The 57,671-nt window shown below is 41.0% G+C and carries 52 protein-coding genes, 1 tRNA gene, 1 pseudogene and 1 riboswitch (1 of these 55 running past the window's edge); of the genes and pseudogenes, 25 read left to right on the top strand and 29 right to left on the bottom strand.

Annotation, left to right across the window (positions count from 1 at the left end):
* Positions 1-859: the beginning of a PAS domain-containing sensor histidine kinase gene (locus tag ACTHRG_RS00270; protein WP_286147869.1), read on the bottom strand. Its footprint begins 956 nt before the window's first position; the window shows 859 of its 1,815 coding nt (coding positions 1-859); the start codon lies at positions 857-859; the stop codon falls past the left edge of the window.
* A 161-nt stretch (positions 860-1,020) separates the two neighbouring features.
* Complete coding sequence (locus ACTHRG_RS00265; RefSeq protein ID WP_286147862.1) at positions 1,021-2,823, bottom strand: methyl-accepting chemotaxis protein; 1,803 nt, start codon at positions 2,821-2,823, stop codon at positions 1,021-1,023.
* A gap of 496 nt (positions 2,824-3,319) precedes the next feature.
* On the opposite strand from ACTHRG_RS00265, the gene ACTHRG_RS00260 reads away from it, so the two are divergent.
* Positions 3,320-4,360, top strand: a complete 1,041-nt coding sequence (locus ACTHRG_RS00260) for an acyltransferase family protein (RefSeq protein WP_076256927.1) — start codon at positions 3,320-3,322, stop codon at positions 4,358-4,360.
* Positions 4,361-4,652: 292 nt separating this feature from the next.
* A tRNA-Arg gene (locus tag ACTHRG_RS00255) sits at positions 4,653-4,726 on the top strand.
* A gap of 60 nt (positions 4,727-4,786) precedes the next feature.
* Here the strand turns inward: ACTHRG_RS00255 and ACTHRG_RS00250 are convergent.
* From ACTHRG_RS00250 to ACTHRG_RS00240, 3 genes are read right to left on the bottom strand one after another with little or no spacing between them, the layout of a single operon-like run.
* The gene (locus tag ACTHRG_RS00250) at positions 4,787-5,506 is read right to left on the bottom strand and encodes a LutC/YkgG family protein (protein WP_076256926.1); all 720 of its coding nucleotides are present in this window, start codon (positions 5,504-5,506) and stop codon (positions 4,787-4,789) included.
* Positions 5,503-6,933, bottom strand: a complete 1,431-nt coding sequence (locus tag ACTHRG_RS00245) for a LutB/LldF family L-lactate oxidation iron-sulfur protein (RefSeq protein ID WP_440230413.1) — start codon at positions 6,931-6,933, stop codon at positions 5,503-5,505. Before ACTHRG_RS00245 ends, ACTHRG_RS00250 begins: the two co-directional genes overlap by 4 nt.
* Before the next feature lie 38 nt (positions 6,934-6,971).
* Positions 6,972-7,688 (bottom strand): (Fe-S)-binding protein, encoded by a 717-nt coding sequence (locus tag ACTHRG_RS00240; RefSeq protein ID WP_076256922.1) that lies wholly within the window; start codon positions 7,686-7,688, stop codon positions 6,972-6,974.
* A gap of 204 nt (positions 7,689-7,892) precedes the next feature.
* Here ACTHRG_RS00240 and ACTHRG_RS00235 point away from each other — a divergent pair, with 204 nt between their 5' ends.
* Complete coding sequence (locus tag ACTHRG_RS00235; RefSeq protein ID WP_076256920.1) at positions 7,893-9,638, top strand: B12-binding domain-containing radical SAM protein; 1,746 nt, start codon at positions 7,893-7,895, stop codon at positions 9,636-9,638.
* Positions 9,639-9,671: 33 nt separating this feature from the next.
* On the opposite strand, the gene ACTHRG_RS00230 is transcribed toward ACTHRG_RS00235, so the two are convergent.
* Entirely contained in the window at positions 9,672-9,827 is a 156-nt protein-coding gene (locus ACTHRG_RS00230) for a hypothetical protein (RefSeq protein ID WP_175609051.1), read from the bottom strand.
* Positions 9,827-9,988, bottom strand: a complete 162-nt coding sequence (locus ACTHRG_RS00225) for a hypothetical protein (RefSeq protein WP_166672519.1) — start codon at positions 9,986-9,988, stop codon at positions 9,827-9,829. Before ACTHRG_RS00225 ends, ACTHRG_RS00230 begins: the two co-directional genes overlap by 1 nt.
* A gap of 169 nt (positions 9,989-10,157) precedes the next feature.
* On the opposite strand from ACTHRG_RS00225, the gene ACTHRG_RS00220 reads away from it, so the two are divergent.
* Positions 10,158-10,505 (top strand): DUF3905 domain-containing protein, encoded by a 348-nt coding sequence (locus ACTHRG_RS00220; RefSeq protein ID WP_076256918.1) that lies wholly within the window; start codon positions 10,158-10,160, stop codon positions 10,503-10,505.
* Between the two features lie 88 nt (positions 10,506-10,593).
* Here ACTHRG_RS00220 and ACTHRG_RS00215 read toward each other — a convergent pair whose 3' ends face one another.
* Entirely contained in the window at positions 10,594-11,958 is a 1,365-nt protein-coding gene (locus tag ACTHRG_RS00215; protein WP_076256917.1) for a TrkH family potassium uptake protein, read from the bottom strand.
* A 137-nt stretch (positions 11,959-12,095) separates the two neighbouring features.
* Between ACTHRG_RS00215 and ACTHRG_RS00210 the strand changes: the two genes are divergently transcribed.
* The 4 genes from ACTHRG_RS00210 to ACTHRG_RS00195 all read left to right on the top strand — a co-directional run bounded on the left by ACTHRG_RS00210 (position 12,096) and on the right by ACTHRG_RS00195 (position 16,365).
* Positions 12,096-13,214: a CdaR family transcriptional regulator gene (locus ACTHRG_RS00210; RefSeq protein ID WP_076256915.1), complete on the top strand. Its 1,119-nt coding sequence runs from the start codon at positions 12,096-12,098 to the stop codon at positions 13,212-13,214.
* A 104-nt stretch (positions 13,215-13,318) separates the two neighbouring features.
* A complete protein-coding gene (glcD, locus tag ACTHRG_RS00205) occupies positions 13,319-14,731 on the top strand; it encodes a glycolate oxidase subunit GlcD (protein ID WP_076256913.1) in 1,413 nt (470 codons plus the stop codon).
* Positions 14,728-16,053 (top strand): (Fe-S)-binding protein, encoded by a 1,326-nt coding sequence (locus ACTHRG_RS00200; protein WP_076256911.1) that lies wholly within the window; start codon positions 14,728-14,730, stop codon positions 16,051-16,053. Before glcD ends, ACTHRG_RS00200 begins: the two co-directional genes overlap by 4 nt.
* A 111-nt stretch (positions 16,054-16,164) precedes the next feature.
* Positions 16,165-16,365 (top strand): alpha/beta-type small acid-soluble spore protein, encoded by a 201-nt coding sequence (locus ACTHRG_RS00195; protein WP_009331086.1) that lies wholly within the window; start codon positions 16,165-16,167, stop codon positions 16,363-16,365.
* A 49-nt stretch (positions 16,366-16,414) separates the two neighbouring features.
* On the opposite strand, the gene ACTHRG_RS00190 is transcribed toward ACTHRG_RS00195, so the two are convergent.
* The 6 genes from ACTHRG_RS00190 to ACTHRG_RS00165 form a co-directional block, all read right to left on the bottom strand.
* Complete coding sequence (locus ACTHRG_RS00190) at positions 16,415-17,569, bottom strand: anti-sigma factor domain-containing protein (RefSeq protein WP_076256909.1); 1,155 nt, start codon at positions 17,567-17,569, stop codon at positions 16,415-16,417.
* On the bottom strand, positions 17,566-18,312 hold the full coding sequence (gene sigI, locus ACTHRG_RS00185; protein WP_076256907.1) for an RNA polymerase sigma factor SigI: 747 nt from the start codon (positions 18,310-18,312) through the stop codon (positions 17,566-17,568). Before sigI ends, ACTHRG_RS00190 begins: the two co-directional genes overlap by 4 nt.
* 257 nt (positions 18,313-18,569) lie before the next feature.
* A complete protein-coding gene (locus ACTHRG_RS00180) occupies positions 18,570-19,046 on the bottom strand; it encodes a hypothetical protein (RefSeq protein WP_076256905.1) in 477 nt (158 codons plus the stop codon).
* A gap of 178 nt (positions 19,047-19,224) precedes the next feature.
* Complete coding sequence (locus ACTHRG_RS00175; protein WP_076256903.1) at positions 19,225-22,482, bottom strand: efflux RND transporter permease subunit; 3,258 nt, start codon at positions 22,480-22,482, stop codon at positions 19,225-19,227.
* Positions 22,483-22,662: 180 nt separating this feature from the next.
* Positions 22,663-24,042 carry a Na+/H+ antiporter NhaC gene (gene nhaC / locus ACTHRG_RS00170; RefSeq protein ID WP_440230412.1) on the bottom strand — a complete coding sequence of 460 codons (1,380 nt, stop codon included), beginning with the start codon at positions 24,040-24,042 and terminating at the stop codon, positions 22,663-22,665.
* 394 nt (positions 24,043-24,436) lie between these two features.
* Positions 24,437-26,014 carry a peptide chain release factor 3 gene (locus ACTHRG_RS00165; protein WP_076256900.1) on the bottom strand — a complete coding sequence of 526 codons (1,578 nt, stop codon included), beginning with the start codon at positions 26,012-26,014 and terminating at the stop codon, positions 24,437-24,439.
* A gap of 189 nt (positions 26,015-26,203) precedes the next feature.
* Between ACTHRG_RS00165 and ACTHRG_RS00160 the strand changes: the two genes are divergently transcribed.
* The gene (locus ACTHRG_RS00160; protein WP_076256898.1) at positions 26,204-27,079 is read left to right on the top strand and encodes a metal-dependent hydrolase; all 876 of its coding nucleotides are present in this window, start codon (positions 26,204-26,206) and stop codon (positions 27,077-27,079) included.
* A 181-nt stretch (positions 27,080-27,260) separates the two neighbouring features.
* Positions 27,261-28,478 carry a NupC/NupG family nucleoside CNT transporter gene (locus ACTHRG_RS00155; RefSeq protein WP_440230411.1) on the top strand — a complete coding sequence of 406 codons (1,218 nt, stop codon included), beginning with the start codon at positions 27,261-27,263 and terminating at the stop codon, positions 28,476-28,478.
* Positions 28,479-28,532: 54 nt separating this feature from the next.
* Here the strand turns inward: ACTHRG_RS00155 and treC are convergent, their stop codons facing one another.
* The 5 genes from treC to ACTHRG_RS00130 form a co-directional block, all read right to left on the bottom strand.
* Complete coding sequence (treC, locus tag ACTHRG_RS00150) at positions 28,533-30,218, bottom strand: alpha,alpha-phosphotrehalase (protein WP_076256895.1); 1,686 nt, start codon at positions 30,216-30,218, stop codon at positions 28,533-28,535.
* Between the two features lie 43 nt (positions 30,219-30,261).
* Positions 30,262-31,938, bottom strand: coding sequence for a glycoside hydrolase family 13 protein (locus ACTHRG_RS00145; protein ID WP_440230410.1), 1,677 nt, complete (start codon positions 31,936-31,938; stop codon positions 30,262-30,264).
* 91 nt (positions 31,939-32,029) lie between these two features.
* The gene (treP, locus tag ACTHRG_RS00140; RefSeq protein ID WP_076256892.1) at positions 32,030-33,433 is read right to left on the bottom strand and encodes a PTS system trehalose-specific EIIBC component; all 1,404 of its coding nucleotides are present in this window, start codon (positions 33,431-33,433) and stop codon (positions 32,030-32,032) included.
* Positions 33,434-33,710: 277 nt separating this feature from the next.
* Positions 33,711-33,884: a twin-arginine translocase TatA/TatE family subunit gene (tatA, locus tag ACTHRG_RS00135; RefSeq protein ID WP_035327434.1), complete on the bottom strand. Its 174-nt coding sequence runs from the start codon at positions 33,882-33,884 to the stop codon at positions 33,711-33,713.
* A 102-nt stretch (positions 33,885-33,986) separates the two neighbouring features.
* Positions 33,987-34,721, bottom strand: a complete 735-nt coding sequence (locus ACTHRG_RS00130) for an NAD-dependent deacylase (RefSeq protein WP_076256890.1) — start codon at positions 34,719-34,721, stop codon at positions 33,987-33,989.
* A 147-nt stretch (positions 34,722-34,868) separates the two neighbouring features.
* Between ACTHRG_RS00130 and ACTHRG_RS00125 the strand changes: the two genes are divergently transcribed.
* The 7 genes from ACTHRG_RS00125 to ACTHRG_RS00095 all read left to right on the top strand — a co-directional run bounded on the left by ACTHRG_RS00125 (position 34,869) and on the right by ACTHRG_RS00095 (position 40,056).
* Entirely contained in the window at positions 34,869-35,282 is a 414-nt protein-coding gene (locus ACTHRG_RS00125) for a YkvA family protein (protein WP_076256888.1), read from the top strand.
* 78 nt (positions 35,283-35,360) lie between these two features.
* Positions 35,361-35,469: riboswitch (TPP riboswitch) on the top strand.
* Between the two features lie 112 nt (positions 35,470-35,581).
* Complete coding sequence (locus ACTHRG_RS00120) at positions 35,582-36,586, top strand: ABC transporter substrate-binding protein (protein WP_076256887.1); 1,005 nt, start codon at positions 35,582-35,584, stop codon at positions 36,584-36,586.
* A gap of 14 nt (positions 36,587-36,600) precedes the next feature.
* Positions 36,601-36,894, top strand: a complete 294-nt coding sequence (locus ACTHRG_RS00115; protein ID WP_076256885.1) for a thiamine-binding protein — start codon at positions 36,601-36,603, stop codon at positions 36,892-36,894.
* Complete coding sequence (locus tag ACTHRG_RS00110) at positions 36,891-37,658, top strand: ABC transporter permease (RefSeq protein WP_076256884.1); 768 nt, start codon at positions 36,891-36,893, stop codon at positions 37,656-37,658. The genes ACTHRG_RS00115 and ACTHRG_RS00110 overlap by 4 nt, the downstream gene beginning before the upstream one ends.
* The gene (locus ACTHRG_RS00105) at positions 37,655-38,389 is read left to right on the top strand and encodes an ABC transporter ATP-binding protein (protein ID WP_076256882.1); all 735 of its coding nucleotides are present in this window, start codon (positions 37,655-37,657) and stop codon (positions 38,387-38,389) included. Before ACTHRG_RS00110 ends, ACTHRG_RS00105 begins: the two co-directional genes overlap by 4 nt.
* A gap of 11 nt (positions 38,390-38,400) precedes the next feature.
* Positions 38,401-39,168, top strand: a complete 768-nt coding sequence (locus ACTHRG_RS00100) for a TatD family hydrolase (protein WP_076256880.1) — start codon at positions 38,401-38,403, stop codon at positions 39,166-39,168.
* 147 nt (positions 39,169-39,315) lie between these two features.
* Positions 39,316-40,056, top strand: coding sequence for a hypothetical protein (locus ACTHRG_RS00095; RefSeq protein ID WP_076256879.1), 741 nt, complete (start codon positions 39,316-39,318; stop codon positions 40,054-40,056).
* Between the two features lie 310 nt (positions 40,057-40,366).
* On the opposite strand, the gene ACTHRG_RS00090 is transcribed toward ACTHRG_RS00095, so the two are convergent.
* Both ACTHRG_RS00090 and ACTHRG_RS00085 read right to left on the bottom strand, forming a co-directional pair.
* The gene (locus ACTHRG_RS00090; protein ID WP_076256877.1) at positions 40,367-40,975 is read right to left on the bottom strand and encodes a hypothetical protein; all 609 of its coding nucleotides are present in this window, start codon (positions 40,973-40,975) and stop codon (positions 40,367-40,369) included.
* Complete coding sequence (locus ACTHRG_RS00085; RefSeq protein WP_076256876.1) at positions 40,950-41,486, bottom strand: RNA polymerase sigma factor; 537 nt, start codon at positions 41,484-41,486, stop codon at positions 40,950-40,952. Before ACTHRG_RS00085 ends, ACTHRG_RS00090 begins: the two co-directional genes overlap by 26 nt.
* A gap of 689 nt (positions 41,487-42,175) precedes the next feature.
* On the opposite strand from ACTHRG_RS00085, the gene ACTHRG_RS00080 reads away from it, so the two are divergent.
* Entirely contained in the window at positions 42,176-46,474 is a 4,299-nt protein-coding gene (locus tag ACTHRG_RS00080; RefSeq protein WP_440230473.1) for a S8 family serine peptidase, read from the top strand.
* Between the two features lie 49 nt (positions 46,475-46,523).
* Here ACTHRG_RS00080 and abc-f read toward each other — a convergent pair whose 3' ends face one another.
* The 5 genes and pseudogenes from abc-f to ACTHRG_RS00055 form a co-directional block, all read right to left on the bottom strand.
* Positions 46,524-48,296 (bottom strand): ribosomal protection-like ABC-F family protein, encoded by a 1,773-nt coding sequence (gene abc-f, locus ACTHRG_RS00075; RefSeq protein ID WP_076256874.1) that lies wholly within the window; start codon positions 48,294-48,296, stop codon positions 46,524-46,526.
* Between the two features lie 336 nt (positions 48,297-48,632).
* Positions 48,633-48,833, bottom strand: a complete 201-nt coding sequence (locus ACTHRG_RS00070; protein ID WP_076256872.1) for a hypothetical protein — start codon at positions 48,831-48,833, stop codon at positions 48,633-48,635.
* A gap of 118 nt (positions 48,834-48,951) precedes the next feature.
* Positions 48,952-49,074, bottom strand: a complete 123-nt coding sequence (locus tag ACTHRG_RS00065; protein WP_076256871.1) for a YjcZ family sporulation protein — start codon at positions 49,072-49,074, stop codon at positions 48,952-48,954.
* Positions 49,075-49,119: 45 nt separating this feature from the next.
* Entirely contained in the window at positions 49,120-49,224 is a 105-nt protein-coding gene (locus ACTHRG_RS00060) for a YjcZ family sporulation protein (protein ID WP_076256869.1), read from the bottom strand.
* A gap of 176 nt (positions 49,225-49,400) precedes the next feature.
* Positions 49,401-49,800: pseudogene (locus ACTHRG_RS00055) on the bottom strand (flotillin domain-containing protein); the annotation flags it as partial.
* A 283-nt stretch (positions 49,801-50,083) separates the two neighbouring features.
* On the opposite strand from ACTHRG_RS00055, the gene ACTHRG_RS00050 reads away from it, so the two are divergent.
* Both ACTHRG_RS00050 and ACTHRG_RS00045 read left to right on the top strand, forming a co-directional pair.
* Entirely contained in the window at positions 50,084-50,386 is a 303-nt protein-coding gene (locus ACTHRG_RS00050; RefSeq protein ID WP_076256867.1) for a hypothetical protein, read from the top strand.
* Positions 50,387-50,467: 81 nt separating this feature from the next.
* Complete coding sequence (locus ACTHRG_RS00045; RefSeq protein ID WP_076256865.1) at positions 50,468-51,274, top strand: glycerophosphodiester phosphodiesterase; 807 nt, start codon at positions 50,468-50,470, stop codon at positions 51,272-51,274.
* A 21-nt stretch (positions 51,275-51,295) separates the two neighbouring features.
* Here the strand turns inward: ACTHRG_RS00045 and ACTHRG_RS00040 are convergent, their stop codons facing one another.
* Complete coding sequence (locus tag ACTHRG_RS00040; protein WP_440230409.1) at positions 51,296-52,777, bottom strand: UDP-N-acetylmuramoyl-L-alanyl-D-glutamate--2,6-diaminopimelate ligase; 1,482 nt, start codon at positions 52,775-52,777, stop codon at positions 51,296-51,298.
* A 226-nt stretch (positions 52,778-53,003) separates the two neighbouring features.
* A complete protein-coding gene (locus ACTHRG_RS00035) occupies positions 53,004-53,744 on the bottom strand; it encodes a protein-glutamine gamma-glutamyltransferase (RefSeq protein WP_076256861.1) in 741 nt (246 codons plus the stop codon).
* 228 nt (positions 53,745-53,972) lie between these two features.
* Between ACTHRG_RS00035 and ACTHRG_RS00030 the strand changes: the two genes are divergently transcribed.
* From ACTHRG_RS00030 to ACTHRG_RS00020, 3 genes are all read left to right on the top strand, one after another.
* Positions 53,973-55,409 (top strand): carbon starvation CstA family protein, encoded by a 1,437-nt coding sequence (locus ACTHRG_RS00030; RefSeq protein ID WP_076256859.1) that lies wholly within the window; start codon positions 53,973-53,975, stop codon positions 55,407-55,409.
* 169 nt (positions 55,410-55,578) lie between these two features.
* The gene (locus tag ACTHRG_RS00025) at positions 55,579-55,701 is read left to right on the top strand and encodes a 3-methyladenine DNA glycosylase (RefSeq protein ID WP_076256857.1); all 123 of its coding nucleotides are present in this window, start codon (positions 55,579-55,581) and stop codon (positions 55,699-55,701) included.
* A gap of 15 nt (positions 55,702-55,716) precedes the next feature.
* Positions 55,717-55,983, top strand: coding sequence for a hypothetical protein (locus ACTHRG_RS00020; protein ID WP_076256854.1), 267 nt, complete (start codon positions 55,717-55,719; stop codon positions 55,981-55,983).
* A gap of 77 nt (positions 55,984-56,060) precedes the next feature.
* On the opposite strand, the gene ACTHRG_RS00015 is transcribed toward ACTHRG_RS00020, so the two are convergent.
* Positions 56,061-56,630 (bottom strand): HAD-IA family hydrolase, encoded by a 570-nt coding sequence (locus ACTHRG_RS00015; protein WP_440230408.1) that lies wholly within the window; start codon positions 56,628-56,630, stop codon positions 56,061-56,063.
* Positions 56,631-56,819: 189 nt separating this feature from the next.
* On the opposite strand from ACTHRG_RS00015, the gene ACTHRG_RS00010 reads away from it, so the two are divergent.
* The gene (locus ACTHRG_RS00010; RefSeq protein ID WP_076256850.1) at positions 56,820-57,053 is read left to right on the top strand and encodes a helix-turn-helix domain-containing protein; all 234 of its coding nucleotides are present in this window, start codon (positions 56,820-56,822) and stop codon (positions 57,051-57,053) included.
* Positions 57,054-57,206: 153 nt separating this feature from the next.
* Positions 57,207-57,539, top strand: a complete 333-nt coding sequence (locus ACTHRG_RS00005) for a hypothetical protein (protein ID WP_076256848.1) — start codon at positions 57,207-57,209, stop codon at positions 57,537-57,539.
* Positions 57,540-57,671: the final 132 nt, after the last annotated feature.

Genomic DNA, 57,671 nt, shown 5'->3' with positions numbered 1-57,671 from the left:
ATTGATCGTTCCAGAGAAGAATACCTTCAAGAGCCCCTTCAAATATCATCCGAAATTTTTGCTCGCTTTCCCTTAAGCTTTTTTCCATGGCGTGACGCTCGCTGACATTTCTGAAGATTGTCATATGGTAGCCTTCAACAGAGTTCAATTTCACTGTAAACTCCAAAGATTTAAACTGTCCATTTGGCATTAGAAAAACAAGCTCATCCCTTATTGAGCCCTTAATGAACATCTCTTTAACAATGTTTCTGTATCTTTCCGATTTTTCATAGACAAAATCTTTCACCTGTCTTTTGATCAGTTCATCATGTGTACATTCAAAAATTCGGCAGGCAGCCTCATTAGCATCGATGATTTCACCATTACCACACCAAAAAATGATGCCATCCAGAGCTTCTATAAATAGGTCCGCATACAGCTCTTCATTCTTTTTCACTTTCCGTTCAAGGCGACGCTTACTCGTGACATCTCTTAATATACACATATAAAGACCGCTCTCATTAAGAGCGCTTGTAGTAAAATCAAACTCAATAATACTTCTGCCGCTATATACTGGAAGGATGCCCCTGACACTATTATTCTTCTTCAATAGCTCCTTTTGCTTCTCGAGCTTGAAATGCTTATTTTCCGGCACGATTTCACACAGGCTCCTGCCTATCAGCTGCTGTTTATCCATCTTTATACTCTCAGCAAATGATGGATTGACATCAACTATTTTCTCCTCGCTGTCAAAGATTAAAATTCCATCTTTTGAGTGAGAGAATAGATTATATTTAGACGAATTATCATTCGCCAACATATTATTTTCCTTTTCCAAAGTCTCAATCCTGGCATAGAGTCTCCTGATTTCCTGATTCATAATGACCACTCTATTTCCTCCTATTGGGATTTGCAATTAGTTAATTATTTCTACAAAATTAGACTAAAACCTTTAAATCTTAGGGAAAACTGTCTTAAATAATTATTAAGTGCTTTGGTTAGAAAGGAAGAGGCATACCCTATAACGAGTATGCCTGGATTTTACAGTTTGAATTTTGCAATCATTTCATTTAATTGTTCTGCCAATTCCGACAGAGACAGTGCATTATCTGAGATTTCCTCCATTGAATGGTTAGTCTGAGCCATTGATGCACTCGTTTGCTCGATGCCTGCAGCAGCTTCCTCAGATACTGCAGCAATATTGCCAATAGACTGGTTCATATGTGAAGAGTTAATTGATACCTGCTCGAGGCTGCGGGAAATATCGCTGACATTGGCAGACATCGAGTTAATTGCCTCATAAATTTTCTGGAATGTTTGTCCTGTCAGTTGAATTTGCTCCGTTCCCTTTTCAACTTGACCATAGCCTGTTTGAAGTGACACGGCTACACTGTTAGACTCTGCTTGAATACCTCCGACAATCTTGGTGATATCTGATACTGAATAGGATACCTGCTCAGCCAGCTTTCTCACCTCATCTGCCACAACTGCAAAACCTCTTCCGTGCTCACCGGCTCTGGCAGCTTCAATTGCTGCGTTTAATGCGAGCAGGTTGGTCTGGTCAGCAATTTCCTTTATAACTTTAACCAGCCTTGAGATTTGTTTGGTCTGGTCATCCAGCCCATTAACCTTGTCCACAGACGACTTCATAATCTGATTAATTAATCCCATTTGTTCCTGGGATTTTTTCATAAGCTTGTTTCCATCCTCAGTAAGCGATAACACCTCTGTGGAAGCACTCTTGATTTCTTTCCCGCTGTATGCTGCTTCTTTCACTTTTTCCAGGTACTCGTCCATCAATAAGGACAAACGTGTTGCAGATCCAGCCTGATCCTCAGCTCCTCCTGAAAGCTCCTGCATGGTTGAAGCAACCTGCTGACTGGCTGCTTTTACTTCATTTGCCGCAATATTCAGTTCTCCGCTTCTTTCTGAAACATATCCAGAAACTGCATTAATTTCCTGAATCATAGTCTGCAGTTTTTCTTTCATGGAATTCATGGCTCTGCTAAGCTGTGCTACTTCATCATTACCCTCATATTCTACTGAATCTGCATTGAGGTTTCCTTTTGCAATTTCATTTGAGAACTGTACGATTGAAGTTAATTTCTTTGAAATAATACGTCCTATAAAAACAATACTTGCGATTCCAAGAATGGCGGAAACGATGATTGAAATGCCAAGTGCTATCAAAGTTAGGATTAGACTGGATTTTGCAGAAGATACAGCTTTTTGCTGATCCTCTTTCATCATGCTGCTAAGGGTACTCAATTTTTCTACCGTTTCAGAAATAATATTATCTGCCTGCAATTTCCCAAGCCTATATTCTCTTTCATGCTGAAGTTTTACTTTTGGCTCAATGACATCATGAAATAAACTGGTGATTTTTTGATCATTTTCATCAATTTGCTTAAAAAGGTCTTTGGATTTTGTATTGATCAGATCCGGAGAAATTTCCTTCTTTAATTTATTAAATTCCTCTGTCAGCTGGTCAAATGTCTTTAAATGTTTTGGATTGGAGTCAATGATAAAGTTTCCAATCGTGCTCCCTTTATGGTGGAATGTGGCCGCTGATTCAGTAATTTTAATGGCTTTTTCTCCTGAATCCCTAACAGTCTCCATTTTTGAATTGGCAATTGTAAGCAGAAAAAAAGTAAGGACGGTTGAAACTGTGAATAGACCAATGGTCACAAAAAGCGCGACCCCATATTTCTGGCCAAGCTTCAGGTTCTTCCACCAGCTTGTGCCGGCCATTTTATTAAAAAACTTGCCAATATCTGGATTTTTAGACATGGATGAAGCTTTTCGTTCCTTTTTTCCTGATTTGAATTTCCTTAACCATTTCAATATACTTCCCCCTTTGTGATTTAACCGGATGCGAACAATTGAACTAGATTACTTCCTAATTCTTTTTTACTATTCTTTCAATTCATTATAATAGAACAAAAATGACATTTGAAGATTATTTTTCCAATTTCTTTTACTCCGGCACTTATCCGGGCATTTCCCTTTATGATTTCTTTCTGGGAAGAGCAGCTTTTCACAACTTGGCAGACTAAACGGACTGCTACCATTTATCTGAAACAATAGTGGCATTTAAATCAAAGGTTTTGAAACAGTCTTGCCAAAAATTTTTTCAACCTTATAAAATATAAGTTAGTTAGCCGTTTTTTTTATATAACAGAATTTCAAATCGTGTGATACAGTCATTATTAAAAATTTTTAATTTACTTTTTCTGTAAATAAAACCTCCTATTTACACGAGAAATGAAGTTTGCTTCATGTTAAAGTGGGTAAAGACAGATAGAGTAATTTTTTGGGGGTCTTTAATAGAGGAGGACATATGAAACAACGTGATTATTATTTCGACAATGCTAAGTTTATTTTGATCTTCTTTGTCGTTTTCGGGCATTTGCTCCGCTCTTTTATTGAAGATAATGAGACAATTTATACAGTATATAAAGTGATTTATACGTTCCATATGCCGGCATTTATATTGGTATCCGGTTTTTTTGCAAAAGGCTTTTATAAAAAAGGCTATATAAAGAAAATTGCTAAAAAGCTTATACTGCCATATATCATTTTCCAGGTTATTTATTCCGTTTTTTATTACTTTTTATATAATAAAGGCACCTTTGAGCTGGACCCTTTTAACCCGCATTGGTCATTATGGTTCCTGATCAGCATGTTCTGCTGGAATATCATGCTTTTATTCTTCGCAAAGTATAAAGCGGTTTACTCCCTGGCTGCCGCTTTTATCATAGGGCTTGCTGTAGGATATGCAGATTGGATTTCAAACTATTTAAGTTTATCCAGGACGTTTGTGTTCTTCCCGTTATTTTTATTGGGATACTACTTAAAGAAAGAGCATTTATATGCTCTATTCCAGCCGAAGTTCAGAATTAGTGCGTTTGCTATTTTTGCAGTGGTATTTATCGGTTTTTATCTTTACCCTGAAGTGGATTACAAATGGCTGCTTGGATCGAAGCCATATACTGAAATGGGTGCAGCTTCCATTGGGGCAGTCTTTACGAGATTGGGCTTTTATATCCTAAGCACAATCATGGTATTTAGCTTCTTTGCTTTCGTACCGCGCAAACAATATTTCTTTACTAACTTAGGGAAAAATACACTTTATGTCTATCTGCTGCATGGGTTCTTTGTACGGGTATTCAGAGAAAGTGATGTACAGGGCTTTTTCACTAAACCGGAGAACTTCCTGCTGCTTGCCGGCATATCACTGCTGCTGACCTTGCTTCTCTCAAGCAAGCTGATTACTTCATTTGCACAGCCAATCATTGAACTGAAGACATCACAGCTAAAGAAGCTGAAAGATAGATCAAGGGCATATGCCAGATTTTATCGTAAAAAACTTACAAGTTAGAAAAACAAACCGGCCCATGTATTACTGGCCGGTTTTTTACTTTAGGCATAACCATTGACCATTTTTGATTATGGGATTATAATAAGTAACTGTGTTACCAATTTAATTATTTTTACTTAACACAATTTAATTTATGCCATCATGTCTCAGTAGCTCAGCTAAGCGTAAACTTCCCTGAGATACATCCCTGCAGCTTTGTTTCGACGCATTTGCTCCTTGTATAGGCTTGCAGAGGAAGAAACAGGATATGCCAATAATATTTGTATTGCAAACAATTTAATTATTCCAACATGTCTCAGTAGCTCAGCTGGATAGAGCGACAGCCTCCTAAGCTGTAGGTCGTGAGTTCGAATCTCGCCTGGGACGCTCAAAAAAACGCCAACTTATGTTGGCGTTTTTTGTTGTCCTATAAAACAAAGTCAGGTGCTATAAATCATCTATAACAATATAAGCAGCCTTAACAGGCCCATGCACTCCCACAACAAGGTTCATCTCAATATCTGCTGAATTGCTTGGGCCGGTTATGAAATTAACGCATGAAGGAGCCAGCTCCCCTCTGCTCACTCTTTCCCTGATGAATCTTGCAGCCTGTGTCATGCGCGGAACAAGTGTGCTTTTCGGAATAAGGATAATGGAAGCAGCAGGCAGAAAACTGACTGACCGCCCATGGTCTCTGCTGCTGAACAGGACTGCTGTTCCGGATTCAGCCAGCGTAATTTCACTGATGGTGATGCCGATATTGGCCTTTTCTGCGTAATCAACATTAATTTCTCCAGCAGAATAATCCCATTGATATACTTCCACATTCTCTTTTGGCCAAATTTCCTCAAATAGCTGAGTAAGTCCAAACTGTCTATAACGGTCATCCTTCCAGGTCACTACTGGACCGCCTCCGTACTGGGCTGCAATCTCTTTAAGAGTTTCCGGCAAATTGACGGCTTTTGTTACAAGAAGATCAGTGTGTATTTTCGTGCACTGTGTTTTTAAAGCTTCAAGAAGCTCATCTGCATCTGCTTCTTTAAAGATGTAATCCTGAGGATTATAGCTCCACTTTGGCCTTTCAACTCCGGAAATTCTCTTTTCCCTTCCCAGTCTGCCTGCAATTTTATTTAAAAAAGCGTCCCGATTCTGAATAGTTCCGTTCACTGCTGTCCGCCTCCTTTTGGCCGGTTGTTGAACCAATCACGAAATCTTTCTTTATTAGGAGCCGGGAAATCCCTGATTTCTGTCCATGCCTTTAAAGGGCCGGGCCCCTTTGTAATTTTGTCGCCTGCTGTAAATGGATTCATGGCTGCCGGTGCCAGCTTAGATCCCAGTTTATAAAGGGACGGTGAAGCTGCCCCCAATCCAAAGGCCTTCATCGCCATCTTTTCCGATATTGGAGCCCTTCCTTCTTTTTCGACAATTACCTGCCGATGTTTGTGAAGCAGCTCATGCAATGGGATTTTGACTGGACATGCTTCTGTACAGGCCCCGCAAAGAGTGGATGCATAAGGCAATTCCTTATAATCATCATAGCCGCCTAAAAGGGGTGACAGAACCGCTCCGATCGGGCCTGAATAAATCGATCCGTAGGAATGGCCTCCAACATGCCTGTATACGGGACAAACATTCACACAAGCAGCACATCGGATACATTGCAGAATGGATTGAAACTCCCCTCCTAATATCGATGAGCGGCCATTGTCCACAATGACGAGGTGGAATTCCTCGGGGCCATCAACATCAAGTTCTTCTTTTGGACCAGTCAAAACAGTTATATAACTCGTTAGCTTTTGTCCAACCGCGCTCCTGGTCAGCATGCTGACCAGCACTTCCATTTCCTCGTAAGTAGGTACCAGCCTTTCCATGCCCATTACCGTAATTTGTGTCTTAGGCAAGGCTGTGACAAGATCTGCATTGCCTTCATTCGTCACTAAAGTGATTGAACCGGTTTCCGCAACTGCGAAGTTGCAGCCCGTAATGCCAACATCGGCGGTTAAGTATTCGTGGCGTAGCATTTCTCTCGCATGCCATGCAAGCTCTTCCGGCTTTTCTGTGTTCTGATAGTTTAATTTTTCTGCAAATACATCCCGAATCTGCTCTTTATTCTTATGAAGGGCAGGCGCTACTATATGTGATGGCGGGTCATGGTCATCCACCTGGAGGATGTATTCTCCCAAATCTGTTTCAATGACCTGGCATCCTGCATCTTCCAATACGGCATTTAAGTGGATTTCTTCCGTTACCATCGACTTTGATTTAACCACTTTTCTTGCATTCTTCTTTTCAATCACTTCCCGTATATAGGCAGAGGCTTCTTCCGCAGTTTCAGCAAAGTAAACGTGCCCTCCCCTTTTAGCTGCATTTTCGCTGAGCTGGTATAAGTAAAAATCAAGATTTTCAAGCACATGCTGGCGAATTTCTTCTGATAGCGAACGCCATTCTTCCCAATTTCCAAGTTCTGCGGCAGCATCAAGTCTTCTAGTCTGAAGCCTTTCCTGTGCACCTGACACTGCCCCTCTCATAAAGGAATTGCTTATTCCGGAATCTACACGATCCTTAAAGTCGTTTGTTCCTATTTTCATAGCCATAACTATTCCTCCTGTAACAAAGCATGTCCATTAATGACTCATCGGCAATTCAACACTTCGGCAATATGCATAACCCTTATTGGCTTTCCCTGCCTTCCGATCCTGCCTCCAATATTCATCAGGCATCCTGCGTCAGCTCCAATGAGGATTTCCGCTTCAGTCTCCTCTATATGCCCAACCTTCTCATCTACCATTTGTTCCGATATTTGAGCCATTTTCACGGAGAATGTTCCGCCAAAACCGCAGCATTGCTCTTTACCGGGAAGCTCTTCGAATTCCAGGCCCTTCACATTTCTTAATAATCTCATTGGCGCTTCTTTTACTCCAAGAAGCCTGGTCATATGGCAGGATGTATGATAGGTGGCCTTCCCATTTAACTTTGCCCCGACATCGTCCACATTGAGAACTTCAACGATAAATTGAGTAAGTTCGTATGTTTTTTCGGCAAGCTTTTTTGCCTTGGGCTCCCACACAGAGTCTCCCTTAAAAACATGCGGATACTCATGAAACATATAGGCGCAGGATCCGGAAGGGGAAACAACGTATTCTGCATGTTCAAATGCCGTGATCATCCTTTTCATGGCTTCCTTCGATTCCTTCACATATCCGCTGTTGTAGGCAGGCTGGCCGCAGCAGACCTGTGATTCCGGAAAATCTATTTCACACCCAAGCCGCTCCAGCAGTTCAACAGCTGCTTTGCCTGCATTTCCCTGAAACATATCTACCAGACATGTTGCAAAAAGACTTACCTTCATTCATTCCCTCTCCCAGCTAAATATTTTATTTTCTACTATCTTACTATAGTTTTAATACAAATTGTTGTATTTTTATAAATATTATAATAATATGTACAGTTTATCTTCCAATACATATGTCAATGTTTTACTTCCTTTTTTTCAGTCAAAAATATGATACAATTATATGATGTTTAAGTTGCTAAAAAGGGAGTTCAGAAATAAATGAAAGTTATTGCCAGTACGCTTAATGCTAAATATATTCATACAAATATTGCGATCCGCTATCTAAAGGCATACGCTCAGCCTGATTTCGATGTGGAATTAGCCGAATATACAATTAAAGATCCGGTAATGAATATCGTTACAGATCTGGTCCGCAAAAAGCCTGATGTGATCGGATTCAGCTGTTATATATGGAATATCGAGGAAACCATTAAAGTCATTAAGATGATTAAAAAGATTGACGCCTCCATTCACATTGTAGTCGGAGGACCTGAAGTGACATATGATGTTGCAGATTGGATGAACAATGTACAAGAATTTGATTACATTGTGATCGGAGAAGGTGAGGAAACCTTCAAACAGCTGCTGACGGAGCTGAACAGCACCATGAATATGGAAAATGTGCATGGTCTTGCTTTCAGGGAAAACGGCCAGGTTCGCATTAATCCACAGCGCAATAAGCTGGACTTGCGCGATCTTCCTTCACCGTTCCGGTTTGAAGAAGATATTCCCCACCTTTCTAAACGTGTCACTTATATAGAAACCAGCCGGGGATGCCCATTCAGCTGCCAGTTTTGCCTTTCCTCTATTGAAGTAGGTGTGCGTTACTTTGACAGGGAAAAAATTAAGGACGATATCCGATATTTAATGAAGAATGGTGCAAAAACTCTAAAATTTGTGGACCGCACATTCAACATTAGCCGCAGTTATGCCTTGGAAATGTTCCAATTTTTGATCGATGAGCATCTCCCGGGAACTGTCTTTCAATTTGAGATCACCGCAGATATCATGAGACCTGAGGTCATTGAATTTCTGAATAAGGAAGCACCACGAGGATTATTCCGATTTGAAATTGGCGTACAGTCGACAAACGACTATACAAATGAATTGGTCATGAGGAAGCAGAATTTTGACAAGCTTTGCCGAACAGTCACAATGGTAAAGGATGGAGGAAAAATCGATCAGCATCTCGACTTAATTGCCGGCCTGCCTGAGGAAGATTATGATTCATTCAAAAAAACATTTAATGATGTATTTGCCATGCGGCCGGAAGAGCTCCAGCTCGGCTTCTTAAAAATGCTGAGAGGCACCGGTCTTCGCTTAAGGGCAGAAGATCATCAATATATTTATATGGACCACTCACCATATGAAATATTAGGAAATAATGTTTTATCCTTCGATGACATCATTCGCATAAAACAGGTCGAAGATGTGTTAGAGAAATATTGGAATGACCATAGAATGGATGCAACTGTTGAATATTTGGTTACAAAAGTATTTCCGACTCCTTTCGATTTCTTCCAGGAATTCGGCAGCTATTGGGAGCAAAAAGGCTGGTCCCGAATTGGGCATCAGCTTGAGGATTTATTCAAACGCCTTTTTGAATTTCTTCAAACAAAAGAAATTGCTGATCTGGATATAGCTGAAGGACTAATGAAGTTTGACTATATTTCAAAACAAAAATATAAGCCCAGAAAGCCATGGTGGCAGCCAAGCTTTGAAAAATCCGAAAGGTCAAAACTTTACCAGTCTCTGCTCGAAAACCCAAACCAGCTGGGAGAAAGCTTCTTAAATCTCCAGCTGAATGAAAAAGAAATATACAAACATACCTTAAGTGAAAGGTTATCCTTTGATATCGAAAAGTATATTAATGAGGGATTAATTGAAAAGAAACACTCTGTTCTTCTTGCCTATTTCGATTCAAGCTCTGAAACAGTCTCTATCTTTTCGGGTCCTTTACTATAATGAAAAAACCGGCAGAAAAAAACTGCCGGTTTTTTAGCATTTATCCCGATCTTTCTTTTTATCTTTATCACGGTTCATAAAGGGCAGCTCGTAAAATTTCCCGGCATTTATATCCCCAAACTCCATGCCGAATTCTACGTTGGCAGAGCCATTCTGCCGGCTTGTTTTCCGTGGTTTATTTTGATCCACTAGGCTCTTCCCTCTCTCCCATGTTTGGAGTTGCGGTTAGCCATTTTCATGGGATTTTCTCCCTGGCTGAATTCTGCCGAAAACTCCGATTCCTGAAGGTTCTTCTTAGGCGTCTTGCTGTATTTTTCAACAGCATTATACTCAGCTTTTCGTTTTGCCATCCCAATCTCCTCCTGAGAAAATTTCTTCGTGTTAAATTATATCTTCAGCTTTAACACAGGTTTATTTTTAGTAAAATAATCGGTTTCATTCCTCACTGTGCCTTCCTTATTTTGCATTCATAAATTTTTCTCCAGTACAAAAAATAGAGTAAAAAGGAATGAGCCGCTTATGACAAATGAGAAGAAGTTAAATAAAAGCATTGGCATTGACGAGACACTTCCACATCAAATTGAAGCTCCGAGCTTCAAGGACACAGGCATGAAGCTTCAGCCTCCTTTCAAGAACTCTTTTGGCGTAACTATCGGGGACAGTCATTATTCCTCAAACAGTTCACCGCTGGAAAACTGGAGTGATGAAACAGATCCTGCAGTTATGGCTGGAGACGAATGGATTCATCCTACAAATGATATCGGCTGGAATACAACAGAAAACAAAGAACTCCTTGAAAGCAAAAAACCGCCTCAAGCATACCCTTTTATGCATCCGACTAAGGATGTCAGCCGCGGAACAGATTGAAATAGGGAATCGCTTTGCCTCGAAAGAACTGAGCGTTCTAACTGCAGAAATTAAAAGTAGTCCGGAAAAATATTCCGGGCTGCTTTTTTTAGCCAATAATAACCCGCTCTTTTGGATAATGGTAATTTGGCTGTTTTTCTTTTCCGCCTATAATAAATAAGAAAGAGGTTAATCCAATTCTTCCAATAAACATTAAGGCCATTATGATGCACTTTCCAACAATTGACAATTCAGGTGTTATTCCTAACGAAAGGCCCGTAGTACCAAAAGCTGAACAGACTTCGAAAATAATTTCAATAAGCTCCATCTGCTTTTCTGTAATGCTTAGTATGACTACAGAGAAAAAACACATTCCAATAGCAAGCAGTGTGATGGCAAGAGACTTCAGAATATCATCTTCATGAATTTCTCTTTTAAATATTTTTATATCCCGGTTTCCTTTTGCAAAGTGATAAATAAAAAGTATATTTACAGCAAAGGTCGTCGTCCTGATGCCCCCGCCGACAGAACTGGGTGACGCCCCGATGAACATTAAAATGCTCATTATGACGAGTGTAGGCATTGTAAACTCGTTAACATCCATGGTTGAAAGACCGCCGCTCCGGGTGGTAGCGGATTGGAAGAATGCATAAAAGAAGCTTTCATGCCAGGTCATGCCTTTAAAATATTGATTAAATTCCATGATGAGCAAAATAAGTGTTCCAAACACAAGAAGAGCTGCATACGTAACAGTCGTCAATTTTGAAAATAAGGAGAATCGAAAAGAGGGCTCCTGGTCCCATTTATTCCGAAATAAAAATTGCTTTAATTCGATAAGAACAGGAAAACCTATAGCTCCCAACGTAATCAGAATAATATTGATCAGCTGCACGAAATAATCGCCGGCATAAGGTTTAAGAGAGGCTCCTGTTATATCCATGCCTCCGTTGGTTGTTGCACTGACAGAGGCAAACAGCGCATGCAGAAATGCATCATCCCATGCAGGGTAATATTTTAGAAAATGAAAACCCAATATGAGCGCACCAAGCGTTTCAATTACCAATATTATTTTAATGATTTCTTTCACTAAATTGACAAGGCCTGACAAGGCATATTGATTATGATCGACCATGATGAGGCGGCGTCCTCTTAATCCAATCTTGCGGCCAAGCAGGAGCCAAAAGAATGTGCCCAGGGCCATGATCCCTATTCCGCCAAACTGAAGTATGAACATGATGACAAAATAACCAAAAACACTATAAGTTTCTGATATATTCACCACTGTCAGACCGGTAACACTGACTGCACTTACAGCAGTGAAAACCGTATCAATAAATGCAACCTCCACTCCCGGCTTATGTACAGCCGGTATTCTTAATAAAAGTACCGATACAGATACTGCCAATAAATAATATCCGGATATTACTTGGGCAGGTGTTAGTTTATCCAGCCAGCTTCTTACGTCTTTCCACATATCATACCTGTCCCCTTCAAAATTTTTCTAACCCTTATCATAATGAATATACCCGGTTTTTAAAAGGGATATTAGAAAATTCGCAGGAAGTTTTTTATTTATATATAATAAAATCAAAAACCAAAGGGAGATTTGATATGCTGCTGCCTGATCTGGCTGAAAAAATCATAGCTGAAGTCCGTCAGTTTCTTCAGGAAGATATCATAGTTGCCAATACGTGCGGAGTGATCATTGCAAGCACAGACGCCGGCAGAATAGGCAATTTTCATGAAGGAGCATTGCTTACTATAAAACATAAAGAAAAGCTGATTATTACAAGGAAGGATCAATCACGCCTTCAGGGTGTAAAAGCGGGTATTAACCTGCCGATCTTTTTCAAAGGGGAAACTGTTGGCGTTATCGGCATTACCGGAAATCCCGATGAAATTTCCCCTTTCGCAGAAATCATCCGCAAATTGACAGAGTTGTTTATCAGCGAAAGTTACTTTGCAGAGCAGCTCGATTGGCAGGCCCGCGCAATGGAAGGTTTTATGTTTGACTGGCTGCAGACTAAGGAGTGGGATCCCGCATTCAAAGAACGGGCTCATCTGCTGAAAATAAACCTCTCAGTGGACAGACAGGCATCTATCGCTGAATTCAGGCAAACTAGCCAATTGCTTCATCGTGATCTTTGGAATAGAATTTTATCCTGGAAGGAAGCAGGGCCCAATGATATTCTGATTCGCTGGGGCAATGATCGAATTGTCCTTTTAGCAGGGGTTTCTTCAGCAGAAAAAGATCGCAGCATAAGGGAAAAGATCACACGCTTCCATCGTTTTCTGGAAAACCTGCTTGCTGCCAAAGTAAGTATCGGCACCGGAAAACCATTGCCTCCCTTCAGTCTGTCCGAATCATTTATGCAGGCAGAACGAGCTTTAAAAATCGCAAAAGACCGGGGCACCATCATTTTTGATCAGGATTTGACCATAGAAATGATATTTGATGACCTTTCTCCGGAAACTAAGAAGGACTTTATAGAAAGAACCATCGGCACATTTATGTATGAAGAGGATCTTATGGTTACTCTTAAGGAGCTGTTCAGGCAAAATCACTCTTTGAAAAATACTGCTGAGGCCCTGCATATACATATTAACACCCTTCATTACAGACTAAAGAAAATATCAGAGCTTTCAGGACTGTATCCCTCAAATTTGAATGATTTAATGAAATTATTCATAGCTGTAAAGCTTTTGGAGGAAGGTACAAAAAATATTTAAAACACACCTTAATATTTGTATAATTATCCATAGCAGGGGTTCCCTGCTTTTTTTATACTTAAAGAATAGATATTGCCAGCCTATTATTAAAGGAGAGGATCTATTTGGTTGACGTACAAATAAAGGAAAAATTTATCGATATTGTTGGCGCAGAAAATTATGATGACTCAAAAGCCGGGCGCCTCGTTTATTCTTATGATGCCACTCCCAATTTCCAATCGATGCCAGATGCGGTGATCAGTCCCCGAAATGCTCAGGAAATTTCCCAAATCCTTAAAATTTGCAGCAGCAGAGGAATTCCAATCGTACCAAGAGGATCAGGCACCAATTTATGTGCAGGCACCTGTCCTACAGAAGGCGGAATTGTTCTCCTGTTTAAGCATATGAATAAAATTATTGAAATCGATGAAGAAAACCTGACAGCTACAGTACAGCCGGGTGTTATCACACTTGATATGATTAATCAGGTTGAAGCAAAAGGGCTATTTTATCCCCCTGATCCAAGTTCAATGAAAATAAGCACAATCGGCGGAAACATCAATGAAAATTCAGGCGGACTGCGCGGATTAAAATATGGTGTTACAAGGGACTATGTGATGGGGCTGGAAGCTGTACTTGCGAACGGAGATATTATCAGAACGGGAGGCAAGCTTGCAAAGGACGTGGCAGGATATGACTTTACCAGGCTGCTGGTTGGATCTGAAGGAACTTTAGGGATAATCACGGAAGCCACATTAAAGTTAATCCCGCTTCCTGAAGCAAAAAAGACCATGCTTGCTCTCTTTCAGGATCTGGAACAAGCTGCGAAATCCGTCTCAAAGATCATCGCTGACAAAATCATTCCGGCCACGCTTGAATTTTTAGATCAGCCAACACTAAAAGCAGTAGAGGATTTTGCACAAATCGGTTTGCCGACTGATGTTAAAGCTGTGCTTCTTATCGAACAGGATGGGCCGGTTGACGTTGTGGAAAAGGATATGCAAAAAATGGCTGAAATCTGCCAAAAGCAAGGAGCTGTATCGGTACAGCTTGCAAAATCCGAAGAAGAAGCCGAAGCCTTAAGGACAGCAAGGCGTGCCGCCTTATCTGCGCTTGCACGCCTAAAGCCGACAACCATTCTTGAAGATGCTACAGTGCCAAGATCTGAAATTGCCAATATGGTAAAAGCCATAAACGAAATTTCCAAAAAATACGGACTCTCCATCTGTACTTTTGGCCATGCCGGGGATGGAAACCTTCATCCGACATGCCCTGCAGATGCCCGGGATAATAATGAAATGGAACGGGTTGAAAAAGCTTTCGAAGAGATTTTTATCAAGGCGATCGAACTCGGAGGAACTATAACAGGAGAACATGGAGTAGGAGTCATGAAAGCTCCTTATCTTGAACTGAAACTGGGCCAGGCAGGGATTGATGCCATGAAGGCTGTAAAGACAGGCTTAGACCCCAATAATATTCTTAATCCCGGCAAAATTTTTGCCAAGGACAATAGAAAACGTGTGGTGGTTACACAATGACAACATTAAAAGAACAGACAATCATTCAGGAAGAATTTGTGAAGCGAATGGATGAAGATGAGCTCCTGAATTGCATGCGATGTGGCTTTTGTCTCCCTTCATGCCCTACCTATGTAGAGTCAGGCTTTAATGAAGCGCACTCCCCAAGGGGAAGGATTGCATTAATGAAAGCTGTTGCTGACGGATTGATTGAACCGGATGAAGATGTTGAGAGATCACTTGATCTTTGTCTGGGCTGCCGGGCATGCGAGCCTGTATGCCCTTCAGGGGTAAAATATGGACACTTGCTGGAAGAAGCGAGAGATATTATTAACCAGAATAAGAAACACTCGCTTCCGGTAAGGGCAGTTCGCAATTTGGTCTTTAACGGGCTTTTTCCCCATCAGAACAGAATGAGGGCAGCTGCAGGGCTTTTGGGCTTTTATCAGCGTTCAGGCCTGCAATCGGCCGCCAGAAAAACAGGGATGCTGAATTGGCTTCCAAAAAACCTCAGTGCAATGGAAAAGGTGCTTCCTCAAGCACCAAAATTAAAAGAAATGAAGAATAGGCCATCCTATTTCCCAGCAGATAAGCCAGTAAAGAAAGCCGCTTTTTTCACCGGGTGCTTAATGGACACGATGTTCCTTGAAACCAATAATGCAACAATAAAGCTTCTCCAGCTTGCCGGATGTGAAATTCATATTCCTCAAAATCAAGCTTGCTGTGGTGCTCTTCACGGTCATAGCGGCGAAAAGCAGACAGCTAAAGATCTGGCAAAGCGGAACATAGAAGCTTTTGAAAAACTGGACGCAGACTATATCATCTCAAATGCAGGAGGATGCGGGGCATTCCTTATCGACTATGGCCACCTGCTTAAAGATGACCGGGAATGGCACGAAAGAGCTGTAAAGTTTTCGGAAAAACTTAAAGATATCAGCCAGATTCTATATGAACTTGAATTTCATAAAAAAGTTCACCTTGAGCTTCCGGGGCAGGTCTTAACCTATCAGGATTCCTGCCATTTGCGCAATGTCATGAAAACCTCCATAGCACCTCGTTTCCTTCTGAAATCAATCAGGGGCATTGAATTCAGGGAAATGAAAGATGCAGACAGATGCTGCGGTTCAGCCGGTATCTATAATATTGTTGAATCTGAAATGTCTATGCAAATACTTGATCATAAAATGATTCAGGCCAAGTCAGCAAATGCTGCGGTGATTGTGACCTCTAATCCAGGCTGTCTTCTGCAGATGAAGCTGGGGATTGAACGGGAAGGTTTACAGCATAAGATTAAAGCTGTTCACATAGCAGACATCCTGTTAGAGGCTGCCTTTGAAAAATAAACATCATGCTTATGCCGAAATATTACCACTTATGAAAACCCCTTTTTAATTCATACTACAAATACAGAGGAATGGTAACTCTGTAAGACCAATAAAAAGGAGTTGAATACAATGGCAAGAAGCAGCAATAAGCTTTTAGTTCCTGGTATTGAACAATACATGGACCAGGTCAAATATGAAATTGCCCAGGAATTTGGTGTTCAATTAGGCTCTGATACAGTATCCCGGGCTAACGGATCTGTAGGCGGAGAAATTACTAAGCGGCTTGTCCAGCAAGCTCAGGCCCAAATGTCCGGCCAGAATAACCAATAACAACTTCATATAAATGGAAAAAGTCCGGAGCCTGCTCCGGACTTTGATTTTATCGTTTTCCTCTATCATCATGCTTCCCTTGATTGTTTCCGCTGCCTTTATTGGGATTGTCACTATTCTTCTGGTTTTTCTCATGACCTTTCCAGCCTCTGTTTTTCTCATTATCACTTTCTTTGGAACTTCTCTCGGGGTTATTTCTGTTTTCATTACCCTTGTTATTTTTTTTTTCGCTTGGATGATTCGGATGTTTTTGGACTTTTACCTTATTTCCCTGATCTTTTTTTCCTTTATGATCGTGTCTTTTTTCTTGATTATTTCCATTGTTTTTCCCGCTGTTATTCTGCTGTGTTTGCTGGTTCTCAGATTTCTTTAATTGCCCCGGAACAGCAGGTTTTTCTTTATTAACTCCTTTATTTCCCTGCTTTTTTAATTGGCTTTGGGTATTTTCTGCAGGTTTTTGCGGAGGTTGTGTTTCTTTATCTGACTGTTTATTCGGATTTACAGGTTCAGAATTTTCCTTCCTGTCATCTTCAGCCTTTAATTTACTTTCCTTGTATACTCCGGCTGACAGCCCTTTATCAATAGCTGCTTCTCTTTCCTCTTCACTTGCTTCCAGTAAAGTTACCTCAAGCTGCTCTTTTTGTGCCGCTTGTTTTATATCTGCTAACTCTTTCTGAATGTGCTCATCCGCTTCTTTATTCTGTTCTGTATACACTGCAGCAATGACTACCTCTTTATTTTCCTTAAAATAGCCCTGCTTCTTTATCTGAAGGAGAATTTTGTCAGCCACTTCATGAATGCTGTTCTTTTTCCAGTTCTCGATGTTCTGGATAATAAGTTTTCCTTCTTCATTATAAGGAATGAGTTCTACTACCTGATATTCCTGATTGACCCCTAATTCAATACTCGGATTGACGTCTATTGACATATAAGCGTACACTTCGTCGTTTTGCAAAAACGGCAGAAAAGACACGATTGCGAGCATCATCGCAAATGCTGCTGCCATTAATCCTTTTCCTCTGGATAATCTAAAAATAGATAGAGGACGCGACAACTTTCCGTTTTTCAGTTCTATTGGGAAGAATGCAATTTCCTGGCCTATTGCGTATGCCTGATCTTGTTTTCGGGCCCGCAGAAATTCTCCTTCCGGGGTTAATAGTGTTAAAAAACGTTCGTTTATTTCCATGATTATACCTGTTTTCACGTTTCCAACACCCCTTTGATATAATCCTTTAAAAAGACATAATCGCCAGTTAATATCAGTGATATGGCAATTATATATTTTCTATTTCTCTCTATTGTTTTTCTGCTTAAAGATACATAACCCTCCAGCTGCTTTATTGGCAGCTTTTTTTTGTCAAAAAGAATACTTTTGAGCTCTTCATTTTCAACCAGAATTTTGGCTACAGTCATAGCATTTTTTCGAGCATCCGCATGTTTTGGGGATTGTTCGATCAAATCACTGAAGGTAAGGCCGAATTCCTGAAGAATCTGCGTAAACTGGAAAATTTCTTCTTTCCTCAGTTCTTCATCTGTTTTTTTCCTGTAGTCTTCAATGGACAATTCATCTTCTATTGCCGAGCTGGCCGTATCATCATCTTCCAGATTAGAGACTCCATTAAAGCTGAGATTCTGAAATTTGGATTGCTTACGGATATAATCAATAACCCGCCTTTTAATCAGCACTTCCGAAAAACTGATGAGTGAACTTCCCTTATCAGGACTGTACTTTTGAATGGCTTCATTAAAAGCTATGAGGCCAATGCTAAATTCATCATCAGATTCATGAATATACCTCTTGCAGACTGATGATACTGTTTTAGCAATAAACGGCTTATATGACTCTATTAGCTCATTATTCAATGCTGCATTTCCCTGCTGTATTAATTTAACCGTTTCTTCGAGCGATTTTTTACGCTTTTTCGGCATAAACAATAAACCCAGCAATAGCCCCACCTCTTTTCAAATCACATTATATCATACGGCGTCCAATCCGTATTTTGGGCAGGGCTATAAAAGCTTTTTAATACACTTTTGAAACTCATATGATTTCACCTTATGAAAAAGCGGCCGCTTGTTCATTACAACTGTACGGATTCAGGGAAGGGATTTGTGGGGGTAATGTAAGAAAATATTTTAAAAAAGAAAAAAGCTTCAGCACCACTAAAGTAATTAGTGTGACAAAGCTTTTTTAATCAATAAAACTAACTTTGAATGGTTGGCTTTCTCCATTTCAGAATTAACCACCTGATCAGCAGGCCGGTTACTACACCTGGAATAACAAATATCATAGGAAGAAAGACCGGCCCCAAAAAAATCCCAAACAATTTGAGTTTTGTTGAGTACATTAGTCCTACAGTGACAAAATAGGCACTGAATACAAAAGGAAGGAATGATAATTCTTCCTTTTCCGGCATAGCACTGCGGTATGCATCCCACATTGCAAACATGTAAAGACAAGGATAAAACATGAGCCACTGATAATTAAGGACATGAACAGCTTTATCAATTTCGCCCATAAAACTGTACATGATGGCCGAATTAAAATGGCTGTATACATTAATGATAAATTCAAGGACGACAAACAATGTCCCCTTCCACAGCTGCCCCGCCAATAATTGGCTAAAACCCGGCAATGCAATACTCCAAAAAACCGCTTCTAGTTTACTGAGTTTTTTCATTTCATTACCACCAGCTACAAGTCGATACTTTTATTGTGCTCTGAATATTGGTCAATTATCAATTTATTTTCCAGATATTTTCCTGAAACACCATCTAAAAATTAGACTTCAGTGCAAAAATAAGACTCCTTCATTAAAAGGAGCCTTTATCAGATCTAGGAATTATCATCCCGTTTCTTTACTTATCATCGTCATCTCTTTTTACAATTTCTAATAATTCCTCCAGCATGGCTGCCATATCATCTCTGCTGTAGAATTTGGCATCAGAGGATTGAAGCTGTTTTTTGTCTTCGTCATTATCGTGATTCCAGTTTTTGTCCACTTTTTCTTCAAGCAGGTAAGCCGGTACTAAGTGTCCATCCGGTGTTGCATACATTTTATTTAATCGCCGTGTATCCTTGTCAAAAAAGCTATATACAACTGGTATGACAAATAGTGTCAGGAACGTACTGCTGATCAGCCCGCCAATAAGAGTAATACCCATGGGCTGGTTAATTTCTGTTCCTTCTCCAATGCCAAGTGCTAAAGGCACTAAGCCAAGTATAGTAGTTAAGGCCGTCATAAATATTGGCCTTGCACGGTCCTTAACTGAAATAATTATGGCATCGTAGCTCTTAAGACCCTGCTCTTTCTTTTGGTTAATATAATCGACAATGACTATTGCATTATTCACTACAATTCCTGCAAGCACAATAATCCCGATTATGGCTGTTAAACTAATAGGTGTTTGGGTTACGGTAAGAGCAATTGCCACGCCTATAACCATGAGCGGCACAGTAAACATGATAACCAGCGGATACTTAAGCGACTCAAATTGAGCTGCCATGACAAGATAAATAAACACGATTGCCAGTACAAATGCCAGAATCAGGTCATCAATGGATGATTCCAGCAATTCTCTGTCACCGCTAAAAACGATTTCTGTTTCATCCGGCAATTTCAGATCGGCAATTTCTTTATCCACTTCTTTTGACATGGCACCCATGTTTGTAGAAGATTTGTACTTTAATGTAAATTGGACAGCATCCTGCTGATTAATGCGCTGAATATTTACCGGTCCTTCTCCTCGCTCAATATTAGCTACATCACTCAGAGCGGCATAATTGCCATCAGGCTTTTTAATAAGCAATTTCTTCAAATTCTCTATATCCTGTGTGACTTTCCGATCGTACTCAACAAAAACGCCATATATATTTGATTCATCGTCTATCATTTGTGTAGCACGATTGCCCCGGGTTACATCATTTACTGCCATGGCTACCTGGGCGGGAGCCAGACCCTCTTCAAGAGCCTTTTCACGGTCCACAGTAATCTGAATTTCCTCAACGGTATCCAGGAGATCAGTTGACAATTCGGTTACGTCCTCAAGGTCTTTCAAAGCATTATAGATTTTATCAACATTTTCCTTTAAACGGCTGGGATCTGTGTCCCTCACACTAAAGGTCAGTGTATTCGGCGATGTACCTGCTGTCGACTGTGTATTAAAAGAGAGTTCTGCAGTTTCATTAACCTTTGAAGCAGCACTTTCCAGATCCTTTTTCACCTCATCGACAAATTCAAAAGTAGACCTTTCCCGCTGATCCAGCTCTTTCATTTTGATATACAATTCAGCGATATTGGCATTTTTCGAGCCCCGGAAGGACCCTTCCTGTGTAGTGCCGATTAGACTGACAAAGGTATCAACTTCTTCTTCATCCTTTAATTCTTCCTCTAAAGCCGATACAACCTTTTCTGTTTCTGAAAGTGCAGTACCGTTCTCAAGCTCCATACGCACCGTAAAAAAGCCTTCATCTGCATTTGGCAGAAATTGTGTGCCTACTGTGGTCAATCCAAAGCTGCCCGCTGCCAATAACAGCATGGTAATAGCGATTACCGCTGCTCGATTCCGCAAAGACCACTTGATTGATTTTTCAAGTGATCTCATTAAACCTGTTTCCTGCCTTTTTGCCTCCGTGTTTGTTCTTGGAGACTTCAGCAGCCTGCTCGCTAGCATTGGCACTATTGTCAGGGCAACAACCAGAGATGCAAATAAACTAAAGGAAATGGTCAGGGCAAACTCCTTAAACAATTCACCGATTATTCCAGTTATAAATACTACTGGGAGGAAAACGGCAACTGTCGTCAGGGTGGAAGCCGTAATTGCACCTCCTACTTCTTTTGCCCCAGCACTTGCCGCCGTTTTCGGATCTTTCCCCATTGATAAGTGGCGGTAAATATTCTCAATAACCACGATGGAATTATCCACCAGCATGCCTATTCCAAGTGCCAATCCGCCAAGAGTCATAATATTTAAGGTGAAATCGGAAAAATACATTAACACAAACGTGAAAATAACTGAATAAGGAATAGAGATTCCAATGATGAGCGGACTTTTGACATTTTTCAAAAAGAAAAACAGCACAATCATCGCAAAAATACCGCCGAGAATCAGTGAATTTGAGATATTTCCTATTGCAAGACTTATGTAATCCCCCTGGTCGAAAAGTATTTCTGATTCAATATTTTCAAACTGTTCCTTTTCAAGAAGATTATCCAATTGCTTAATAAATTGGTCTGAAACCTCTGCCGTATTGGCATCGGACTGCTGCAGAACACTCAGTAAGACAGATGGAGCCTGGTTTGTGCGCGTGATGGTGCGATCATCCTGGCTGGCCAGCTGAACCTCTGAAATATCATCCAGGCTTACTTTATTCCCTGTTGCGGGGTCTGCAGTTACCGTAAGTTTTTTCAGTGTATCCAGGGAATCAATGGAGCTGATAATTCTGGTTGTCAGCTCTTTTCCCTCAGTCAAGACAGGATCACCCGGCATTGATATATTATTGGATTCAATTACATCCACAACATCCGCCTGGCTAAGTTTGAAATCTCTCAGCTTTTCCTGGTCCAGTTCCACTCTTACTTCCTTAATCGCAGTTCCTGAGAGATTTACGCTTGCTACTCCTTCAACTTTAGACAGCTCGAGGTTCAGTTCTTCAGCAAGCTTTCTTAATGCTTCAGGCTCCTCATCTGCACTGAGAGATAATTGAATAATCGGAAACTGAGCAGGGTCAAACTTCATAAATCGCGGATTATCAGCTTCATCAGGAAGCTGTGTCTGATCCAGTCTTTGAATGACCTCACTTTGTATTTCATCAATATCTGTAGTCCAGGAAAATTGCATCAAAATGAAGTTTGCGCTCTCCTGTGAGGTAGAGGTCAAGGTCTTGATCCCCGGCAGCGTTGCCAGATTTTCTTCAAGCGGCTTTGTTACTTTTTCCACCACTTCATCGGGACTTGCTCCAGGATACGAAGTGACTACTACTCCAACAGGAGGATTAAGATCTGGTATGAGTTTTAATGGAATATTTAAGAGGGAGACTACTCCTAAAATAAGCACTAAGAACATCGTAACCAATGTAAAAATTGGCCTTTTGATTGAAAAATCGCTTATTCGCACACATTCTGCTCCTTTCAAAGACTGGATGAGATAATCTTGTGATCGATATCATGTAGAAATTAACACATTTTAACTATATTAAAGCAACTAATGCGATGCAAGCAATCAGTGTGCTGTCAATAGAAAAATTACAGCAGCTCTTTATCCACAGAAAAAAGCAGCCTATGCAGCTGCTTTCCTCTATAATTTTTCGATTTTCAAACCCGTAAATCCATAGATTAAGGTGATTACAGGACTGAGCAGACAGAATAATGCAAAAGGCATATAAGCTGTTGTTTCTACACCTAAAACACCTGTTAGAAATACTCCGCAGACACTCCATGGAACTAATGGGTTTACTACCGTGCCTGCATCTTCAAGAATTCTGGAAAGATTCTTTGGGTGCAGTCCGGCTTTTTCAAAAGGCTCTCTGAAAGCATTTCCTGTTAAAAGAATAGACAGATACTGTTCGCCTAGAAGGAAATTAATCCCAATCGCTGTTCCTGCTGCTGCCGCCACTAGAGCTGACATCCGATTCAAAAACCCCTTGACCCCTTCCAGAAGAGCTGGAAGGATCCCAAGCTTAAAGAATAAACCGCCCATAGAAAGCGCGAGCAATACCAACGAAATCGAAAACATCATGCTTTCCATGCCGCCTCTTGATAAAAGGGCGTCAACTTCTTCTGAACCGCTATTTGAAGCATATCCCGAAAACAGCAATGTCAAAACTTTTTCCAAGCTGAAGCTGCTTTGAACCATAACGGCAAATATTAATGCAGATACGATGCCAGCTGACAGCGTAATAATAGCTGATACTCTTTTAATGGCCATTATAGTCAAAATGGCAAACGGAATAAGGGAGTACCAATGCACCAGTCCCTCATCCAGCAAAGTTTTTTTCAGCTGGGCAATCTTCGAGAAGTCAGACGCTGCCTCCGATGGTGACAGGAAAGCAAAGATTGCCAGTGAAATGATAAAAGAAGGAATCGTTGTCCAGGCCATCGTCTTGATATGCTCAAACAAATCCACTTTCACTGTCGATGATGCCAGGTTGGTTGTATCGGATAGGGGCGACATCTTATCTCCAAAAAATGCGCCGGAAATAACCGCACCTGCCGTAATTGCATCCGAGAGCCCCAAAGCAGAACTGACTCCCATAAAGGCTACTCCCAATGTAGCAGCTGTTGTAAGTGAGCTTCCTATACTCATGCCGATCACTGATGATACCGCAAATACAATGGCATAAAAGAACTTTCCATTAACAGCTTCCAAAGCCATGTAAATAAATGTAGGAATCGTGCCGCTCGCCATCCAGCTGCTTATCAGCATCCCGATTAAAAAGAAGATGAAAATAGCCCCTAATCCGGACTGGGCACCTTCAATAAGCCCCTTTTCCAGCTGTGTTATAGATACTTTTCTTATTAAACCGTAAGCTATTAACCCCATTATCGCGAAAACAACCGGAATATGGGGAACTGCCCCGGCAAAAATAATCGAATAACTGATTCCGCCTAAAATGATGAACGTGACAATGAGTGCCTCCAGGGGCTTTAAATCTAATGCTGCCTGATCATGATGCATAATGTATTCCTCCTAAATTTGCCTGTAATTTTATACAAACAAAAAGAGCCCTCTCGCCTATAGGGACGAAGGAGCTCCGCGGTACCACCCTAATTGATAAGCTAACGCTGCTTACCCACTTAAAAAGTATTGTCCATATTGGATGCAGTTGTATTTCGACCATTGCTGCCTGGATTTTCATCAGCCATCCAGTTTCTATTTGCTGCCGGCAATTACTCTACTTATTCTGCGGACAAGATCTTTGATTGAGATTACACTTTCCGCTTTTTAACTTAAACGCTTTTTAGCGTTAAAGTGTATGTGTTAATACTATATTATCAATTGATAGATATGTCAATAGAAATGAGGAAGGAAAAAATGGAAAGCTAAAACGGCCCATAAAGGGCCGCCAGCTTTATTCCGAGTCCATCGGATTATATAGTTTTACATCAGGATTTTTTTCCTGGAACCATCTGAGTGCAAAGTCATTTTCAAAGAGAAAGACATTTTTGCCGTATCGGTCTTTAACCAGGAGACTTCTTCCGCTGGAAAGGTTTTCGTTGACCTCATCGCCTTCTACCCAGCGTGCGATCTTGGAGCCTTGTCTTTCCATATATACTTCTGTGTTATATTCATTTTTCATGCGGTGTTCAAAAACTTCAAACTGAAGCTGTCCCACTGCACCCAGGAGGTATTCTTCCATTTTGACTGTCTTAAACAGCTGGATGGCACCTTCCTGAACCAGCTGCTGGATGCCTTTATGAAAATGTTTTTGCTTCATGACATTTTTTGCTGTTACTTTAACAAAAAGCTCGGGTGTAAATTGAGGAAGACGTTCATATTGGAAGTTATTTTTTCCGGCTGTTAATGTATCGCCTATTTGATAAGTTCCCGGATCATAAATTCCGATGATATCTCCGCTGACTGCAGAATCAACTGTACTTCTGTCATCAGCCATGAATTGAGTTGACTGCGCAAGCTTAATGGACTTGCCTATTCTTGGTATGTTCACAGCCATGCCCCGCTCAAATTGGCCTGAACAAATTCTTAAGAATGCAATCCGGTCGCGATGTGCAGGGTTCATATTGGCCTGAATTTTAAATATAAATCCAGAAAATTCTTCTGAAAGCGGATCAATTTCCCCTGCAGTCGAATTTCTCGGCTGGGGCGGCGGTGCAAATTGCAGGTAAGACTCAAGGAAAGTCTGTACACCAAAGTTGGTCAATGCGCTTCCAAAAAACACAGGTGTCAGTTCTCCATTTGCAATTCTCTCTCTTGAAAACTCATTGCCTGCTTCATTTAACAGCATAATCTCTTCAAGCGTCTGATCATATAGTCCAGAATCCTTAATGGAATGGCTGCCCTCTATTTCACCTTCCTGATTTAAGGTAATAAAGCGTTCCTCTTCCTCTACTCTGAATTGCTCAATTCGATTATTAAACCGATCATATATCCCCAGGAACTCTTTCCCCATCCCAATAGGCCAGTTCATTGGGTAAGATTCAATTCCCATAACTTCTTCTAACTCAGCAAGGAGCTCAAGGGGTGCTTTCCCCTGACGGTCAAGCTTATTCATAAAAGTAAATATCGGAATTCCTCTCATGCGGCAGACCTTGAATAATTTAAGTGTCTGCTCCTCGATACCTTTAGCTGAGTCTATGATCATAACTGCACTGTCAACGGCTGTCAGCGTGCGATACGTATCTTCACTGAAATCCTGGTGACCAGGCGTGTCTAGAATATTTACACGCGCTCCCTCATATTCAAACTGCATCACACTGGAGGTTACAGAAATTCCACGCTGCTTCTCAATCTCCATCCAGTCACTTGTCGCATATTTGCCTGTCTTCTTCCCTTTAACTGTACCTGCATCACGAATGGCACCACCGAACAATAGGAGCTTTTCGGTAAGCGTCGTTTTACCGGCATCCGGATGGGAAATAATCGCAAACGTGCGGCGGGATAAAACTTCTTCTTCAAAATTTTTGGGCATAGTAGTTCCTCACTTACTTATATGAAAATTTGTTGATCAAGCAATCAATGTGTCACTTAATTATTGCAATACCTTCAATTTTATCGCTCTCAAGTCAAGTTTGCAACGCATTTAAGATTGCATATTTCTTTTTATTACTCTTTTTGAGGCTTATAATAGGGAAACTAAATGTAAAAAAGGAGGTTAAATATGGACACAATTACTCATACTTTATTTGGCTTGAGCCTATATGGCGCAGTGGATAAACAGAGGATGGATAAGAACTCCAGAAGAGCGTACCTGCTTACCGCTGTAGGGGCAAGTCAAATTCCCGATATTGATGTCATCTCGCGCTTCTGGGATACAGAAGGACTTTATCAGATGTGGCACAGGGGAATTACCCATTCCGTTTTCCTGACTCCAGTGTGGGCTCTGCTGTTTTTGCTGCTGTCCATCCTGCTTTTTAGAGTCAATGATAAGAAGCTTTTTCTGCTGGGATGGCTCGCAGTTTTCATACATAATACCAGCGATTTATTTAATGCATGGGGCACAGGTTATTTGGAGCCATTTTCAACAATGAGGGTTACTTTTGGTACGATTCCAATTGTTGATTTGGTGTTCTGGATCATAATGGGGGCAGCCTATTTCTTTACAAAAAGGAATAAGTCAAAATCCCCTTACTATTTTAAAATGGCATGGGCATTTATGCTTCTTCACGTAGTAATTCAAAGCACTCAGGGTTACCTCATTTATAAGCAATATGATGAAAAATATGAACAAGTTGCCCTATCGGCAGAGTTTATACCATGGACTTATTCCGTTATTACAAAGAGAGATGATGAAGTGACCATATTCACTGATACTCTTTTCACCGAAAAGACAACCCAGTATGTGCTTCAATCAAAAGAAGCTGCGGATTTGGACAAATTGTTTTCTGAGCGTCCTGAAGCGAAAACCCTTTATGAATGGTCTCCATTTGTCGTTCTTGTTGATGATGATGAAAGGCTTGGACTCTATGATCCCCGTTTTTACAGAAACGGCCAGTCATTTTTATTCGAATATATTGAAAAAAATACGGAAAGATGAGCCATGTGCTCATCTTTTTCCGTTTATCCCCATTATTTACTTCATGCATAGTATTTTCATGAATTTATTCCTTTTGCACATAATACAACTATTGGGCTTTACAAGCAGTTTCACAAGGGAATAGGATTACTGCTGCTGATTTTTGCCGGGAAAAACTACTACATAGTGAAGGGGTGTAAACATGAATTTTATTTGGGGGATATTCGGTATTATTGTCGTTTTAGGGATAGCCTTCCTGCTTTCAAGCAATAGAAGGGCGATAAGTGTAAGAACAGTTGCGGGAGGGCTTGCCATTCAGCTGATTTTCGCCTTTCTCGTTTTAAAGTGGGAAGGCGGCAGAAAGGGATTGGAATGGCTCACAATGAAGGTAAACGATATAATCAATTACGCCAATCAGGGAATAAATTTCTTATTTGGCGGCCTTTTTACAGATGAATCGGGCATTACCTTCGTTTTCGCACTTCAGGTTTTGCCTGTTGTAATCTTTTTCTCATCATTGATTTCCGTCCTCTATTACTCAAGGATTATGCAGTTTTTCATTAAGATCCTCGGCGGTGGACTGGCTAAGCTTCTCGGGACCAGAAAAGCGGAATCCATGTCTGCAGCAGCCAATATATTCGTGGGGCAAACAGAGGCTCCGCTTGTGGTCCGCCCATTTATCGCTGATATGACAAAATCCGAGTTGTTTGCGGTCATGACCGGAGGCCTTGCTTCTGTGGCAGGATCTGTTTTAATTGGTTATTCCTTATTGGGTGTGCCTCTCGAATATCTTCTGGCAGCTAGCTTTATGGCTGCACCTGCCGGGTTGGTCCTGGCCAAAGTGATGCTTCCGGAAACGGAAGATAAAGAAGAGCCTAAAGAATTTGATATGGAAGTGGATAGCGATTCTGCCAATGTCATTGATGCAGCTGCAAAAGGAGCAAGTGTCGGACTCGAGCTCGCTTTAAATATCGGCGCAATGCTGCTGGCCTTTATTGCTTTGGTTGCTTTAATTAACGGGCTTCTTGGATGGGTTGGAGGGCTATTCGGGCTGGAAGGCTTAACGCTCGAAATCATTCTTGGATATGTGTTCTCTCCGCTTGCGTTTGCTATAGGAGTTCCATGGTCAGAAGCCGTACAGGCAGGAAATTATATTGGCCAGAAGCTAATTTTGAATGAGTTTGTTGCTTATTCTGCTTTTGCACCGGATATCCCGACTTTATCTGATAAAACGGTGGCGATCGTAAGCTTCGCCCTTTGCGGATTTGCCAATATTTCCTCATTGGGCATCCTGCTGGGAGGACTTGGCGGATTGGCCCCGAACCGCAGGCAGGACATTGCACGGCTTGGTTTGAAGGCAGTTGCTGCGGGTGCCTTGGCATCTATGCTAAGTGCCGCCATAGCCGGAATGCTGTTTTAATGAACTATGAAATAAAAATATGGAAAATCCCCCCGCAGGCCGGGAGGATTTTTTCTATTTCTTTAAATAATAGATAACGGATTCATATGGCCTTAATTGGATGGTCTCCGCAGCAGAAGGTGACTGCTTGTAATTGGAAAGTAAGATTTCTTCTTTATATTCATCTGCTTGAATGTGTTCAGGAAGGGTAAATGACGTTTCTTTCCCATAAAAATTATTTACGACCAACAGTTTTTCATTATCACCATTCCGAACATAAGCAAATACATCAGGGTGATCTTCAGAAATCAGTTCATAGTCACCATAGGTGATTATATCGTACTGCTTTCGAAGCTGGATCAGCTTTTTATAATGATAGAAAATCGAGTTCTCGTCCTTCAATGCGTTTTCGGCGTTGATTTCCCTGTAATTGGATGCGACAGGAATCCATGGGGTTCCATCGGAGAATCCGGCATTTTCAGTACTATTCCACTGAACAGGCGTCCGGGAATTATCGCGCGATTTGCTTTTGAGAATATTAATTATTTCTTCCTCTGCCATTCCCTTTTCCTTAAGAATAGAATAAACATTCAGTGATTCTACATCTCTGTAGTCTTCAATCCTCTCAAAGCCGGGATTTGTCATGCCAAACTCTTCACCCTGATAAATATAAGGAGTTCCCTGCATCATATGGATGGCTGTTGCCAGCATTTTAGCAGATTCACGATGATAGTATTTGTCATCACCATACCTTGATACAACACGGGGCTGATCATGATTGCACCAGAATAAAGCATTCCAGCCTCCCCCTTTGTGCATTTCAGTTTGCCATTTTGATAAAATTTGCTTTAATGCCGTAAAATCAAAATCAGCGAGTGCCCATTTCTCTCCATTAGGGTAGTCCACTTTTAAATGATGAAAGTTGAAAGTCATGCTTAATTCTTCACGCTCGGGGTTGGAATACTTTATACAATGATCAATTGTAGTGGATGACATTTCCCCAACTGTCATACTATCGTATTTTGAGAATACTTTATCATTCATTTCATGCATAAATTCATGTACACGAGGGCCGTCGGTATAGAATTTTCTGCCGTCGCCCGGTGGTACAGAGCCGTCATCATCCGGAAAATCCTGATCTTTGGAAATCAGATTAATTACATCAAGTCTAAAGCCATCTACACCTTTTTCAAACCAGAATTCCATCATGTCATACACTTTGCGGCGAAGGTCTTCATTTTCCCAATTTAGATCAGCCTGTGTAACATCAAAAAGATGAAGATAGTATTGGCCGGTTGCTTCGTCATATTGCCATGCATTTCCGCCGAATTTGGATTCCCAGTTTGTCGGCTCGCTTCCATCTTCCTTAGGATCTTTCCAGACATAAAAATCTCGGTATGGATTGTCTTTTGATTTTTTTGCTTCCTGGAACCATTGATGTTCAGTGGAAGTATGGTTAACAACAATATCCATAATGATTTTCATGTCCCGATTATGGGCTTCTTCAAGGAGCTTATCAAAGTCTGCCATTGTTCCATATTCCTCATGGATGCTGAAATAGTCGCTAATGTCATATCCGTTATCACGCTGTGGAGATTTATAAATGGGTGTCAGCCAGACGACGTCCACACCTAATTCTTTTAAGTAATCAAGCTTGGCAATAATTCCAGGAATGTCTCCAACTCCATTTCCTGTCGTATCGTTAAAGCTTTTCGGATAAATTTGATAAACTACTGCTTTTTTCCACCACGGTTGTTTCATTTAGAATCACCCTGTTTTAGTTTTTTAGAATAATGCTTTTCTTTTAGCTGTTAAAGAGAAGCACCTGAGTTTCGTATGGACGAAGTTTCATTGTTCTGCTGATTTGTATATCTTTATAATTCCCAATCAGCGATTCAAATTTTTCCCCCTGAAGGTCTGCAGGGAGTTCTGCTTCAGTGTTTCCGCCATAGAAGTTGCACATGACGAGAAGAGTCTGATTGCCCAGTGTTCTTGTATAGGCGTACACTTCGGGGTGATGATCGAGTATAAGGTTATACTTTCCGTAAATAATAATTTCATTTTTCTTTCTAAGTTCAATAAGCTTTTTATAATAATGAAAAACAGAGTCAGGGTTTTCCATGGCCTTTTCGACATTAATGTCTTTATAGTTAGGATTCACTTTTATCCATGGAGTTCCTTCCGTAAATCCTCCGTGCCTGGAAGAATCCCATTGCATTGGCGTTCTTGCATTGTCACGCCCTTTTGCATAGATGGCATTCAGTGCCTTTTCCTCTGTCCAGCCATCGTTAAGAGCTTCTTTATAAAAGTTAAGTGTTTCTATATCTCTGTATTCATCAATGCTTGAGTAACGTACATTCGTCATTCCAATTTCTTCGCCCTGATAAATATATGGAGTTCCCTTCATCATATGCAGCAGTGTTGCCAGCATCTTTGCTGACTTATCCCAATACTCTGCATCATTCCCAAATCTTGAAACAGAGCGCGGCTGATCATGATTATTAAAGTAAAGACTGTTCCAGCCAACCTCATCCAGTTCATTTTGCCATTTGGTCAGATTTGTTTTTAAGTCAAATAGATCCAGGGGTTTGAGGTCCCATTTGCCATTTGGCCCGTTATCAAGACTAACATGTTCAAATTGGAAGACCATATTTAACTCATTGCGTGATTCACCTGTATATTGCCGAGCCCACTCCGGATTTACACCAGGCATTTCACCGACAGTCATGACATCATACTTCGATAGGGCCTTTTCATTCATCTCCTGCAGGTATTCATGAATTTTTGGGCCGTTCCGATAATACTTGCTTCCGGAAGCATATTTCTTTCCTGGCTTTGGTTCATCATCTGGAAGTCCCTCCACTTTGGAGATAAAGTTGACTACATCCATTCTGAACCCGTCAATCCCTTTTTCAAGCCACCAGGTCATCATGTCGTATATTTCTTTTCTCAGTTTCGGATTCTCCCAGTTGAGGTCCGGCTGTTTTTTTGAAAACAAATGCAAATAATATTCTCCTGTACTTTCGTCAAGCTCCCAGGCAGACCCGCCGAAATTGCTGCCCCAGTTATTTGGCTCCTTTCCATTTTTTCCTTCATGCCATATATAGTAGTCCCTGTATGGATTATCTTTCGATTTCCTTGCTTCTGAAAACCAGATATGCTCGTCTGAACTATGGTTCACTACCAGATCCATAATGAGTTTGATGCCTCTTGTATGCAGCTCTCCAAGAAGCTCTTCCCAATCCTTCATTGTTCCAAACTCACGCATAATTTCCTGATAATCACTGATATCATAACCATTATCATCATTTGGTGATTTATAAACTGGAGAAAGCCAGACCACATCAATTCCAAGCTCTTTCAAGTAATCAAGTCTAGAGATAATTCCCTGTAAATCTCCTATTCCATCTCCATTGCTGTCCATGAAGCTTCGAGGGTAGATTTGGTAAACTACACTCTCTTTCCACCATTGCTTCTTCATAATGCAACCTCCGGTATATTTAAATATTGATCAAAGCCTAAAAATGGCGATACCATGGAATCATAGAACTCCATGGCATCAATCATTTTATTTAAGCTTTTTTAAATTTCGAGAAAGCTATAGTTAATACAAACGGCACAACTAGGGCAATTCCCATTCCGATAAAGAAAGCACCCCAGTTTTCCGCAAAGATGGAGAAGAATGCCGGTAAGCCGCCTACTCCAATTGACGGTGCCTTAACTCCATTAATAGTGATGAATATGCCTGCTGCAGCTGACCCAATAATCGCTGCGAAGAACGGATACTTAAAGCGAAGATTAACCCCAAACATCGCAGGCTCCGTTACACCCAGCCACGCTGAAATTGAAGAAGTGAGCGCAAGCCCTTTCAGCTTTTCGTTCCCTTTGCTTAACAGCATTATGGCAAAAGCGGCTGAACCCTGTGCAATATTGGATAGTGCCACCATCGGCCACAAAAACGTGCCGCCAATGCTGCCGATTAGCTGAAGATCGACTGCCAGGAATGTATGATGCATGCCAGTGATAACAAGAGGTGCATATAATCCTCCGTAAATCAATCCTCCAAGGGCCGGAACAGCATCAAAGATTCCGACAACCCCATTTGTAATCCAGCTGCCGATCGTGAATGTAATTGGTCCGATGGCAATAAAAGAAAGAAATCCAGTAATAAGCAAAGCGATTGGCGCGACAGTCAGAAGCTGAAACGCATCAGGAATTCTTTTTCGCAGAAATACTTCTATCTTAGCCAAAACATATGAAGCAAATAATACAGGCAGCACCTGGCCCTGGTAACCTACTTTTTCAATTTCAAGACCAAATAAATTCCACTTCGGCACTTCTTCTGCTGCACCATAGCCCCATGCATTTAAAAGATCCGGGTGCACCAGCATCAAACCAAGCACCATACCAAGAAGCGGACTGCCGCCAAACCGGTTTACAGCACTCCATCCAATCAGGCCTGGAAGAAATACGAAAGCAGTATTGGCAATCAGGTTAATGATGCTCGCCAGATCAGCCCAGTTTGTATAAACTTCAACAAACGACTTATCATCGAAGAAAATATCCGGCGCTGTCATAATGTTGTTGATTCCCATAAGCAAACCAGCTGTTACGATAGCCGGGAGGATTGGAATAAAAATATCAGCCAGTGTTTTAATTCCACGCTGCAGGGGATTTAAGTTTTCGGCAGCTGCACTTTTGGTCTCTTCTTTTGACGATTCGCCAATACCGGTTGCATCTGTCATTTCTTTATATACTTTATCAACAAGGCCTTGCCCAATCACAACCTGGAATTGGCCATTGGTGGAAAATGAACCTTTTACAATATCAATATCTTCGAGCTTTTCTTTATTGACTTTTCCTTCATCTTTTAATGCAAAACGCAGCCTTGTTACACAATGAGTGGCCGCAGCGATATTATCCCTGCCCCCGATAGCTTCTACGATTTGCTCTGCTGACTCTTTATTTGTGGCCATTCTACTCTCTCCTCCTGTTACCGTTTTCATATTAAAGAAAAAAACAGTTATAAGGTTCTTATTTATCGTTCTCGATTTTTATAAATCTATCCATTACACACAAACAAACTTGTATATACATGAACTGTTTACGCTTTCATTTTATCTTGTATATACATGTTAGTCAACTATTTTTTCTTTTCCATTTTATATACCCATTCACTCGGTTCGAAAGCCATAAAATAGAAAAACCGGCTTCGAGACTAATCGTCTGCAAAGCCGGTTCTAAACCAGTAGGCTATTTTCTTTTATCATCATCATCATCTTTAGTGAGATCACGGGTAGATTTCTTAAATTCTTTTAAGGTCTCCCCGAATGCTCTCCCTATTTCAGGAAGTTTTTTAGGACCAAAAATAATAAGAGCAAGAACCAGGATGAGAATTAAGCCTGGAATACCGATGTTTGATAACATGCTGAACACTCCTTATATATCATATCGCTTGAAACAGCAGTAATCATGTTCATTGTCCATTATAGGGGATTGACTCAAAAAATCATAGTATGAGGGCTATTTTTATGAATCTTCATTCTCCCGCTGTTTAAAAGCACGATCAAGTTCTTTGAGAACCTCACCAATTTTGCGCTCATGGATCACCTCATCAGCATAAAAGTCAAAATCAGTGGGTTCCATATTAATAATCACCAGTTTTGCTCCGTTTTGTTTTGCTATCAGCGGAAACTGATTGGCTGGTGTCACAGTCAGGGATGATCCCAGAACAATAAATAATTCTGCCTTTTCTGATTCTGCCGCTGCAAAATCTAAAGCCTGCTCAGGCAGCATTTCCCCAAACAGAACTACTGAAGGACGAAGCAGCCCCCCGCAATTACATTGAACGTGTCCATGCAAATATCCCTCGCTCGGGAACTCTTTTTTGCATTTCTGGCAATGGAGTGTCTGCAGATTCCCATGAAGCTCTGATACATTTTCACTTCCCGCCAGCCGATGAAATCCATCCACATTCTGGGTGATAATACTCTTTAAAATGCCTCTCTTTTCCCAATCAGCAAGAATATAGTGGCCTTTATGGGGGCTGCACTCCTTAAGCCCGATTACCCGGTGCCGATAAAATTCTATAAACTCCTTCACATTTTCATTCAATGCTTCAGTACTGGCAATTTTCCCAGGGTCTTTCCCGTTCCATAAGCCATTATTGGCTGACCTGAAATCAGGCAGCCCGCTTTCCGTTGACATTCCTGCTCCAGATAGTATTACTGTATAATTTGATTCCTTCAGCCATTTCTCAAGCACAAATACCAGCTCCCACTAAAATATTGTCACAGCTTTGAAGGCTGTTTCCATTTTTTTCTCCTGTTTAAATGTTTATGTCATGTCCGGTATGCGGTAAATAATAGATTATAATTGTTTATACGAATTATCAATATAGGAGTGATGGCTATGCCTGAAATAGAAACGAAAGACTATAAGGACGGCTATAAAAAATTTTCTTCCAGAGCAAAACGCTATGCGGATGATCCTGAAAAAACAAAAGGCCTGCTAAAAAAGGCTACACTTAAAGCTGAGAAAAACAAATCTTCGTTAAGTGATATATGGGAAAAGTTTCAGCTGCTGATCGATTTAGTTAAGGCATGGTCAAAAGGCGATTACCGGCATATCTCCAAAAAATCAATTATCTTTATTATTGCATCCATCCTATACTTTGTCTCTCCTATCGACCTGGTTCCAGACTTTTTAATTGGAATGGGTATCCTCGATGATGCAGCAGTACTTGGTTTTGCCGTCAGTCAGATTACAGGTGAACTTGAGAAATTCAAAACATGGAAAGAGAGCCGGACTATTGAAATGAAATAATTTTCAAATGGTGCCCATTTTGATAATGTCTGCTATAATAAATCATGGAAAGTATTCATGCCTGTTAAAATTAAATAGCAAGAAATGTAGGGGAACCGGTGTGCCGGTTGAGACTTCATCCTTAAGATGCTGACCCTTTGAACCTGATCTGGCTAATACCGGCGTAGGGAACATATTCTTAAACAAAAATAAATTGTTTTTTATATGCGTCCCGGTATTATGCCGGGGCGTTTTTTATTTTCTGGGCAGACTAATATCAACTTTCCTTACTACATAAAGCTTTTTTGGGAGGTTTCTGTATGAAAAAGTGTATAGCAGTTATTTCTGCGATGCTGCTGTTATCCGGCTGTGCCGGCAGCGGCCAGGATGCTAAGACTGGAAATGAAGATCCAGGCAGCAAACAAGAATTGAAAGAAGTTACTGTCGTACTGGATTGGACGCCAAATACCAATCATACCGGCTTATATGCCGCAAAAGAAAAAGGCTATTTTAAAGAAGAAGGGCTCGATGTCGAGATTATCATGCCAGGTGAAGCAGGTGCAGATCAATTGACGGCATCAGGCAAGGCTGATTTCGGTGTCAGCTATCAGGAAAGCATCACGGAAGCCCGTGTACAGGGTGTGCCGCTGGTATCAATAGCGGCTGTCATTCAGCACAACACTTCCGGTTTTGCATCCCCTGCTGAAAAAAACATTAAATCACCGAAAGACTTTGAAGGAAAAACGTATGGCGGGTGGGGAGCTCCTGTAGAAAAATCAGTAATTGACTCCCTAATGAAGAAGGAAAATGCCGATGCTGATAAGGTATCAATTGTGAACATGGGAGATGCAGACTTTTTTACAGCGGTTAAAAGAGATATAGACTTCGCATGGATTTATTACGGATGGACAGGTGTAGAAGCTGAGCTTCGGGGGGAAAAGATTAACATGGTCTACCTCACAGACTACTCAGAAAAACTGGATTACTACACGCCTGTTCTGGCAACGAGTGAAAAAATGATTGCAGATGATCCGGATACTGTCAAAGCATTTGTAAAAGCTGCAGCCAAAGGATATGAATTTGCAATCGGCCAGCCTGAGGAAGCAGCTGATATTTTGTTAAAGAATGCTCCTGACCTGGACAGCGAACTGGTCAAAAAGAGCCAGGAGTGGCTATCCCCGCGCTATCAGGACGATGCTGCCAGATGGGGAGAACAAAAGCTTGAGGTCTGGGAAAACTATGCAGACTGGATGCATGAAAATGGTCTTTTAGATAAAGAATTAGATGCCGGCAAAGCATTTACAAATGATTTCCTGCCGGAATAAGGAGAGTTTATGAAATGGCAAACGCACTTGTAAGCATTCAAATCATTCCAAAAACTAAAGATGGGGAAAGTGTTATCCCGTACGTTGATGAAGCAATCAGTGTCATTCAGCAATCCGGTGTTAAGTTCGAAGTGCATCCACTCGAAACAACGATGGAAGGCGATTTAGAACATTTATTGAAAATCATTGCTGATATGAACAGAAAAATGATTGAAAAAGGAAGCAGCAATGTAATCTCACAGGTTAAGATTCTCTATCAGCCCGATGGAATTGAAATGAGTGATTTAACGGAGAAGTACCGTCCATGATCAATGTATTCAGAAAAGGGTGGAGGCCGGCTGCGGTTCTCCTCCTTTTATTCATTCTTTGGGAAGTGGCGGTAAATCTGGCAGAGGTCCCTGTCTGGCTCCTGCCTCCCCCGACCGATATCATTCAGGAGGGGGTTTTAGGCTGGGATGGATTCCGCCCGCATCTTCAATCGACAGTCCTGCTTTCATTATGGGGATTTGCCATTGGCACTGTCATCGGATTGCTTACAGCTGTAATATTGCACTTATTACCTTTTATAAGGGAGTCTGTTTACCCGCTTCTCATCCTTTCACAAAATGTGCCAATAATTGTTCTGGCTCCTTTACTGGTTGTATGGTTTGGATTTGGCATACTTCCAAAACTTATTGTCATTACGCTGGTATGCTTCTTCCCCATTACTGTTGCAGCATTGGATGGTTTTCGGCAAACTCCGGCAGATCTCAGGCATTATATGCTGATGGCTGGAGCCGGCAGAGGACAGCTGTTTTGGAAGCTTGAGCTTCCCCATTCCCTTCCATCTTTATTTTCCGGGCTAAAGATCTCTGCAACCTATAGTGTGATGGGTGCTGTAATATCTGAATGGCTCGGAGCTAAAGCCGGAATAGGGGTATATATGACTTTAGCCTCTTCTTCCTTTCGGACAGACCGCGTTTTTGTAGCCATACTTGCGATTATGCTGTTAAGTTTGCTGCTTTTTGGAGGTATATTACTGTCAGAACGTTTGCTTATTAAATGGAAGTCCAGGGAGAGTGGCAGGAAATGATACAATTATCGGTTAATTCTCTAACGAAAAGTTTTGACTCAAATCTGGTTTTAAGCAATTTGAGTTTTCAAGTAAATGAAGGAGAGTTTGTTTCGATTTTAGGTCCATCAGGCAGCGGAAAGAGCACTATCTTTAACCTGATTGGCGGGATGCTTCTGCCTGATGAAGGGTCCATAATGCTTCAAAATGCCGAAATCACCGGCAAACGCGGGTCAATTAGCTATATGCCCCAGACACCTTCCCTGATGCCATGGAGAACTATCCTTCAGAATGTTCTGCTTGGCCAGGAAATTATGGGGAAAGCCGATCCGGAAACTGCCAGAAAAATGCTTCAAAAAGCGGGACTCGGTGACTATGAAAATGCATTTCCACATGAATTATCAGGAGGCATGAAGCAAAGGGCCGCCTTCATCCGGGCACTATTAAGCCCGCAGCCAATCATACTGCTGGATGAACCTTTTTCAGCTTTGGATGAACTTACCCGTCTTGATATGCAAAAATGGCTTCTCGATATTTGGAATGAACATAAGCCGACGATTCTGTTTGTCACTCACAATATCGAAGAAGCCATTTACCTCTCTGATCGAATATTAATACTCGGCAGCAAGCCTGCTAAAGTGGTTCAAGAATTTAAAGTTCCTTTTGGGCGGCCGCGAATGGAGGGAATTTTCCTGGATAAAAATTTCCTTGAATGCAAAAGAAGCATCCATCTTGCGCTGAAAAATCATTAGGAGGCAACAGCATGGATAATTATATTGATGCCCATATTCATCTTGATAAGTACAGCGATATTGATTTAGAAAAAATGTTTCATGAATTGCCGTTTAAGCTTTCACTTATTACTGTTTCAAGCGATTTAACCTCCTGCAAAAGAAACCTTGCTCTTGCAGAAATCTATCCCTTTGTTAAACCTGCCTTTGGTTTTCACCCTGAACAGGTTCTGCCCAATGATCATGATATATCAGAGCTTTTCAGCTGGATAAAGACTCACACAGAGCAGATGGCTGCTGTTGGCGAGGTTGGCCTTCCATACTATTTGAGATCTGAGGGGAGCAAGATTCAAGGCGGATATATTGAACTTCTCGAAGAATTCATAAAGCTTGCTAAAAAACGGGATAAGCCCATTATCCTCCATGCAATTTATGATGATGCACAGATTGTGTGCAATTTATTGGAAAAGCATTCGATTAAAAAGGCTCATTTCCACTGGTTTAAAGGTGACACTGCTGCAGCAAGCAGGCTGATTTCCAATGGGTATTACATATCCTTTACTCCAGATATCGTGTATGAAAAAGAAATACAGGGCCTCGTACGGGATTACCCACTGGATAAATTGATGGCAGAAACAGATGGCCCATGGGAATTCGAAGGCCCTTTTAAAAACAAACCTACCCACCCTTCCATGATGGCCCATTCCATCAGTGCCCTTGCTAAACTAAAAGAAATATCTTTCAGCAGCGCCCTTAAGAAGCTATATGATAATACAAAAAGCTTCTATAATATTAATTAATTCGCCTTAAAAAGTCTTTTACCACAAGGCTGTTTTTATATTCAGATTAGATAAAATATACTAGATAAATATAATCACATCGCACCATTCCTAAATATGGAAATATAGGTTAATCTTATATTGGACAATACTTTTAGGAGGTATGTGATGAAAAAGTATATTTTCTTATTCTTGACTATTTTACTAGTTTTCTCAGGCAATGTTTCTGCACAGCCCAAAAGCAGTACTGCTGATTTGACTGAGAAAGATTTCATGAAAGCTGTGTTGAAATCTGATGAGTTTAAGGAATTCAAATCTTCTATATTAAAAGATGCCTCCACCCAGCCAAAAGCTCTTATTGATGAAAAAGGAAAACAATATGGCTGGACAGTGCAATATGAAATTGAATACAACGAAAAAAATATTTCCTTAGATGAAAAAGCTCTCGTAAATTTTTCGTCCCTTCTATCTTTCTCCTTTGAGTCCGGGAAGGAATTAAAAGTGCGGCTGGTTGATTACAGCAGGCTTATTGAGGATCAGGCTTTTTATGTAAGAGACCTGAAATCTGAGGAAGAGACCAAGATAGATATCTCAAAAGACAGCACCTTTACTGATTATTTAACAGAAGTAGAATTGAAAAAAACACAGCTGATTAAAGAAGCGGCCAAAATCAATACAGTCTCTTCCGATAAAGCCAAAGCATCCGGCCAGCTATGCTACTACTGTACAAAGTATGAATGGCGCGGCGGGTATCCCTGCTCATCCGCTGACACTGAGTCCGAAGCTTCAGTATCATTCCAGCTTGAAGAAAACGGGCTGAATCCGGATTCTGTGGTCATTGAATGCTATGTTCCCCGCCACAAGGTGTGCGTTGACGGAGAATGGAGAACCTATTGCCCTATACAATGAAAAGAACGGCTAAGCGAATCGCTTAGCCGTTTTTGTTATCCTTTCGTGCCTGATGCGATATTCGAACCTTCTATAAAGTGTTCCATAGTGACGTTTTAAAAAGGTCATCAATCGTAAACATGCGTTTGAAATTATCAAGGCCGATAAAATTCATTTTTGAAGTAATATTATAGTCTGTAAAACTGGCAAATAAGGAAAATAATAACGGGCTAAGTGTCAGTCCCAGAAATCCGATTTTTGAAAAAATTCTCGATAATTGTCGAATTCAAGCTCTTTCTGCCTAAAAAAATGACCCCTTACAGGAGTCAAATTAAGGAGTCTTTTGAATGCTTTGTGCGATTGCTTCTATATATTCAAAAAATATGGAGCCCTCTGCAGCAGGAACTGAATAAATTTCTTCACTGTCAATCAGCTTAAAGTAAACTTCGCCTTGCTCGTTCCAGACTTTCATCTTTACCGGCTCTTTTCCCTTTAAATTAAATTGGATATCATAGGTTGGTTTGGCATCAATGACTGCCTCTGAAAGGATTGCCGAATTAATCGCATTTCTTGCCGTGTTTTCCCACTTTGGATCTTTTACAGTCGCGGTTTCAGCCGTATACTTTCCATCGGCAGAGAAGCTTTTCTCGGTTTCTGATATAGCAATAGTTGTTTGGCTTATAAAGCTATTCCCAAGCATCTCTGAACTGCTGCTGCCTCTGGTCATAGAATCCTCAGAAAAAATAATAAAAGCGAACATGACACAAGCAGCCATTACAGCGGCAGCAGATAAAAATCTCGGGAAAATAGCTTTCTTTCTTTCAGGTTTTTCCTCTATGCTCCTCAATATTTTTTGCAGACTCTCCTGCTTTTGCTTTTGAGACCGCGGAATACGTCCCAATTCTCGAAAGGAATTATCGGATCCGAATGAGCTCTTCATGGATTTCCCCCCTTTTCTGCAATTCTTTTTTTAGCGCTGCGAGTGCCCTGGAAGTGGTGATTTTCACTTTATTTTCGGACCAATTCAAGATTTCGGCCGTCTCCTTGATGGAAAACTCCTTTATCTTTCTCAAAATCAGCACTTCTTGATAGCTTAATTTCAAATGGCGGATTGCTTCATATAAGAGTGTGACTTTTTCACCCTTAATCATTATTTCTGTAGGAGTATCTTCTTCTGATTGGAGCTGGAATTTTTCTATTGAGAAAAATTTGAATCTGCTTTTTTTGCGCAAATAATCAATGGCTACATTTCTTGATATCCGGACAAGCCACGTAAAGATATGGGACTCCCCATTAAATTGATTCATATATTTGTAGGCTTTGATAAAGGTGTCCTGTGTCAGATCTTCCGCCACTTCCTTATCATTTACGAGAAGAAATATGTATCCATAAATTCGATCGCTGTACTCGCTGTATATATCTTCAAACGCTTCTGCCGATATTCTCTCCATTGTGGCGCCCCCTCGCATAGTATTAGACGAATAAGAATCAGAAAAGAAACACTTTTCCATTGTTTATGTAAAACATTTGGTAAAACCATAATCCAGAACCTGTTCATTTATCCTATATTTTAAAACAATCTGATTCCTAAGCATCAAATTTGAGAAAAATCCGAGAAAGCGCCTTTTTAACCGTAACTTTTTTCAATCTCTTTTCACCTGTAAAAAGATGAATAAAGTTACACCCCAGACTACCCATCTTCTGTTCATTTTTTTCAATTTTGAGTAAAGGTTTCCTTTAAGTTCTCCACCCTTTTTATTTATTTTATCATTCTGTGAAAATACTGCCTCCCTCCTTTTCCTTATTTTTTCCAAGATTCATTTGACTATATGGAAAAATGATACTTTTACTCTATAAATAACCATAAAAAGTTCATTCTTTAAGCATGTAACCCTTATTGACGTATGAAGCCTTATGGCTATTTTCATAAAACCACTGCAAAAAACATTAATTTTCGACAATCTCCAGCCTTTAATTTAGCTAAAGTACAGGATAACGGCAGGGTTTTCCATTTTTGGAAAGTACCCATAGGAGGTGGTTGAGTTCTTCATTGCAAACCAGCAATTTAAATGAATTAACAAAACAAGGAGGGAATTTTTTGAAAAGAAAAAGAAAATCATTGAATCGCATTCTGTATGTGATGCTGACAGCCTTTCTGATTTTGCCGCTGATGTTCCCAGGCATAGGGTCGGCAGAAAGCAAGAGCTCTCCGCATACTTCAGTTAAGAAAGCTGCTCCTCAGACAGCAAAAAGTAAAATTAACAGCTCACTGCTTAAACAATTTGACAAAGAAGATAAAGTAACATTCCTGATTAAATTCAAAGAACAGGCCGATACTTCAGCAGCAGTCAAGAAGGCTGAAAAAGCGGCTGCATCACAAAAACTGACAGCCTCTAAATCAAAATACATGAAACGCTCTGCAGTCCTGTCCTCACTAAGATCTACAGCTATTGAAACTCAAGGCCATGTCGCCGATTTTCTTCAAAAACAGGAAAAAGACGGCAAGGCAAAAGATGTTCAATCCTTCTACATCGTCAATGCAATTGCAGTAACAGCTACTAAAGACGTTATGGAGCAAATCGCAGTATTCCCTGAAGTAGAAAAGATTCTTCCAAATGAAACAAGACAGCTTCATAAACCTGTTAAAGAGGCAGAAAAATCTCTTAAAACACAAGCAGAAACCAGCTCGATCGAATGGAACATCGACCGCGTCGGAGCTCCTGCTGTATGGGAGATGGGAATTGATGGATCCGGTACAGTCGTTGCATCTATTGATACAGGTGTTCAGTGGAACCACCCGGCATTAAAAGAAAAGTACCGGGGCTATAACCCTGCACAGCCTGATTCTCCAGTACATGAATTCAGCTGGTTTGATGCCACTGCAGGGCAGACAGTTCCTTACGATGATCAGGGTCACGGAACCCACGTAACTGGAACTATGGTTGGTGCCGAGCCGAATGGAGGCAATCAGATCGGTGTTGCACCTGGTGCGAAATGGATCGCAGTAAAAGCCTTTACTGCAAACGGCGGAACTGATGTAGACCTTCTTGAAGCCGGTGAATGGATCCTGGCTCCAAAGGATGCTGAAGGAAATCCGCATCCTGAAAAAGCACCCGATGTTGTCAATAATTCTTGGGGCGGCGGACCTGGACTGGATGAATGGTATCGTCCAATGGTGCAGGCATGGCGTGCAGCTGAAATTTTCCCGGAATTCTCTGCAGGAAACACTACATTGTTTAATCCAGGCGGACCTGGTTCAGTTGCAACACCAGCAAACTACCCGGAATCATTTGCTACTGGTGCGACTGATATTAACAATGGCTTAGCAAGCTTTTCACTGCAAGGGCCATCTCCATACCAAGAAGTTAAGCCTGATGTATCTGCACCAGGAGTTAACATACGTTCCTCAGTTCCCGGAAGCGGATATGAAGGCGGCTGGAACGGAACCTCCATGGCTGGGCCGCATGTTTCTGCCGTTGCCGCGCTGCTCCGCCAGGTTGACTCAAGTCTGACTGTTGAAGAGATGGAGGAAATTCTGCTGACCACCTCTACTCCTTTGACAAATGGTACTTATCCTGAGACACCAAATAATGGTTTTGGATACGGACTCGTAAATGCCTTCGATGCGGTTTCTTCCGTACTGACCGGTCTTGGAAAAATTAAAGGCCAGGTTGCAAAAGAAGGAGATGACTCCGAAGCTCCTGAAGCCAATCATGAAGCACCTCAGGAAACATATGCAGGAATGGATCTCGCACTTGAATTGACTGCATCAGATAATGTAAGCGTCACAAGAGTGGATCTTGAATACTTAAAAGCTGACGGCAGCTGGGCCGCCATTGAGGCCGAAAGAACAGACGGCAACTATAAAGATGGTACTTACCAGGCAGTTATTCCTGGAGAAGACATAGCTGAACCTTCTGTAACTTATAAATGGAAGATCAATGATTTTGGCGGGAATTTAACTGAAACAGACTCCTATGAAGTGGCGGTAAGACCAGGAATCAGCATTGGCTATTCTCAGGACTTTGAATCACAGCCGGCCGGCTGGACTTCGTATGGACCGGAAAACAGCTGGGAGTGGGGAGTTCCATCATCAGGTCCTGGCAATGCAGCATCCGGGGAAAAGGTATATGCAACTAAACTTGACGGCAACTATGCAAATAGAGCAAACATGAATCTGCAGATGCCTCCTATTGACCTGCCGGAAGGAAATGCCTACCTTCAATTTAAGCAATGGCACGAGCTTGAAAACCGTTATGATTATGGTCACGTTTTTGTATCAACCGATATGGAAAACTGGGAACAGGCTCTGCGCGTAAACGGCAATACAACAGACTGGGTTAATGCAGAAGTAGACTTAAGTGCATACGCAGGACAGAGAATTTATGTAGCATTCAATGTAACTACAGATGGCTCTGTTCAGAAGCAAGGCTGGTATATTGATGATGTAAGGTTATCTGATACTCCAGCTGAACCTGCAGGCAAAGCACAGCTTGGCATCAGCAAGGATAAACCTTCTGCAGAATTAAAGAAGGAAAAGGTAAATCCTGATAAAATTGTTCCTGAAAAGGATGCACCAGCAAAAGATGATGAGAAACAGCATCAGCCGGCACCTGATCTTCTTCCGCTTACTGCCGAAGTAAGTGTGCTGGAATCAGGCAGGTCCGTATTTACTAATCCTCAAAACGGATCTTTTGAAATGACACATGCTTCAGGTGATTTCACTGTAAAAGCGGAAGCATACGGCTATCGTTCTCAAACACAAAATGTAAATATACCGCAGGATGGAGAAGCGACTGCAAATTTCGTCCTTGAGGAAATACCAAAAGGCACTGTCACAGGTGTTGTGACAAATGAAGCAACTGGAGAGCCTGTTGCAAATACTACGCTTCTTTTAATTGAAGATGCGGCAGTACAGCCAGTAACAACAAATGAAAACGGTGAATATACACTCACAGCCTATGAAGGCACATACACTTTAAAAGCAATGGCACCTTCCTACTACAGCAAGGAGCAGAGCATCACGATCGAAGGCGGCTCAACTCTTGAGCAAAACATTGAGCTTAAGCCATTTATCGGATATCCGGGTGAAATCGGATATGATGATGGCACAGCTGAAAATGCTCGTGCATTCTACGATGCCGGCAATGGCTGGGCAGTTAAAATGTCCCTTGCATCCGGCCATGACAGCGCAATGGTTACCGGCGGATTATTCCGCTTCTGGGATACAAGCTGGCCGACTCCGGGCGGTACAGACTTCAAAGTGGAAGTATACGATGCGAGCGGACCGGACGGAGCCCCAGGCAAGAAACTTGCAGGCCCATTTGAAGCAACAGCATTAAGAAACGGTGAATGGACACATGTAGATCTTAGTGACGAAGGAATCGTTACAAATGGCGACTTCTATATGGTCTATATCCAATCAGCACCAAATCCTAATGCTCCTGGCCTTGGCACAGATGAGGATGGAGAGTATGCAGGACGCAGCTGGCAGCTTGTAGGCGGAGCTTGGTCACCGTCGCCTGAAGATGAAGGTAACTATATGATTCGCGCGACAGTAAACTATGAAGTTACAGCACCTGTCATTACTTCACCAGCGGATGGAACATTTACAAACCAGGGTAAAGTTACTATTGAAGGTACTTCCGCTCCTACAACTACTGTAAAAGTATTTAATAATGGAGAAGAAGTCGCATCGGCTGGCAGTACAGACGAAGGCACTTTCTCAGCAGAGATTTCACTTACTGAAGGGGAAAACACACTTACTGCCAAAGCATCAACAGAGTCAGGGTCCACTGATGCTTCTGAACCTGTAAAAGTAATATATGATAAAACAAAACCGGAACTGTCCATTACAAGCCCTGCAGATAAATCGAAAACAAACAAAGAAACAGTCACTGTTAAGGGAACCGTTTCTGACGATAACCTTGATTGGGTAAAAGTAAACGGCCAGACAGCAAAGGTTACAGACGGTGAATACTCTCTTCGCATCCTGCTGGATGAAGGTGAAAACACCATTACAGTAACAGCACAGGATAAAGCGAAAAACAGCGAAGAGAAAACAATCACAGTCGATGCTAAATATACAGCTCCTTCCATAGAAAATCTTCTTCCTGCAGAAGACAAGGAGCTTAAAAAAGGCGAATCGGTAAAAATCGAATTTGATAGTGAACCAGGGTTAAAAGCTACCTTTGCCATCAGAATGCCTTTAACAAATGCTGGCGGCCACCTGAATAACGCAACTGAGCTTCCAATGATGGAAACTTCCCCGGGCCATTATGTCGGCTACTATACTGCCACTTCAAATGTAAAAGCACCTGGTGCCGAAATTGAAGTGAAAGTGATGGATGACTACGGCAATGAAGCCCGCAAGACAGCAGATGGAAAACTGTGGATTAATGCAAAAAAGAAGAATAATAACAGCACTAAAAAGAAGTAAATCAGATGTGAAGGCAGGCCCATTATTATTGGGGCCTGCCTTTTTGCACTTATTGATTTAACAATGTTCTTTTTTCTTTTACTAAGCCATTAAACTCCTTATCCAATTGGGCATATTTGCTGTCACCCTGAACAAGCAGACTGAGTTCTCCAAGAATCGCATTGATGCGGTTATCAATCACCATGATCCGGTCTTTTGTGGAATCATGAGCTTTTTCCTGCTGGGACCTTCTGGATTTCATACGATACTCCTTCAGGTTCATATCAAATCTGGTGATTTTATTTTTTTCAAATACAAGCAATCTTGTGCTTAATTTTTCCAAAAAATATAAGTCATGCGAAATAATGATAAGTGTACCTGAAAATTCCCTGAGCGTTTTTTCAAGTTGCTCCCTGCTTGGCAAATCCAAGTGATTAGTCGGTTCATCTAATATTAGGACGTCATATTCCTTTAAAAGCATGTCTGTGAGCTTCACCCTGATTCGCTCCCCCATGCTCAGCTGTCCAATCGGCTGAGTTAACTTCGCTTCCTTCATACCCAGATTTGCCAATAGGGTCCTTGCCCTGTAAATCTGCTCCCGTTCGCTGAGATCAAGTGCTTCAATGGCGTTTTTGGTTAACGGTAAATCATTAATATCCTGGTTTAAATAGGCAATCTTTAAAGTGCTGCTAATCCAGAGTTCCCCATCAGAAGGGGGTATCTCTTCCAGCAGCATACGGATAAAAGTGGTCTTGCCAGTCCCGTTTGATCCAAGAATCCCTATTTTTTCGCCATGCTTTATATAAAACTGGCTATCCTTGAAAAGAGTCCGATCTCCAAAGCTTTTTGAGAGGTTTTTAGCTTCAATGATCCTTTTTCCCCGTTTGCCTGCTGAATCAAATTGAAAGTGCACTTTTGCCTCTTCTGCCGGCTTCTCAATTCTATTTTTATCCAGTTCCTGCTGAAGCCTTTTCATTTTTGACTTCACCTGCTGATCCATCTTTTTAGCCTTCACTCTGTGGTATTCTTTAAAGCCCATCTGCCTATTTTCAGAAGGACTTCCGCCCTTAGTTGATTCCCTGTGAGCTTTTTCTGACCATTTTTTTAAATTGGCCATCTGATTTTCGATCCGATCGATCTCTCTTTGCTGAACATTAAATTGATGAAGCTGATCATCATAATTTTTCTGTTTTTGTTCCCGGTAGGCTGTGTAATTGCCGTCATACATGGTTAAAATGCCCTCCTGCAGCTCAAAAATCCTGCGGACAGCCTGATCAAGGAAGTGACGGTCATGGGAAATGACCATGACAGGACCGCAGAATTGGCCAATCTCCCCAATAAGCCACTCGATTCCCTGTAAATCCAAATGATTGGTGGGTTCATCCAAAATCAGCATATCCGGTTTTGATGACCAAACCTTAGCTAAGGAGAGCTTCAATCTTTCTCCCCCGCTTAAAGAATCAAGCCTTTCCGTTTTCCATTCTCGGAGTTTTGAGAGTCCTAATCTGCTTGCCTGACGGACAATTTCTTCTTCCGGGCTTTGGTCAGGAGCATGAATATCACTCACAGAATAATCTGCTGACTGATGCAGATAGGCGATTCTATATGGCTCCTTCATCCGCTCGATTGTCCCTTTATCCGCCTGGATACTGCCGAATAAAATATTGGCCAATGTAGTCTTACCTGTGCCATTTAAGCCAACAAGACCAATTCGATCCTGCTGATAAATATCGAATTCCAAATTAGAAAAAACCATTTTATCTCCGAATGATTTTTGAAGATCCCTGGCCATGATAACCGGTATACCGTTATTGTGGTGATTGCTGATTTTATTTGCACACATAAAAAAACCTCCCCATACCCGGAGAGGACTGTGCACCCATCATTGGACATGGTGCAAATACATAAAAAACGCGCGCCTAAATAAAATATAATCCGCTTAAAGACAAATAAGCAGACATCACTTCCGATAAGGAATGATTAAAAAAGGGCACACTAATCCTATGTTCTCCGGGATAAACTTTTTAAATATAAAAAGATACCAGAAAAAATAAGATTATAACTTCATGCCCCTAAATCATCCTTTCAACCTGTTTGATTGTAGTATATAAGCTTCTGGCTTTTATTGTCAATAGGCTCATGTTCAGCAATCGGATACATGCATCTGCCCCGGATACCATTAATCAATTCGGATATGTTTATTGGTAAGCTCCTTGAGCATATTTAATATCGTAGCTCTTTCCTCCAGATTAAAACCGCTTACCCACTCGGAAACAAGCTTATATTCATTTTGATGCATTTCCCGCTGAAGGCCGCCCTCCAATATGGAGTAAATTTCCCTCATAGTGTTTTCCCGATCCTGTGTTTTAAGTTCATCCATTTTGCAAACCTCCCTATTTCTTTTATGCTGCTTCTTTTCCCCATTTGGCATCTTTGGAAACACTGTTATGTATGCATACAAAAGAAAAGCAGGCTCCCCTGCTTTTCTTTTTAATCTATTACCACTTAAAGCAAGAAGCACCTACGATGATCAATAGGATGAATAGAACCACAATTAGCGCAAAGCCCCCGCCATATCCAGCACCACCGTATCCGCAGCCGCCATATCCGTAGCCATACATTATAAAATCCCCTCCCTTGCCAATTAAATCTGTCTGCATATTTTATTAGTAGAATCCACCGTAACCCCAAGAAGCACCGATAATAATCAGTAAAATAAACAATACAACTAAAAGGGCGAAACCGCCGCCGTATCCGCAACCGTCTGACATAGTCAATTACCTCCTTTGTTTGATTCAATATATCCTATTCAATTCACCCAGATTGTGCGATAGACGAATACACAGTTTTCTGCGCAAAATAGAAGCCTTCGGTGTGAAGGCTTCTATTTTTTGTTGATATAACGGCATTTTCAGGTTATCTCCCCAGATAAAAATAGGCAATTTCATTATTTCTTATGAGCGAGAGAGTGGCCTGGATATACTTAGCGGTCTGGACGGGTTCTTTTTCTTTGATTTCCTCAGTCAGCTGCTCCAGGCTTTGGCGGACGCTTCCTTTGCCTGAAATGATTTGGAGAAGCTCATTCACGTCAATGCCGGATGAAGCTTTCAGGCTTTCCTGCATAGTGGACATCAGGTTGGCGGCATAGCCGGTTACTTTATTGGCACCGCCATTAGTGCAGTCACCCCTGTATCAACCACTGTAATCTTATCAATATTCGATAACGGGCTAGCAAGCTGTTTCGCATATTCCGGAAGCATGTTAATGACCATATCCATCATAGCCGCCTGGCCATACTGTTCAAATGCCTCGGCAATTTTTCTCTTTGCCTCTGCTTCTGCCAAACCATCCTATTCATTTTTATAGTCAGGCTATCAATCCCGTGCCTCCTTCCTTTTTACTATTAAAGCTTAATTTATATACGGACAAAGGCCAGAAAATATTTCATTTTTCTTAATTTTCCCAATTGACACTGCTGCTTCTTCTGCTTGTCTAACTTTCACCCAATTATAGTCATTTTCATTACTATTCCTGCATACCATATTTGAGGATTTAAAATCCTTTTGAGGATTAAATGGTGAAAAATGGTGGAATAAACCAATATATCTGGTTAGCGGAGGGATAGGAATCATGACAAGATCTGAATTGCATATGGAGAAGCCTAAGAGCAAATTTATGCTGGTGTCAATTGTCCTATTGGGATGTTTAGCTGCTGTCTTTACAGCATTATATTTTTATTCTCAAAGCCTCATTACTATAGAAGCCCCCAAAAAAGAACTGGGTGAGAAAATCATCATCCAGCTTCCTTCCGGAAAGAGTGTATTTACATATGAAAACCTTATAGTTGAAGAAGAAGGAAAACTTTTTTATAAAGGCGAAAGAAATACCCTGGATTTGACTGGCGGTACAATTGTTTATGAGGATTGGGAATAAACAGGATCAAAACTTGGTAATCCTCTGCAGTTGACAAAATGTTTTCACATCCTATAAGATGAGCAAAAATGGCGAGGAGAAATGACTTTGAAGGTAATGAAAAATGTGATTTTTACAGCTTTAGCTACAGTTATTTCATTTTTCGGCATTAAGAAAATAGCAAATAATGCACATATGATAAAAAGAATTGGCCATCGGGGAGTTGCCGGCTACTGCCCGGAAAATACTTTTCCCTCATATGACCGGGCAATCGAAATGGGAGCAGATTATCTGGAAATTGATGTGCAATTAAGCAAGGATGGAAGGCTGGTCGTGATTCACGATTCCCTTGTAGACCGTACAACTGACCATAAAGGAAAAGTCTCTGACTTTACCTTTGATGAGCTCAGAAAAATGGATGCCGGCAGCTGGTTTTCTGCAAAATTCAGCGGTGCCTGTATCCCTTCATTTGAAGAGGTCTTGGACAAATATGCGGATCGTGTCGGGCTTTTAATTGAGTTAAAGAAACCATCCCTATATCCGGGCATTGAAAAGATGATCGCCGAGGAACTAAAAAAAAGAAAACTTGATTCAAAAGGTCAAGACCATATTATTGTGCAGTCATTTGAAACTGCTTCAATGAGATTATTTCATGAACTGATGCCGGAAATCCCTGTCGCCATCTTAATCAACTATCCTCCTGACAAAATGGAGATAAAAAATATTGCCGAATATGCAAGCTACCTGAATCCTAAGTGGACGGTGGTTAATAAGCGCGTGATCGATTTAATACATGCAAATGGCATGAAAGCAATTGCCTGGACTGTGCGTTCCAAGAAAGAAGCAGATAAATTAAAGCATTTTCCACTGGATGGAATTGTAGCTGATTATTTAGACCTTATTGAATAGACAAAAAGGGTGCAGACCAAGTCATGGTCTACACCCTTTTTTTATAAGACTGCCTGTTTTCTTCCGGTATTCAGCAGCTTTAAGGTTTCCAAAATCATTATCTGCCGGTAAAGCAAAAGATTGTTGATAAGCTTCAGGACCTTTCCCGGTAATAAAGATCCAGTCATTCTCTTTTGCTTCAGCCCAAGCTTTCCGGATAGCCAATGTCCGGTCGGGGATCACTTCACCCTTACCGTCTCCATATTCATTGTTCAGAGAAATTAATTGGCTTAACATTTCATTTTCACACTCATCGTTGAGGTCATCAGCGGTCAAATAAAATTTATGGCAGTATTTTGCCGAAACTTTAATCATATCCACACGTTTTGATTGATCTCTTCCGCCCCGGAATCCATAAATTTGAAGGATTCTTTCAGCCCCCTGCTGCTTCGCAGTGTCCAGACAATATTCAAACGCATCCACTGTATGAGCATAATCCACGACAAATTTAGCTCTTGATGGATGAATAATCATTTCAAAACGTCCGGGTATACCCGGAAATGAAGCCAAAGCCTTAATCATATCTTCCGGGTCTATCCCCAATTCAATACCTGTCAAAAAAGCCATTGCTGCATTATAAACATTATGGTGGCCCGGAAGAGGAAATTCAATTTCAAACGATTTCCCTCTCACCTCGAGAATAAAAACAGTCTTCCCATTTATAGCAGTGTCTTTTATTGAGCAGCACTTCTCATCACCCAGCATAATCAACGGAATCTTTTCATTTTGCAGAAGCCCTGCCATTTTTTCTCCCCATGAATTATAAAGATTGACGACTCCTTTACCGTCTTCTTTTAACAAGGTAAAGATTTTCTTTTTATCATAAAAATACCGATCCATACTATCATGATAATCCAGATGGTCATGAGCCAGATTAGTAAATAGCGCGTAGTCTAATTCCAGACCTTCAGTTCTTGACTGTTCCAGCGCATGAGAAGAAATCTCCATAACGACAAACTCATCATGGCTTTTACTCAGCATTTTTTGAATCTGCAAGGCATCCGGTGTCGTGTTGCAGGTCTTATATTCCTTGTTATTAATAAGGTTTGATACAGTACCCAAGAGGGAGCAGGTCCTGCCTGCAGTCTCCAGTATATGCTTTAAAATATAGGCAGTGGTCGTTTTCCCATTAGTTCCTGTAATACCTATTATTTTATGCTTTCTTGATGGGCGATCATAGAAGCAATTCGCCAGTTTCCCCAGACTGGTTCTGCTGTCCGTTACTTTTATGTAAGGCACATTTAACTCAATTGCTTCCTCACCCACTACGGCAGCCGCCCCATTTTCAACAGCTTGTCCAATGAAGTCATGTCCATCTGCCTGAAAACCTTTAATAGCAACAAAAAGGCTTCCTTTCCCCACTTTGCGTGAATCCATTTCAATCCCTGTAATATCAGGATTGTCTGTAAGTACACCCATCTCCCCGCTATCCTTTAGGCAATTAATAACCTGGGATAATTTCATATTTCTGTCTCCTTTAATGTTTAAACATCAAGTAATTTGGTGTATATATATCTATAATCATTATCTTTTGTTTTCCCACATTCTCAGGAAATATGCCTTCTTTAGGATACAAATATCGAGGTATGAGTAAAATCGTCTTAATATACTACAATTGAGGATAATTCTGGGTGAATGGCTTCTGAAAAATAAGCGATTCACCCTATTGAAATGTCAGCTTTATTGCGTTTCACACTATAGATAATGGTCGCTTGGCAAACTGGGATAGATACTTCACGTTCAATCGGCTATGCTGTGAAATGAGATAAGCATCCCTTGTAGCACCTGGCTTTCTAAGCGTGTTAAGAGCTCTTATCATCCCTGCTTCGCTTTCCATTCCTACTCCATGCCCAAAGAACATGCCCCCGCCCAAATAAACGGAATTCTCACCTGTCCAAACTGGATGATCATAATCAGGATTGTAAAAATAAACTACATCACCAGGTATGAAATTCCGGCCTCTTTTGGTAACAATCGACAGATCGTGATCATAATTCCAATCCCATACAAGAAGTCCCTGAAATAGTGTATTGAAGCGGCTGACAGAAATGGAGTCCAATACAGCTTTATAAAAAATCAGCACAATGGCTGTTGTACATTCAAAAGCATATTCCCAGCTGTTCGTAAACACATCCATGATTGCATCGGACGGTAAAACAGATGGATCCAGCAGGTATCCATATTTGGTCCTTCTCCATATGCGCGAATTAAAGCGTGATGTATTAAAGGGTGCAAACTCCACACGGCTCCCATGAAGCTGCCTGGCTGCTTTGATAATATTCTCCCTCAAAAGAATATCAAATAGCAGTTCATGTATTGAATCGTACTGATGAGTCTCGGGACTGCTCTCCAGCGCCAGATAAATTTCACGCTGAACTCCAAAAAAACTGGAACCCCCCGGTTTATTCTGATTATTCGAAAGGATAATCATTGTCTTCCCCCCTTCAAATGAACTTATAGTAGCTTATGGTTTCATTTGCAGGAGGGTTCCTTCATTATTTGACTTCCATCACGTTATCCAATCCAAGTTATTATTATCGGAAAATATCTTTTTTTCTGAAATAAGCTTGCTTTTTATTCCAGTTTCCTTGTACAATATTCAACATATTCTTAAGTTTCAGATTATACTTATAATTATTTACAACAGGGGGATTTTTTCATGGCGACTTTTCTAGGTTCGATTGTTTTGCTGATTGCAGGTTATGCCTTTTATTCCAAGATAGTAGAGCGCATATTTGGTATAAATGACAGCAGCCCTACACCTGCTTATACGGAAAAAGACGGAATGGACTTTGTTCCGATGAGCTGGTGGAAAGGCAGCTTGATTCAGCTGTTGAATATCGCTGGGCTAGGTCCCATTTTTGGTGCAATTATGGGTGCATTATACGGGCCCGCAGCTTTTATCTGGATTGTTGCCGGCTCCATTTTTGCCGGGGCGGTTCATGATTACTTCTCAGGGATGCTTTCTCTTAGGCATAAAGGAGAGCAATTTCCAAGCATTGTCGGAAGATATTTAGGAAAACCGGCCAAAACGTTCATTAATATATTTTCAATTCTCTTAATGGTTTTAGTTGCCGCTGCATTTACTGCCGGTCCGGCACAGCTGATTTCAAGTATAACTCCCTTAAGTTTTATGGCATCATTGCTCATTATTTTTGCTTACTTTATCCTTGCAGCTGTTTTGCCTGTAAACCGTATTATAGGAAAGATTTATCCTCTATTTGGAGCAATATTAATCTTTATGGCAGTATCCATTGCAGTTGCATTGCTTTTCAGCGAAAAATCCATACCGAATGTGACACTGTCTAATCTTCATCCCGGTGAACTGCCAATCTGGCCATTACTGATGGTCACCATTTCCTGCGGAGCGATCTCAGGTTTTCATTCAACACAAAGTCCGATTGTCTCACGCACATTAAAAAAGGAAAGTGATGGAAGAAAGGTTTTCTATGGCGCCATGATTGGCGAGGGAATTATTGCTTTAATCTGGGCAGCAGCGGGCATGACCCTTTTCGGTGGAACTGGAGGTCTTCAAGATGCATTAGCGGCTGGCGGTCCAGCGGGAGTGGTTAATGAAATTTCCGGCAGCCTCCTTGGTACGCTGGGTGGAATCCTTGCTATACTAGGAGTAATCATCCTGCCGATTACAACAGGCGATACCGCCCTTCGTTCCTCAAGAATGATGCTGGCAGAATCACTTTCATCTTTACTAAAAATGGATGGGAAATGGAAGGCTGTCATCACCACCTTACCTGTGGCTCTTCCTACTTTATATCTGGCAACCATCGATTACTCATTCCTTTGGAGATATGTCGGATGGACAAACCAGGTTACAGCAGCGGTCATGCTTTGGACAGCCACTATGTATCTTTTGAAAAATAACAAATTCCATTGGATTAGCGGTGTTCCTGCATTGTTTATGACTGGTGTAGTATCCACCTATATCTTCTATGCCCCTGAAGGCTTTAAAATGGATTATCAACTATCAATGATAATCGGATCAGTCATAACCCTCTTAATTACCGGCTGGTATGTTTATCAAATCCTTAAACAAAAGCAGCTGCGCAAGAATAACCCCAACCTAAAAGCTGCCTAAAGCGGTAAAAAATGCACCTCACACAAGAGTGAAGGTGCATTTTTTTATGGCCTTATAGAGCAATTTCTCCTCTTTCGGATTAAACAGTTAAACTCTTGCAATCCGTCATTTAGGTTTTACTCCACTGCCAGAGGGTAATGAATACTAACAGTTAAAGGAGGGTTTAACTATGGCTGATCATAACAATTCAGAAAAAAATAATTCGATAGAACAAAATAAAAAGAAAGAAAACGATAGAGATATCGAACCCCAAAGAGAGCCTGAGAAACCTCAGGAAGAAAACAGGAAATAAGGAGGGTGAATAACAGTGGCTGACAAAAACATTCAGGATGGAAAGATGGATAATCCCGAGCAATATAAAACCGAGAAGGAAAGTTTATTCGATAAGTATGAGAGCGAAAAAAATGTTGATCCTATACCAATGGAAGACTTAAAACAGGAGAAGGAAGAAGAAAAAAACGGATCAAAAATAAAGAGCAGTTCATCAACAGAGGAAAAGTACAAAGCAGACTTTGAAACAATAAAAAAGAAAAAGCTGTTTGGCGATAAATATGACGATGGAACAAGAACGTAAAGAAACACATGCTGCTATGAAGGACCAATTCAATATTAAAGAATACCTCCTGGCACCCAAAAGTGCCAGGCTTTTTACTAATATAGCTTTATTTTCTTATTGAAATCTCTATAGTGGTTCAGATAATAATCTGCTCCAGGAGCTTCATTCTGAAAAAGGCAGGTCCTGATGCCAAGTTTCTTTGCAGGCAGGATGTCTATTTTCCTGTCACCTATTGCTAAATCAACCTTATACTTTTCATGCAGAAATTCATAAGAAGCTGTGTGAGGCTTGCGGGGATAGCCATCGTCTCCTGCTACCATATCGGTAAAGTATCCATCTAATTTATGGAAGGTTAATATAGAAAGAACATCATCTCTTTCCTTGTGAGTCATGATGACATTCTTATCAGACTGCTTTAATACCTGCTCCACTTCAGGAAAAGGCTTTAAATCATTTGGACGCAGCTGTCTCGCCCTCATCCTGATTGTTTTTATTTGTTCGTCATTTAACTTGAAATGTTGAAATGCATCGCCGAAAGAAACCTTTAGCTGGCAAAAAATCTCTTCATCGGAAACCTTTTTATCATTCATAACCTCTCTCACGATCGCTGTGTAAGCTGGATATGTATCAAATAAAGTGCCATCAAAATCCCAAAGTATATTCAACAGGCAAAGCTCCTTTCTATTTTCTTTTTATCCTCTTATTTAGTTATTATACCTCCAGCAATCTATTAAACTGCTTTTCCATTGTTATTAAATTACTTTGACAAACCTATATCACAATGCTAATTTTATAGCTATAAGACAAAAAACATAGCCCTGAAAAATGGGTGAATTGTTAAAGGATGAATTAGAATGAACAAAGAAATTATTAAATTAATCAGAAAGAGCTATAACATGACACAGCGTGATTTCGCAAGAGTTGTCAGCTGCAGCTTCTCTTTAATAGCTCTGGTTGAGGTGGGCAAGAGAAGAGTAACAGCTGATCTGGAAAACAAGATCAAAATTGCTTTTGACCTCGATGACCAGCAGATGCAGTCACTTGCTTCTCTTGTTTCGGAAATCAGCAAAGTCCCCCCTTTTATGTAAACAGAGGCGGCCGTTTTAAACCTTCTCTTTTAAGATAATATAGACCACAAAGCAGCAGCCCGCCAATAAAATAGGCATTTGCCGTGTCTCTCCGCCCATTTATGCATAGATTATAGGGAGTTTTAGGATTTTTGCATAAAAGGAGAGTGCCCAATGTATCCATATGGCTATTATCAAGGTTATCTTCCTCAGCCAGCAGCCCACTTCACCCCAGAATATGAAATTCAGCAGTTCGAACAATATGATACGGAAAGACAGCCCCAGCAGCTGGAGAGAAGAGTTACCGCTTTGGAAAGGCAAAATCAGGATCAATCCAGAGAGATTACCCGCCTTAACAGGCAGCTGGTCAATTTGACTGATCAGGTCAGAATGCTAAATCAGACCGTTGACCGCCATACACGAAGGCTGAATCGGCTAAACCAAAGACTAAGAGCAGTTGAGAATAGACTTAACATCCCTTTCACTCCATTTGATGGGGAATTCTAAGGGGGAGTTTTGTGCTTTTTGCTCCGCTTAGAAACCAAATTTGCCCCAATCTCATTGAACTGCCCCCTGTCAAGTAGACAGTAGAAATAATAAAAATGATTTAAGCGGCTTTAGTTCTATATTCCATAGGGC

The organism is Cytobacillus sp. SAFR-174, from assembly GCF_051964675.1.
Taxonomy (GTDB): domain Bacteria; phylum Bacillota; class Bacilli; order Bacillales; family Cytobacillaceae; genus Cytobacillus.
Note: the sequence above shows the minus strand (reverse complement) of the source record. Positions and strands in the feature narration are given on the sequence as shown.

Bases quoted from the DNA above. Each gene is read 5' to 3' on its own strand.
- ACTHRG_RS00260 (WP_076256927.1), top strand. From the start codon at position 3,320: ATGAAACAACGTGATTATTATTTCGACAATGCTAAGTTTATTTTGATC.
- ACTHRG_RS00245 (WP_440230413.1), bottom strand. From the start codon at position 6,933: ATGGCTATGAAAATAGGAACAAACGACTTTAAGGATCGTGTAGATTCC.
- ACTHRG_RS00240 (WP_076256922.1), bottom strand. From the start codon at position 7,688: ATGAAGGTAAGTCTTTTTGCAACATGTCTGGTAGATATGTTTCAGGGA.
- ACTHRG_RS00235 (WP_076256920.1), top strand. From the start codon at position 7,893: ATGAAAGTTATTGCCAGTACGCTTAATGCTAAATATATTCATACAAAT.
- ACTHRG_RS00225 (WP_166672519.1), bottom strand. From the start codon at position 9,988: ATGGCAAAACGAAAAGCTGAGTATAATGCTGTTGAAAAATACAGCAAG.
- ACTHRG_RS00220 (WP_076256918.1), top strand. From the start codon at position 10,158: ATGACAAATGAGAAGAAGTTAAATAAAAGCATTGGCATTGACGAGACA.
- ACTHRG_RS00215 (WP_076256917.1), bottom strand. From the start codon at position 11,958: ATGTGGAAAGACGTAAGAAGCTGGCTGGATAAACTAACACCTGCCCAA.
- ACTHRG_RS00210 (WP_076256915.1), top strand. From the start codon at position 12,096: ATGCTGCTGCCTGATCTGGCTGAAAAAATCATAGCTGAAGTCCGTCAG.
- ACTHRG_RS00200 (WP_076256911.1), top strand. From the start codon at position 14,728: ATGACAACATTAAAAGAACAGACAATCATTCAGGAAGAATTTGTGAAG.
- ACTHRG_RS00195 (WP_009331086.1), top strand. From the start codon at position 16,165: ATGGCAAGAAGCAGCAATAAGCTTTTAGTTCCTGGTATTGAACAATAC.
- ACTHRG_RS00180 (WP_076256905.1), bottom strand. From the start codon at position 19,046: ATGAAAAAACTCAGTAAACTAGAAGCGGTTTTTTGGAGTATTGCATTG.
- nhaC (WP_440230412.1), bottom strand. From the start codon at position 24,042: ATGCATCATGATCAGGCAGCATTAGATTTAAAGCCCCTGGAGGCACTC.
- ACTHRG_RS00165 (WP_076256900.1), bottom strand. From the start codon at position 26,014: ATGCCCAAAAATTTTGAAGAAGAAGTTTTATCCCGCCGCACGTTTGCG.
- ACTHRG_RS00160 (WP_076256898.1), top strand. From the start codon at position 26,204: ATGGACACAATTACTCATACTTTATTTGGCTTGAGCCTATATGGCGCA.
- ACTHRG_RS00155 (WP_440230411.1), top strand. From the start codon at position 27,261: ATGAATTTTATTTGGGGGATATTCGGTATTATTGTCGTTTTAGGGATA.
- treC (WP_076256895.1), bottom strand. From the start codon at position 30,218: ATGAAACAACCGTGGTGGAAAAAAGCAGTAGTTTATCAAATTTATCCG.
- ACTHRG_RS00145 (WP_440230410.1), bottom strand. From the start codon at position 31,938: ATGAAGAAGCAATGGTGGAAAGAGAGTGTAGTTTACCAAATCTACCCT.
- treP (WP_076256892.1), bottom strand. From the start codon at position 33,433: ATGGCCACAAATAAAGAGTCAGCAGAGCAAATCGTAGAAGCTATCGGG.
- tatA (WP_035327434.1), bottom strand. From the start codon at position 33,884: ATGTTATCAAACATCGGTATTCCAGGCTTAATTCTCATCCTGGTTCTT.
- ACTHRG_RS00125 (WP_076256888.1), top strand. From the start codon at position 34,869: ATGCCTGAAATAGAAACGAAAGACTATAAGGACGGCTATAAAAAATTT.
- ACTHRG_RS00120 (WP_076256887.1), top strand. From the start codon at position 35,582: ATGAAAAAGTGTATAGCAGTTATTTCTGCGATGCTGCTGTTATCCGGC.
- ACTHRG_RS00115 (WP_076256885.1), top strand. From the start codon at position 36,601: ATGGCAAACGCACTTGTAAGCATTCAAATCATTCCAAAAACTAAAGAT.
- ACTHRG_RS00110 (WP_076256884.1), top strand. From the start codon at position 36,891: ATGATCAATGTATTCAGAAAAGGGTGGAGGCCGGCTGCGGTTCTCCTC.
- ACTHRG_RS00105 (WP_076256882.1), top strand. From the start codon at position 37,655: ATGATACAATTATCGGTTAATTCTCTAACGAAAAGTTTTGACTCAAAT.
- ACTHRG_RS00100 (WP_076256880.1), top strand. From the start codon at position 38,401: ATGGATAATTATATTGATGCCCATATTCATCTTGATAAGTACAGCGAT.
- ACTHRG_RS00095 (WP_076256879.1), top strand. From the start codon at position 39,316: ATGAAAAAGTATATTTTCTTATTCTTGACTATTTTACTAGTTTTCTCA.
- ACTHRG_RS00090 (WP_076256877.1), bottom strand. From the start codon at position 40,975: ATGAAGAGCTCATTCGGATCCGATAATTCCTTTCGAGAATTGGGACGT.
- ACTHRG_RS00085 (WP_076256876.1), bottom strand. From the start codon at position 41,486: ATGGAGAGAATATCGGCAGAAGCGTTTGAAGATATATACAGCGAGTAC.
- ACTHRG_RS00080 (WP_440230473.1), top strand. From the start codon at position 42,176: ATGCTGACAGCCTTTCTGATTTTGCCGCTGATGTTCCCAGGCATAGGG.
- abc-f (WP_076256874.1), bottom strand. From the start codon at position 48,296: ATGTGTGCAAATAAAATCAGCAATCACCACAATAACGGTATACCGGTT.
- ACTHRG_RS00070 (WP_076256872.1), bottom strand. From the start codon at position 48,833: ATGGATGAACTTAAAACACAGGATCGGGAAAACACTATGAGGGAAATT.
- ACTHRG_RS00065 (WP_076256871.1), bottom strand. From the start codon at position 49,074: ATGTATGGCTACGGATATGGCGGCTGCGGATACGGTGGTGCTGGATAT.
- ACTHRG_RS00060 (WP_076256869.1), bottom strand. From the start codon at position 49,224: ATGTCAGACGGTTGCGGATACGGCGGCGGTTTCGCCCTTTTAGTTGTA.
- ACTHRG_RS00050 (WP_076256867.1), top strand. From the start codon at position 50,084: ATGACAAGATCTGAATTGCATATGGAGAAGCCTAAGAGCAAATTTATG.
- ACTHRG_RS00045 (WP_076256865.1), top strand. From the start codon at position 50,468: ATGACTTTGAAGGTAATGAAAAATGTGATTTTTACAGCTTTAGCTACA.
- ACTHRG_RS00040 (WP_440230409.1), bottom strand. From the start codon at position 52,777: ATGAAATTATCCCAGGTTATTAATTGCCTAAAGGATAGCGGGGAGATG.
- ACTHRG_RS00035 (WP_076256861.1), bottom strand. From the start codon at position 53,744: ATGATTATCCTTTCGAATAATCAGAATAAACCGGGGGGTTCCAGTTTT.
- ACTHRG_RS00030 (WP_076256859.1), top strand. From the start codon at position 53,973: ATGGCGACTTTTCTAGGTTCGATTGTTTTGCTGATTGCAGGTTATGCC.
- ACTHRG_RS00025 (WP_076256857.1), top strand. From the start codon at position 55,579: ATGGCTGATCATAACAATTCAGAAAAAAATAATTCGATAGAACAAAAT.
- ACTHRG_RS00010 (WP_076256850.1), top strand. From the start codon at position 56,820: ATGAACAAAGAAATTATTAAATTAATCAGAAAGAGCTATAACATGACA.
- ACTHRG_RS00005 (WP_076256848.1), top strand. From the start codon at position 57,207: ATGTATCCATATGGCTATTATCAAGGTTATCTTCCTCAGCCAGCAGCC.